This is a genomic window from Novosphingobium sp. UBA6272 (assembly GCF_002440635.1).
In the GTDB taxonomy this organism is placed as follows: domain Bacteria; phylum Pseudomonadota; class Alphaproteobacteria; order Sphingomonadales; family Sphingomonadaceae; genus Novosphingobium.
In genome coordinates this window covers 57,672-112,260 of record NZ_DJUW01000016.1, presented here as the reverse complement: position 1 = coordinate 112,260, position 54,589 = coordinate 57,672, and the positions used below count along the sequence as shown (strand labels likewise).

Annotated in this window: 60 protein-coding genes and 2 riboswitches (1 of these 62 running past the window's edge); of the genes, 39 read left to right on the top strand and 21 right to left on the bottom strand. The window is 64.2% G+C overall.

The window, feature by feature from the left end; translation table 11 throughout:
* Positions 1-193: 193 nt before the first annotated feature.
* From B2V17_RS08565 to B2V17_RS08505, 13 genes are all read left to right on the top strand, one after another.
* Positions 194-1,399, top strand: coding sequence for a parallel beta-helix domain-containing protein (locus B2V17_RS08565; RefSeq protein ID WP_324475593.1), 1,206 nt, complete (start codon positions 194-196; stop codon positions 1,397-1,399).
* Positions 1,396-2,385: an SO2930 family diheme c-type cytochrome gene (locus B2V17_RS08560; protein WP_292996923.1), complete on the top strand. Its 990-nt coding sequence runs from the start codon at positions 1,396-1,398 to the stop codon at positions 2,383-2,385. The genes B2V17_RS08565 and B2V17_RS08560 overlap by 4 nt, the downstream gene beginning before the upstream one ends.
* Positions 2,386-2,450: 65 nt before the next feature.
* Entirely contained in the window at positions 2,451-3,146 is a 696-nt protein-coding gene (locus B2V17_RS08555; RefSeq protein WP_292996997.1) for an aspartate/glutamate racemase family protein, read from the top strand.
* The gene (locus B2V17_RS08550) at positions 3,143-4,300 is read left to right on the top strand and encodes a deoxyguanosinetriphosphate triphosphohydrolase (RefSeq protein WP_292996922.1); all 1,158 of its coding nucleotides are present in this window, start codon (positions 3,143-3,145) and stop codon (positions 4,298-4,300) included. Before B2V17_RS08555 ends, B2V17_RS08550 begins: the two co-directional genes overlap by 4 nt.
* Positions 4,293-4,979 (top strand): NAD(P)H-binding protein, encoded by a 687-nt coding sequence (locus tag B2V17_RS08545; protein WP_292996921.1) that lies wholly within the window; start codon positions 4,293-4,295, stop codon positions 4,977-4,979. Before B2V17_RS08550 ends, B2V17_RS08545 begins: the two co-directional genes overlap by 8 nt.
* Positions 4,980-5,227: 248 nt before the next feature.
* Positions 5,228-5,321, top strand: a riboswitch (glycine riboswitch).
* Positions 5,322-5,426: riboswitch (glycine riboswitch) on the top strand.
* A gap of 29 nt (positions 5,427-5,455) precedes the next feature.
* A complete protein-coding gene (gcvT, locus tag B2V17_RS08540) occupies positions 5,456-6,589 on the top strand; it encodes a glycine cleavage system aminomethyltransferase GcvT (protein ID WP_292996920.1) in 1,134 nt (377 codons plus the stop codon).
* A 10-nt stretch (positions 6,590-6,599) separates the two neighbouring features.
* The gene (gcvH, locus tag B2V17_RS08535) at positions 6,600-6,971 is read left to right on the top strand and encodes a glycine cleavage system protein GcvH (protein WP_292996919.1); all 372 of its coding nucleotides are present in this window, start codon (positions 6,600-6,602) and stop codon (positions 6,969-6,971) included.
* Positions 6,972-7,036: 65 nt separating this feature from the next.
* A complete protein-coding gene (locus B2V17_RS08530; RefSeq protein WP_292996918.1) occupies positions 7,037-7,384 on the top strand; it encodes a hypothetical protein in 348 nt (115 codons plus the stop codon).
* 21 nt (positions 7,385-7,405) lie between these two features.
* Positions 7,406-8,764: an aminomethyl-transferring glycine dehydrogenase subunit GcvPA gene (gcvPA, locus tag B2V17_RS08525; RefSeq protein ID WP_292996917.1), complete on the top strand. Its 1,359-nt coding sequence runs from the start codon at positions 7,406-7,408 to the stop codon at positions 8,762-8,764.
* On the top strand, positions 8,761-10,323 hold the full coding sequence (gene gcvPB / locus B2V17_RS08520) for an aminomethyl-transferring glycine dehydrogenase subunit GcvPB (RefSeq protein WP_292996916.1): 1,563 nt from the start codon (positions 8,761-8,763) through the stop codon (positions 10,321-10,323). The genes gcvPA and gcvPB overlap by 4 nt, the downstream gene beginning before the upstream one ends.
* Before the next feature lie 11 nt (positions 10,324-10,334).
* Positions 10,335-10,841: a CcdC protein domain-containing protein gene (locus tag B2V17_RS08515; protein ID WP_292996915.1), complete on the top strand. Its 507-nt coding sequence runs from the start codon at positions 10,335-10,337 to the stop codon at positions 10,839-10,841.
* A gap of 86 nt (positions 10,842-10,927) precedes the next feature.
* Positions 10,928-11,749 carry an FkbM family methyltransferase gene (locus B2V17_RS08510; protein ID WP_292996914.1) on the top strand — a complete coding sequence of 274 codons (822 nt, stop codon included), beginning with the start codon at positions 10,928-10,930 and terminating at the stop codon, positions 11,747-11,749.
* Between the two features lie 28 nt (positions 11,750-11,777).
* Entirely contained in the window at positions 11,778-12,230 is a 453-nt protein-coding gene (locus tag B2V17_RS08505; protein WP_292996913.1) for an ABA4-like family protein, read from the top strand.
* Here B2V17_RS08505 and B2V17_RS08500 read toward each other — a convergent pair whose 3' ends face one another.
* The 3 genes from B2V17_RS08500 to B2V17_RS08490 all read right to left on the bottom strand — a co-directional run bounded on the left by B2V17_RS08500 (position 12,231) and on the right by B2V17_RS08490 (position 14,654).
* Positions 12,231-13,565: a hypothetical protein gene (locus B2V17_RS08500; RefSeq protein ID WP_292996912.1), complete on the bottom strand. Its 1,335-nt coding sequence runs from the start codon at positions 13,563-13,565 to the stop codon at positions 12,231-12,233.
* The gene (locus B2V17_RS08495) at positions 13,537-13,668 is read right to left on the bottom strand and encodes an entericidin A/B family lipoprotein (protein ID WP_292996911.1); all 132 of its coding nucleotides are present in this window, start codon (positions 13,666-13,668) and stop codon (positions 13,537-13,539) included. The genes B2V17_RS08500 and B2V17_RS08495 overlap by 29 nt, the downstream gene beginning before the upstream one ends.
* 80 nt (positions 13,669-13,748) lie before the next feature.
* A complete protein-coding gene (locus B2V17_RS08490) occupies positions 13,749-14,654 on the bottom strand; it encodes a DMT family transporter (protein ID WP_292996910.1) in 906 nt (301 codons plus the stop codon).
* Positions 14,655-14,676: 22 nt separating this feature from the next.
* Here B2V17_RS08490 and B2V17_RS08485 point away from each other — a divergent pair, with 22 nt between their 5' ends.
* Positions 14,677-14,904 carry a hypothetical protein gene (locus B2V17_RS08485; protein WP_292996909.1) on the top strand — a complete coding sequence of 76 codons (228 nt, stop codon included), beginning with the start codon at positions 14,677-14,679 and terminating at the stop codon, positions 14,902-14,904.
* Here the strand turns inward: B2V17_RS08485 and B2V17_RS08480 are convergent.
* The 6 genes from B2V17_RS08480 to B2V17_RS08455 form a co-directional block, all read right to left on the bottom strand.
* Positions 14,901-16,424, bottom strand: a complete 1,524-nt coding sequence (locus B2V17_RS08480) for a CpaF family protein (RefSeq protein ID WP_292996908.1) — start codon at positions 16,422-16,424, stop codon at positions 14,901-14,903. The genes B2V17_RS08485 and B2V17_RS08480 overlap by 4 nt on opposite strands.
* Before the next feature lie 129 nt (positions 16,425-16,553).
* Positions 16,554-17,366, bottom strand: coding sequence for a class I SAM-dependent methyltransferase (locus tag B2V17_RS08475; protein WP_292996907.1), 813 nt, complete (start codon positions 17,364-17,366; stop codon positions 16,554-16,556).
* A complete protein-coding gene (locus B2V17_RS08470) occupies positions 17,366-18,508 on the bottom strand; it encodes a glycosyltransferase (RefSeq protein WP_292996906.1) in 1,143 nt (380 codons plus the stop codon). Before B2V17_RS08470 ends, B2V17_RS08475 begins: the two co-directional genes overlap by 1 nt.
* Complete coding sequence (locus B2V17_RS08465) at positions 18,505-19,386, bottom strand: hypothetical protein (RefSeq protein WP_292996905.1); 882 nt, start codon at positions 19,384-19,386, stop codon at positions 18,505-18,507. Before B2V17_RS08465 ends, B2V17_RS08470 begins: the two co-directional genes overlap by 4 nt.
* Positions 19,387-19,389: 3 nt before the next feature.
* Positions 19,390-21,066: a hypothetical protein gene (locus tag B2V17_RS08460; RefSeq protein WP_292996904.1), complete on the bottom strand. Its 1,677-nt coding sequence runs from the start codon at positions 21,064-21,066 to the stop codon at positions 19,390-19,392.
* Positions 21,063-22,058: a glycosyltransferase family 2 protein gene (locus B2V17_RS08455; RefSeq protein WP_292996903.1), complete on the bottom strand. Its 996-nt coding sequence runs from the start codon at positions 22,056-22,058 to the stop codon at positions 21,063-21,065. The genes B2V17_RS08460 and B2V17_RS08455 overlap by 4 nt, the downstream gene beginning before the upstream one ends.
* A 120-nt stretch (positions 22,059-22,178) precedes the next feature.
* Here B2V17_RS08455 and B2V17_RS08450 point away from each other — a divergent pair, with 120 nt between their 5' ends.
* From B2V17_RS08450 to B2V17_RS08440, 3 genes are read left to right on the top strand one after another with little or no spacing between them, the layout of a single operon-like run.
* Positions 22,179-23,078 (top strand): DMT family transporter, encoded by a 900-nt coding sequence (locus tag B2V17_RS08450; protein ID WP_292996902.1) that lies wholly within the window; start codon positions 22,179-22,181, stop codon positions 23,076-23,078.
* Between the two features lie 59 nt (positions 23,079-23,137).
* Positions 23,138-23,611, top strand: coding sequence for a DUF6265 family protein (locus tag B2V17_RS08445; RefSeq protein WP_292996901.1), 474 nt, complete (start codon positions 23,138-23,140; stop codon positions 23,609-23,611).
* 3 nt (positions 23,612-23,614) lie between these two features.
* Positions 23,615-24,448: a PhzF family phenazine biosynthesis protein gene (locus tag B2V17_RS08440; RefSeq protein WP_292996900.1), complete on the top strand. Its 834-nt coding sequence runs from the start codon at positions 23,615-23,617 to the stop codon at positions 24,446-24,448.
* A gap of 108 nt (positions 24,449-24,556) precedes the next feature.
* Here the strand turns inward: B2V17_RS08440 and B2V17_RS08435 are convergent, their stop codons facing one another.
* The 5 genes from B2V17_RS08435 to B2V17_RS08415 form a co-directional block, all read right to left on the bottom strand.
* Entirely contained in the window at positions 24,557-24,814 is a 258-nt protein-coding gene (locus B2V17_RS08435; protein ID WP_292996899.1) for an ATP synthase F1 subunit epsilon, read from the bottom strand.
* A gap of 5 nt (positions 24,815-24,819) precedes the next feature.
* Complete coding sequence (atpD, locus tag B2V17_RS08430) at positions 24,820-26,307, bottom strand: F0F1 ATP synthase subunit beta (protein ID WP_292996898.1); 1,488 nt, start codon at positions 26,305-26,307, stop codon at positions 24,820-24,822.
* 24 nt (positions 26,308-26,331) lie between these two features.
* The gene (locus B2V17_RS08425; protein WP_292996897.1) at positions 26,332-27,210 is read right to left on the bottom strand and encodes a F0F1 ATP synthase subunit gamma; all 879 of its coding nucleotides are present in this window, start codon (positions 27,208-27,210) and stop codon (positions 26,332-26,334) included.
* 89 nt (positions 27,211-27,299) lie between these two features.
* A complete protein-coding gene (gene atpA, locus B2V17_RS08420; RefSeq protein ID WP_292996896.1) occupies positions 27,300-28,829 on the bottom strand; it encodes a F0F1 ATP synthase subunit alpha in 1,530 nt (509 codons plus the stop codon).
* A gap of 6 nt (positions 28,830-28,835) precedes the next feature.
* On the bottom strand, positions 28,836-29,390 hold the full coding sequence (locus B2V17_RS08415; RefSeq protein ID WP_292996895.1) for a F0F1 ATP synthase subunit delta: 555 nt from the start codon (positions 29,388-29,390) through the stop codon (positions 28,836-28,838).
* A gap of 154 nt (positions 29,391-29,544) precedes the next feature.
* Between B2V17_RS08415 and B2V17_RS08410 the strand changes: the two genes are divergently transcribed.
* The 7 genes from B2V17_RS08410 (at position 29,545) to B2V17_RS08380 (ending at position 35,115) form a co-directional block, all read left to right on the top strand.
* Positions 29,545-30,228 carry a dienelactone hydrolase family protein gene (locus B2V17_RS08410; protein WP_292996894.1) on the top strand — a complete coding sequence of 228 codons (684 nt, stop codon included), beginning with the start codon at positions 29,545-29,547 and terminating at the stop codon, positions 30,226-30,228.
* Positions 30,229-30,231: 3 nt separating this feature from the next.
* Complete coding sequence (locus B2V17_RS08405) at positions 30,232-30,957, top strand: type 1 glutamine amidotransferase domain-containing protein (protein ID WP_292996893.1); 726 nt, start codon at positions 30,232-30,234, stop codon at positions 30,955-30,957.
* A 50-nt stretch (positions 30,958-31,007) separates the two neighbouring features.
* Positions 31,008-31,835, top strand: coding sequence for a TauD/TfdA dioxygenase family protein (locus B2V17_RS08400; protein WP_292996892.1), 828 nt, complete (start codon positions 31,008-31,010; stop codon positions 31,833-31,835).
* 75 nt (positions 31,836-31,910) lie between these two features.
* Entirely contained in the window at positions 31,911-32,390 is a 480-nt protein-coding gene (locus B2V17_RS08395) for a DUF1203 domain-containing protein (protein ID WP_292996891.1), read from the top strand.
* Positions 32,387-33,406, top strand: coding sequence for a bifunctional transcriptional activator/DNA repair enzyme AdaA (locus B2V17_RS08390; RefSeq protein ID WP_292996890.1), 1,020 nt, complete (start codon positions 32,387-32,389; stop codon positions 33,404-33,406). The genes B2V17_RS08395 and B2V17_RS08390 overlap by 4 nt, the downstream gene beginning before the upstream one ends.
* Positions 33,403-34,170, top strand: coding sequence for an isocitrate lyase/PEP mutase family protein (locus tag B2V17_RS08385; RefSeq protein ID WP_292996889.1), 768 nt, complete (start codon positions 33,403-33,405; stop codon positions 34,168-34,170). Before B2V17_RS08390 ends, B2V17_RS08385 begins: the two co-directional genes overlap by 4 nt.
* A gap of 45 nt (positions 34,171-34,215) precedes the next feature.
* Entirely contained in the window at positions 34,216-35,115 is a 900-nt protein-coding gene (locus B2V17_RS08380) for a CPBP family intramembrane glutamic endopeptidase (RefSeq protein WP_292996888.1), read from the top strand.
* Between the two features lie 23 nt (positions 35,116-35,138).
* Here B2V17_RS08380 and B2V17_RS08375 read toward each other — a convergent pair whose 3' ends face one another.
* The 3 genes from B2V17_RS08375 to B2V17_RS08365 form a co-directional block, all read right to left on the bottom strand.
* Positions 35,139-36,662, bottom strand: a complete 1,524-nt coding sequence (locus B2V17_RS08375) for a hypothetical protein (RefSeq protein WP_292996887.1) — start codon at positions 36,660-36,662, stop codon at positions 35,139-35,141.
* 144 nt (positions 36,663-36,806) lie between these two features.
* Positions 36,807-38,363, bottom strand: a complete 1,557-nt coding sequence (locus tag B2V17_RS08370; RefSeq protein WP_292996886.1) for a tetratricopeptide repeat protein — start codon at positions 38,361-38,363, stop codon at positions 36,807-36,809.
* A gap of 88 nt (positions 38,364-38,451) precedes the next feature.
* Complete coding sequence (locus tag B2V17_RS08365; RefSeq protein WP_292996885.1) at positions 38,452-40,617, bottom strand: primosomal protein N'; 2,166 nt, start codon at positions 40,615-40,617, stop codon at positions 38,452-38,454.
* 65 nt (positions 40,618-40,682) lie between these two features.
* Here B2V17_RS08365 and B2V17_RS08360 point away from each other — a divergent pair, with 65 nt between their 5' ends.
* The 9 genes from B2V17_RS08360 to B2V17_RS08320 all read left to right on the top strand — a co-directional run bounded on the left by B2V17_RS08360 (position 40,683) and on the right by B2V17_RS08320 (position 49,007).
* Positions 40,683-41,366: a DUF4197 domain-containing protein gene (locus tag B2V17_RS08360; protein WP_292996884.1), complete on the top strand. Its 684-nt coding sequence runs from the start codon at positions 40,683-40,685 to the stop codon at positions 41,364-41,366.
* Between the two features lie 64 nt (positions 41,367-41,430).
* The gene (gene fsa, locus B2V17_RS08355; protein ID WP_292996883.1) at positions 41,431-42,081 is read left to right on the top strand and encodes a fructose-6-phosphate aldolase; all 651 of its coding nucleotides are present in this window, start codon (positions 41,431-41,433) and stop codon (positions 42,079-42,081) included.
* Positions 42,082-42,269: 188 nt separating this feature from the next.
* Entirely contained in the window at positions 42,270-44,084 is a 1,815-nt protein-coding gene (gene cobT, locus B2V17_RS08350; RefSeq protein WP_292996882.1) for a cobaltochelatase subunit CobT, read from the top strand.
* Between the two features lie 110 nt (positions 44,085-44,194).
* The gene (locus tag B2V17_RS08345) at positions 44,195-44,857 is read left to right on the top strand and encodes a hypothetical protein (RefSeq protein WP_292996881.1); all 663 of its coding nucleotides are present in this window, start codon (positions 44,195-44,197) and stop codon (positions 44,855-44,857) included.
* A gap of 12 nt (positions 44,858-44,869) precedes the next feature.
* Positions 44,870-45,427, top strand: a complete 558-nt coding sequence (locus B2V17_RS08340) for a DUF2846 domain-containing protein (protein ID WP_292996880.1) — start codon at positions 44,870-44,872, stop codon at positions 45,425-45,427.
* A 74-nt stretch (positions 45,428-45,501) separates the two neighbouring features.
* Positions 45,502-46,185: a nitroreductase gene (locus B2V17_RS08335; protein WP_292996879.1), complete on the top strand. Its 684-nt coding sequence runs from the start codon at positions 45,502-45,504 to the stop codon at positions 46,183-46,185.
* 136 nt (positions 46,186-46,321) lie between these two features.
* On the top strand, positions 46,322-47,815 hold the full coding sequence (cysS, locus tag B2V17_RS08330) for a cysteine--tRNA ligase (protein ID WP_292996878.1): 1,494 nt from the start codon (positions 46,322-46,324) through the stop codon (positions 47,813-47,815).
* A 227-nt stretch (positions 47,816-48,042) separates the two neighbouring features.
* Positions 48,043-48,543 (top strand): DUF3828 domain-containing protein, encoded by a 501-nt coding sequence (locus tag B2V17_RS08325; RefSeq protein ID WP_292996877.1) that lies wholly within the window; start codon positions 48,043-48,045, stop codon positions 48,541-48,543.
* Complete coding sequence (locus B2V17_RS08320; RefSeq protein ID WP_292996876.1) at positions 48,543-49,007, top strand: RES family NAD+ phosphorylase; 465 nt, start codon at positions 48,543-48,545, stop codon at positions 49,005-49,007. Before B2V17_RS08325 ends, B2V17_RS08320 begins: the two co-directional genes overlap by 1 nt.
* A 23-nt stretch (positions 49,008-49,030) precedes the next feature.
* Here the strand turns inward: B2V17_RS08320 and B2V17_RS08315 are convergent, their stop codons facing one another.
* Positions 49,031-49,633, bottom strand: coding sequence for a 2OG-Fe(II) oxygenase (locus B2V17_RS08315; protein WP_292996875.1), 603 nt, complete (start codon positions 49,631-49,633; stop codon positions 49,031-49,033).
* Positions 49,634-49,692: 59 nt separating this feature from the next.
* Between B2V17_RS08315 and B2V17_RS08310 the strand changes: the two genes are divergently transcribed.
* On the top strand, positions 49,693-50,637 hold the full coding sequence (locus B2V17_RS08310) for a D-2-hydroxyacid dehydrogenase (RefSeq protein WP_292996874.1): 945 nt from the start codon (positions 49,693-49,695) through the stop codon (positions 50,635-50,637).
* A 1-nt stretch (position 50,638) separates the two neighbouring features.
* On the opposite strand, the gene B2V17_RS08305 is transcribed toward B2V17_RS08310, so the two are convergent.
* On the bottom strand, positions 50,639-50,977 hold the full coding sequence (locus B2V17_RS08305; RefSeq protein WP_292996873.1) for a hypothetical protein: 339 nt from the start codon (positions 50,975-50,977) through the stop codon (positions 50,639-50,641).
* A gap of 19 nt (positions 50,978-50,996) precedes the next feature.
* A complete protein-coding gene (locus B2V17_RS08300) occupies positions 50,997-51,185 on the bottom strand; it encodes a hypothetical protein (RefSeq protein WP_292996872.1) in 189 nt (62 codons plus the stop codon).
* A 110-nt stretch (positions 51,186-51,295) separates the two neighbouring features.
* On the opposite strand from B2V17_RS08300, the gene B2V17_RS08295 reads away from it, so the two are divergent.
* From B2V17_RS08295 to B2V17_RS08285, 3 genes are read left to right on the top strand one after another with little or no spacing between them, the layout of a single operon-like run.
* Complete coding sequence (locus B2V17_RS08295; protein ID WP_292996871.1) at positions 51,296-51,946, top strand: S24 family peptidase; 651 nt, start codon at positions 51,296-51,298, stop codon at positions 51,944-51,946.
* Between the two features lie 2 nt (positions 51,947-51,948).
* Positions 51,949-52,401 (top strand): tRNA (cytidine(34)-2'-O)-methyltransferase, encoded by a 453-nt coding sequence (locus B2V17_RS08290; RefSeq protein ID WP_292996996.1) that lies wholly within the window; start codon positions 51,949-51,951, stop codon positions 52,399-52,401.
* Between the two features lie 56 nt (positions 52,402-52,457).
* On the top strand, positions 52,458-53,126 hold the full coding sequence (locus B2V17_RS08285; protein ID WP_292996870.1) for an MBL fold metallo-hydrolase: 669 nt from the start codon (positions 52,458-52,460) through the stop codon (positions 53,124-53,126).
* A gap of 4 nt (positions 53,127-53,130) precedes the next feature.
* Here B2V17_RS08285 and B2V17_RS08280 read toward each other — a convergent pair whose 3' ends face one another.
* Positions 53,131-53,526: an MAPEG family protein gene (locus tag B2V17_RS08280; protein ID WP_292996869.1), complete on the bottom strand. Its 396-nt coding sequence runs from the start codon at positions 53,524-53,526 to the stop codon at positions 53,131-53,133.
* Between the two features lie 155 nt (positions 53,527-53,681).
* On the opposite strand from B2V17_RS08280, the gene rpmF reads away from it, so the two are divergent.
* Together rpmF and plsX are read left to right on the top strand one after the other, a co-directional pair.
* Complete coding sequence (gene rpmF, locus B2V17_RS08275) at positions 53,682-53,861, top strand: 50S ribosomal protein L32 (protein WP_292996868.1); 180 nt, start codon at positions 53,682-53,684, stop codon at positions 53,859-53,861.
* A gap of 24 nt (positions 53,862-53,885) precedes the next feature.
* Positions 53,886-54,589: the 5' portion of a phosphate acyltransferase PlsX gene (plsX, locus tag B2V17_RS08270; RefSeq protein ID WP_292996867.1), read on the top strand. 352 nt of this gene lie beyond the right edge of the window; only the first 704 of its 1,056 coding nucleotides appear in the window; its start codon is at positions 53,886-53,888; its stop codon lies off the right edge, out of view.

Sequence of the window (54,589 nt, the reverse complement as noted above, 5' to 3'; positions counted from 1 at the left end):
GGAGAAGAAGAGACTGCGGCGAAGCCGCTTCCCTCCCGAACGGTTCAGACTTCCGCTATGGCAGAATGATTGGAGCGGCTTCGCCGCAAGTTCCGGCCCCTCTGCGCCTCTCTTTCTTCTCTGCGCCTCTGCGTGAACCCCCTTAACCTTCTGCCCGGTTGACTTACAGGCCTGTCAGTTCAAGATCGCGGCCATGAGGATGTCCGCACTGCTGATCGCTGCGGCCACGGCGCTTGCCCTGGCTGCTCCCGCCCATGCCAAGACTATTGCCGTCGCCGCTGGAGAAGGCGCGCAGGGGCGGTTGCAGGAGGCGCTGATCATCGCCGCGCCGGGCGATGTGGTCGAACTGGGTGCGGGGCGGTTCGTGCTGACTGACGGTCTCAGCCTCGACGTCAAGGGCGTCACCGTGCGCGGGGCCGGGATGGATGCGACCGTGCTCGATTTTTCCGCCCAGAAGGGCGCGGGGGAGGGGCTGCTGGTCACTTCGGACGAGGTAACCCTGCGTGATTTCGCAGTAGAGAATACCAAGGGCGACGGGATCAAGAGCAAGGGCGCGGACAACATCGTCTATTACCGCTTGCGCGTTACCTGGACCGGTGGGCCCAAGGAAACCAACGGGGCCTACGGGATTTATCCAGTCTCCAGCACCGGGGTGCTGGTCGACGGCTGCAAGGTTTCGGGCGCTTCGGATGCCGGGATCTATGTCGGCCAGTCCAAGGCTATCACCGTGCGCTACAACTACGTCGAGCAATCGGTGGCGGGGATCGAGATCGAGAACAGCCGCGGTGCGCTGGTGACGGGTAATCTGGTGACGCGAAATACGGGCGGAATTCTGGTGTTCGATCTGCCCAACCTGCCCGTGATGGGCGGCGGGAATGTGCTGATCGAAGACAATGTTGTTTCAGGAAATGACACGCCCAATTTTGCACCCAAGGGTAACATTGTCGCCGGCGTGCCGCGGGGCACCGGGATCATGATTATGGCCAACGAGAATGTTGAGATTATTGGCAATTCAGTTGATGGAAATCCAACAGCTGCGGTTATGATTGTGGCATATCCACTCGCTTACAAGGACGCTCGCTACAATCCGCTGCCGCGAAAAGTCAGGCTGGTGGCAAATCGACTTCGCCGAAATGGATATGACCCGCAACTTCCCGGCGCGCCTGCCTTGCTGGCAGCATTTGGTGGAAGTCTACCGAATGTGATGTGGGACGGACTGGGCGACATGCCTCAGGCTCTGACCGGTGGATTGACTGGATGGACGCTAAACCTTCCAAAGCAAGGGGCATCCCCAGAACAAGCGCGGCCTGCACCTTTCAAGCTGCCCGACCTTGCGCCGATTCCATATGCGCCGCGACCTGGAGCGCCTCAATCGGTTCTCGACCGTATCGCAAGATGAGGATGCTCGCTGCCGCGTTGCTGATTGCCGGAGCTTCAATTCCAGCTGCGGAGACTCCGCGTGTAGCAGCCGTCAACAATGCGGCGATTGTGCAGGGTGGTAATCCGGCCAAGCTCTCGGCATTCGGATTCTTTGCCGATGCGAAGGCGCAACGACCCGCTTCCGGCGTCACCCCCTACCGCCTCAACACCCCGTTGTGGTCCGATGGATCGGAAAAGCTGCGGTTTGTCTACGTGCCTGCCGGCAAACGGGCGCTCACCAATGGTGACGGCCTGCTCAATCTCCCGGTCGGATCGGCGCTGATCAAGACCTTTAAGCTCGAAGGCCGCCTGATCGAGACCCGGGTGCTGCTGCACCGCGCCGACGGCTGGGTCGCGCTGCCCTACCAATGGAACGCCGATCAGAGCGATGCCCGGCTGGTGCTGGCCGGCGCGCGGCTCGATGCCCGAACCCCGGCGGGGGAGGCGATCTCCTATGCCATCCCCAACAAGAACCAGTGCAAGGAATGCCACGCGCTGGGTGGCGAGGTAACCCCGATCGGGCCCAAGGCGCGCAATCTGTCGGCGGCGTGGCTGGCGGACTTCGCCAAGGCTGACAAGCTCGACAAGGTTCCCAAGGTTACCCGCCGGGTGCCGCTGTGGGAGGACAGGGACAAGGTACCCGTTGCCGATGCCGCGCGCGGCTATCTCGATGCCAATTGCGCCCATTGTCACAATCCCCAGGGCGCAGCCTCCAACTCCGGTCTGTTCCTCGCCTGGGAAGTGACCGACCGGACCATGCTCGGGATCGGCAAGCGCCCGGTTGCGGCGGGGCGCGGGTCGGGCGGGCTGGAGTTCGGGATCGTCCCCGGAAAGCCCGAACAGTCGATCCTCTATCACCGCATGGCCAGCCTGGAAGGCGGGGTCTCGATGCCCGAAGTCGGTCGGGCGAGCCTGGACCGCGACGGATTGGCCGTGGTCCACCGCTGGATCGAGGGCTTGCGCTAGACCTGCGCGGCTCCCTCGCCTAAGGCGCTTGCCAAACAGGGGTTTCCAACCCGGGGAGTATGAATTTGCGCAAGATCGGCCTGATCGGCGGCATGAGCTGGCTGTCGACCCGAACCTATTACGAACACATCCAGAAGCAGGTGCAGGCTCGCGCCGGCCAGCGCGCCAGCGCGCCGATGTTGATCGACAGCCTCGACTTTTCCGAAATGGCCCGCCTTTCGAGCAAGGAAGAATGGGACCGCGCGGCCAAGGTGCTGGCGACCTCGGCGAAGCAACTGGAGAAGTCCGGCGCGACCGCGATCCTGATCGGCGCCAATTCGATGCACAAGGTCTATGACCAGGTCGCTGCGGCGGTGAAGGTCCCGGTGATCCACATCGCCGAATGCGTCGCCGGCAAGATGGCCGCCAAGAAGGTGAAGAAAGCCGCCTTGATCGGCACCCGCAACGTGATGGTGGAAAGCTTCTACCGGCAAAAGCTGATCGCGCGCGATATCGAGCTGTTGCCGCCGGAAATGGCCTTCGTCGATACGCTCGACCGGATTATCTATGACGAACTGCTGGTCGGCAAGGTCAGCCGCCAGGCCGAGCGCGAGCTAAAGACGATCCTAACCAACCTGCAGCAGGACGGGGCCGAAGCGGTGGTCCTGGGCTGCACGGAGCTGGAAATGATCGTCGACGTCGATGCCAACGTCCTGCCGATCTATGATTGCACGCAGATCCACGCCCAGGCGGCGGTGGATTGGATCCTGGGCGGGGAGTGAGAGCGGCGTTCGCCTGCGATCCGGCGCACAGTCGGGGGCGGGAATTCCCGATCGAGCAATCGCTGGCGCGCGGGCCGCGCACGGCGTTCCAGCGCGACCGCGACCGGGTGGTCCATTCGATCGCGTTCCGGCGGCTGCGGCACAAGACCCAGGTTTTCATTGCTCCCGACGGCGATCATTACCGGGTGCGGCTTACTCACAGCCTTGAAGTCGCCCAGATCGGCCGGGTGATCGCCCGCGCGCTGGGGCTGGACGAGGACCTGACCGAGGCACTGTGCCTGTCGCATGATATCGGCCATCCGCCGTTCGGCCATGCCGGGGAAGATGCGCTGGACAATGCCCTGGCACGGTTCGGCGGGTTCGATCACAACGCCCATTGCCTGCGGGTGCTGATGCGGCTGGAGAGCCCCTATTGCGAACATGAGGGGCTGAACCTGTCGTGGGAGCTGCTCGAAGGGCTGGCCAAGCACAATGGCCCGGTCGGCATGGTCAACTGGGCGCTGGCCGAACTGGATGCGACCTATCCGCTCGAGCTGGCGCAGTGGGGCTCGCTCGAGGCGCAGATCGCGGCGCTGGCCGATGACATCGCTTATGACAATCACGATATCGACGATGGCCTGCGCGCCGGGTTCCTCGATCTGGAAGAACTGCTGACGCTCGATTTCGTGGCCGATCAGTGGCGCGCGATCGAGAAGAAGTTTCCCGCTGCACCGCAGGATCGGCGGCTGCGCGAACTGGTCCGCAGTCAGATCGGGCTGATGGTCAACGACCTGATCGGCGAGACTGCGGTTCGGGCCAGGGACCTGGCCAGCGCGGCCGAGGTTCGCGCTGCGGGCCGGGCGACTGCCGCCTTCAGCACGGCCATGGCCGAGGCCGAGCGGGGGCTCAAAAGCTTCATGTACGAAAAGCTCTATCACCACCCGCAGCAGCTGCAGACCGCCGAGCGGGCGCGTTCGGTGATTGCCGAGCTATATGCCGGCTATGCCCAGGATCCGGCGCGGATGGACGCGGGCTGGTATGCCACGCTGCCTGATAGCGAGCCGGGCCGCAGCCGCCATATCGCCGATTTCATCGCCGGAATGACCGACCGTTACGCAATCGCCGCCCACGCCGCGATCTATGGCCGCACGCCGGAGGGGCTGCGCAATGTCTAAGCCGACCCGCATCGCCCTGGTCGGTGCGACCGGACTGATCGGAATGAGCCTGATCCGCCTGGCGGTGAACCGGCCCGATATCCGGATCATCGGCATCTCGCGCCGCGAGGTGCCACTGCCGCCGGGCGCGCGGATGGAAGTGCTGCTGGCCGATCCGTCCGGCTGGGGGGATGCGATTGCCGCCGCCAATGCCGATGTGCTGGTCTGCGCGCTCGGCACGACCTGGAAAAAGGCTGGCAAGGACGAGGCGGCGTTCCGCAGCGTCGATCAGGACCTCGTGCTGGAATGCGGCCGCGCCGCCAAGGCTGCCGGGGTGCGGCAGATGATTGCAGTCTCCTCGATCGGAGCGGACCCGCTGGCGCGCAATTTCTATTTGCGGGTCAAGGGCGAGACCGAACAGGCGCTCGGCAAGCTTGGGATCCCGCGGCTCGATGTGATCCGTCCCGGCCTCCTCCGTGGCCCGCGCGGGGAACTGCGCCCGGCCGAGAAGCTGGCGATGATCGTCAGCCCGCTGACCGATCTGCTGATGCAGGGCCAATACAGCAAGTACCGCTCGATCCGGAGCGAGACCGTGGCCGAGGCGATCGTCGGCCTTACCCGCGAGAAGATGGCGGGGCGCTTCGTGTTTGAACATGAAGCGATTTTGCGCGCCGCGCGCAAGGGGCAGAGCGTGCTCTAGCTTAGCATTTCGCGCGACTATTCCCAATTCCACTCCCGTCATCCTGAACTTGTTTCAGGGTCCATCGCGCGCTTTGCCAGATGCGAGCATGATTGAGCGAACCGCGCACCTTCCGGGTTCCGGCGAGACCGGGAGAGCGCGGCGCAATGGATCCTGAAACAAGTTCAGGATGACGGGTGTTGGGTTGGGGACGGAGATGCCTTCCGGCATTGACACCATTAGCCTGCTGCGTAATGCCCATCAGCGTCGCTGATCGCGCGGGAGAGTTCTGGTGATTCGTCACCAGACGCCGAAGGAGCAACCGCCCCGGAATCTCTCAGGCCAATGGACCGCGTGGATCAATAGTGACGCTCTGGAAAGTGTCTGCCGCCTGGCAGGCCGCCGAAGGGGTAACCCTGAACTTGCTTCAGGGGAAAGCTCTCAGGTTTCCGTGACAGAGGGGGCACAGAAAACGCGTTCATTGCGGAGCTGTGCCTGTGTCCGAAGTCGATACCGATTCCGAATTTTTCGAACCCGAGACCGGGACCTTGCCGCTCGATGACTGGCACAGTGCGCGAGGCGGGCGGATGGTCGAGTTCGCGGGCTACTGGATGCCGGTCCAGTACGAGGGAATTCTCGCTGAGCACCTTTGGACGCGCGAAAGCGCCGGGCTGTTCGATGTCAGCCACATGGGCCAGCTGTTCATCTCGGGTGAGGGCGTCGAAGCTGCACTTGAAGCCGTGCTGCCGATCGATCTGGCGACGCTGAAGCCTTTTGGCCCGCGCTATTCGATGCTGCTTGACGAAGATGGCGGCATTCTTGACGACCTGATGGTTACGCGCTGGAATTCAGGGTTCTACCTGGTGGTCAACGGTGCGACCAAGTGGGACGACATTGCCCATTTGCGCGAGCACTTGCCCGATGAAGTGACGATCACCCACCTCGACGACAGCGCCCTGCTGGCGCTGCAAGGCCCCAAGGCCGCCGCCGCGCTGGAGCGGATCACGACCGGCGAATGGCCACTCTCGGCGCTGACCTTCATGAAGGGCGGGCAGTTCAAGATCGATGGTGTCGAGGCCTGGATCAGTCGCTCGGGCTATACCGGCGAAGACGGGTTCGAAATCGCGATCCCGGCCGCCGATGCCGCGCGGATTGCCAACCTGATCTGCGAGCAGCCGGAGGTCAAGCCGATCGGGCTTGGCGCGCGGGATTCGCTGCGGCTGGAGGCCGGTCTGCCGCTTTACGGGCACGACCTTTCGCCCGAACATTCACCGGTCGATGCCGACCTGCTTTTCGCGGTCAACAAGCGCCGCCGCAGCGAAGGCGGGTTTGTCGGTGCTGAACGGGTGCTCAAAGGTCTGGCCGACGGCACCGCGCAGGTTCGGGTCGGGCTCGCGCTCGAAGGGCGCCAAGCCGCGCGCGAAGGGGCCGAGGTTTATGCTGCCAATCAGAAAGTTGGCGTGCTGACTTCGGGCGGATTCTCGCCCACACTCGGCCATCCCATCGCCATGGCTTATGTCGACCGCGCCCAGGCAGCAGTCGGCACTGCGCTTGAAATCGACGTTCGCGGCAAGCGGCTTCCCGCCCGGGTGGTCGCCATGCCGTTCGTTCCTCACCGCTATCACCGCTAAGGAGTTCCCGATGCCGCGTTACTTTACCCAGGATCACGAATGGATCGACGTTGATGGCGATACCGGCACGGTCGGAATCACCGACTATGCCCAGGGCCAGCTCGGTGACATCACCTTCGTTGAACTGCCCGAGGCCGGGGCCGCCGTGAAGAAGGGCGATGCCCCCTGCGTGGTCGACAGCGTCAAGGCCGCCAGCGACGTTTACGCGCCGGTCAGCGGCACGGTAATCGAAGCCAACGGCGCGCTCGATAGCGAGCCAGAGCTGGTCAACACCGATGCCGAAGGTTCCGGCTGGCTGTTCCGCCTGACGCTGAGCGATCCGGGCGAGCTGGACGGGCTGATGGACCGGGCTGCTTACGACGGGTTCGTGGCGGGACTGTGAGGAGTCTACTGTTCATCGGCCTTGCGGCGATACTTACCAGTTGCTCGCCTCCCAAATCCGAAGCCGTGAATATCGATGCTGCTCTGAGAAACATCTATTTCTGGGATGGCAAAGAAGTGACCGTGGTCGGCTGGCTCGGCCTTTGCAGCGGTTTGAATTGCGGTCTCTATCCTACCCAGAAAGATGCTTTGACGGTCGTCCAAATGGATTCGAATTCCGACGAATGGTCCAAAGCGGTGGAGCGAGGCTTGGGCGTCGGCTTTGTAGGCGGATTTGATGAAAAGGCCGCCCCACTGCAGTTCCATCGCGTAAAGATACGGGGGCGGCTGAACGACGACTGCCGCCTTTTTTGGCAGAACACTTGTTACGACAGAGTCGACGACATCATTCCTATCTCCATTGAACCAGCCTGAATTCCAGGAAGGGCCTTTAGAATGCGCTACCTCCCGCTAACCGCAGAAAACCGCGCTGAAATGCTTGAGCAGATCGGCGCTGCCACGGTCGATGACCTGTTCGTCGATGTGCCCGTCGAGGCCCGCCTGGCCGGGCCGATTGCAGGCCTGCCCAACCACGCCAGCGAGATGGCGGTGGAGCGGCACATGGCGGCGCTGGCGGGCAAGAACGTCAGCGCCGGGTCGGTGCCGTTCTTTCTTGGCGCGGGGGCCTATCGTCATCATGTTCCGGCCTCGGTTGATCACCTGATCCAGCGCGGTGAATTCCTTACCGCCTATACGCCCTACCAGCCGGAAATCGCGCAGGGCACCTTGCAGGTGCTGTTCGAGTTCCAGACCCAGGTTGCGCGGCTGCTGGGGACCGAGATCGCCAATGCCTCGATGTACGATGGCTCGACCGCGGCGTGGGAAGCGGTGGCCATGGCCGGGCGGGTTACCAAGCGCAGCAAGGCCGTGCTCTGTTCAGGCCTGCACCCGCATTACGTTTCGACAATTCGGACCATGGCAAAGTTCACCGGCGACACGATCGAATGGGCCGCGCCCCGGCTTGAGGCCGAGCCCGATACCGCCGGGGTGATCGCCGCGATCGATGCCGAGACCGCCTGCGTGGTGGTGCAATATCCTGACATCCTGGGCCGGGTGACCGATCTCGCAGCGATTGCCGAGGCGGCGCATGCCCAGGGCGCACTGCTGGTCGCGGTGGTTACCGAGCCTGTGGCGCTGGGCCTGATCGAAGCACCGGGCAACCTCGGTGCCGATATCGTGGTGGGCGAAGGGCAGTCGCTCGGCGTCGGGCTGCAGTTCGGCGGGCCCTACCTTGGCCTGTTCGGGTGCCGCGAGAAGTTCGTCCGGCAGATGCCCGGGCGGCTCTGCGGCGAAACGGTCGATGCCGAGGGCCGGCGCGGTTTCGTGCTGACGCTCAGCACCCGCGAGCAGCACATCCGGCGTGAGAAGGCGACCAGCAATATCTGTACCAATGCAGGGCTTTGCGCGCTGGCCTTCAGCATTCACATGACCTTGCTGGGCGGCGAGGGGCTGGGCCAGCTGGCCCGCGTCAGCCATGCCCGCGCGCAGCAGGCGGCAACGCGGTTGGCCAAGGCGCCCGGCGTCAGCGTGCTCAACAGCGCCTATGTCAATGAATTCACCGTGGTGCTCCCCAGCGATGCCCGCGATGCGGTGCGCCGCATGGCCGACCGCCAGGTGCTCGGCGGGGTGTCTCTCGGGCGGCTTTACCCGGATGCGCCAGAGCTGGCCAACGGCCTGCTGGTCTGCACCAGCGAACTGACCACCGACGCGGATATCGAAGCGCTGGGCTCGGCGCTGGAAGGAGTGCTGGCATGAACGCCCCCAACGCCAGCGGCTGGCGCCCGGAAATGGGCAGCGCGGACGCCGCCGACCAAGTCACCGCCAGCGGCGACCGCGCGCTGATGCTGGAAGAACCGCTGATTTTCGAACTGGCCGCGCCGGGCACCACCGGGGTCGATTTCGATCCACCGGCGGCATCGCCGCTGACTTCGCTGGGCAAGTTCCTGCGCAAGGATCCGCTCGCGCTGCCCGGCCTCAGCGAACCCGAAACGGTGCGCCATTACACCCGGCTCAGCCGCCAGAACTATGCGATCGATCTCGGGCCGTTCCCGCTCGGATCATGCACCATGAAGCACAATCCGCGGCTGAACGAGAAGGTCGCGCGGCTCCCCGGTTTTGCCGATCTGCACCCGCTCAGCCCACAGCAGGCCGTGCCGGGGGCGCTGGAAGTGATCAACCAGCTGGCGTTCTGGCTGATCGAGCTGACCGGCATGCACGGCGTGGCGATGAGCCCCAAAGCGGGAGCCCACGGCGAACTGTGCGGGGTGCTGTGCATCAAGGCCGCGCTGCAGGCCCGCGGTGACGACCGCAAGGTCATGCTGGTGCCCGAAAGCGCCCACGGCACCAACCCCGCGACGGCGGCCTTCGCCGGGTTCGCGATCGAGAACATCCCGGCCAATGCCGAAGGCCGGGTCGATCTCGCGGCGCTGCTGGCGCGGCTGGGGCCGGACGTGGCCGGAGTGATGATCACCAATCCCAACACCTGCGGGCTGTTCGAGCGCGACATGAAGGCGATCTCCGACGCGGTCCATGCCGCGGGCGGCTATGTCTATTGCGACGGGGCCAATTTCAACGCGATCGTCGGCAAGGTCCGCCCCGGCGACCTCGGCATCGATGCGATGCACATCAACCTGCATAAGACCTTTTCCACCCCGCACGGCGGCGGCGGGCCGGGTTCCGGCCCGGTGGTCCTGTCCAAGGCGCTCAGCCCGTTCGGGCCGCTGCCCTATACCGTGCGCGAAGCCGATGGCTCGGTCCGGCTGGTCGAGGAAGAGGATGGGGCGAGCGAACATCCGCAAGGCTTTGGCCGGATGGCGGCGTTCCATGGCCAGATGGGCATGTTCACCCGGGCCTTGGCCTACATCCTAAGCCACGGGGCCGACGGGCTGCGGCAAGTGGCCGAGGATGCGGTGCTCAACGCCAACTACGTGCTGCGCAGCCTGGATGGCGAGCTTGATGCGCCGTTCGGCGCCAGCGGCCCGTGCATGCACGAGGCGCTGTTCAGCGATGCCGGGCTGGCCGATGGTTTCTCCACGCTCGACATCGCCAAGGGCCTGATCGACGAGGGCTTCCACCCCATGACGGTCTATTTCCCGCTGGTGGTCCACGGCGCGATGCTGGTCGAACCGACCGAGACCGAGAGCAAGGCCGGGCTCGACCGGTTCATCGCTTCGCTGCGCAGCCTGGCGCAGCGGGCGAAGCAGGGCGATCCCGCGCTGAAAAGCGCGCCGCACTTTGCCCCGCGCCGGCGGCTTGACGAAACCCAGGCGGCGCGTAAGCCCGTGCTGGTGTGGAAGGGCGATCAGCCCGCCTAGGGGGAACCGAAATGGACCAGTCATCCCTGCAGACCTGGCTGCCGCTGCTGGTGATCGGCATAGTTTTCGCCCTGCGGTTCCGCAGCCTCAAGCGGCCCGTTCCGTTCAGGCCGCTGCGGATGCTGATCGCGCCGGTGCTGGTCATGGCTGTCTTTGCGCTGTTGGTGCTTTCCATGCCGCCCAGCGGCACCGGCTGGCTGCTGATCCTGGTCGGGATCGCGATCGGGGCGATCGTTGGTTGGAAGCGCGGCGATCTGATGCACCTGGAACGCGATGCCACCAGTGGCGAAGTGATGGTCCGGCAATCGCCGGCGGCGCTGCTGTTCATCCTGGTGATCATCTTCGCCCGCCGCTCCCTCGCGGCTGGCCTCGGGATTGATGCCAATGCCGACGCCGCCGGGCACATGTCGAGCGCCGCGGTGTTGCTGACCGATGGCATGCTCGGTTTTGCGCTGGGTATGGTCGTGGCCTTGCGCTGGACCCTGTGGCAACGCGCCAAGGCGGTTCCGCACGGCTGAAACCGGCCCAGCTTAAGGCGATTTCAAGACATTGCTGCGATTGAGCGGGGCTGGCGGGCAGACCTTTCGGCCCGCGGGGGACCGCCATGGAAAAGCTTGCCCGATTGCCGAATTTCCTGAAGCGCTTCGGCCCGGTCCATGGGCTGCGGCTAGGGCTTGGGGTGACCGGCGCGGGCGGCGATGTAACCATGGCCGCCCGTCCGGTCGTGGTTCCGGATTTCGATGGTCCGGTCTGGCTGCGCCCGACCCGCTCGGACTATTCGATCTTCTGGCAGTGTCTGGTCCAGCGTCAGTACGATATCGCCAAGTTCGCCCAGATGGCCGAGCTGCTGCGCCGGGCCGAGGCGATCCAGGCCGCAGACGGTGTGCCGGTGATCATCGATGGCGGCGGCAACATCGGGCTGGCGCTGCGCAGCTTTGCCCGCGATTTTCCCTTTGCCCAAATCGTTTCGGTAGAGCCCGATGCCGACAATGACCGGGTGCTGCGGGCCAATGCTGCGGAACTGGCAACAGGCAGGGCTACCGTGGTGCAGGGCGCGGTCGGGTCGCGCTCCGGCCATTGCCGGGTGATTGCGCACGAACGCGGCAGTGCCGGGCTGCAGACCGAATATTGCGATGCCGACGCGCCGGGCGCGGTTCCGGCCCATACTATCGACGATCTGGTCGCGATGGTCCCTGGCGGCCAGCCGTGGATCGTGAAGCTCGACATCGAGGGTGCTCAGGCCGAAGTCTTCTCGGGCAATATCGATTGGGTGACCAAAACCGACCTGATCGTGCTGGAACCTGACGACTGGGCGTTCCCGTGGAGCGGATCGACGGTGAACTTCTTCCGCGCGCTCGCCCCGCACCGCTTTGACTACTTGCTCGACGGCGAATTGGTGCTGTGCTTTCGGCACCTTGAAGGATAAGCCGGGCGCCTGAAGGAGGCGCGGTGCGGTGTGGGATTCGCTGTTTTCATTCACCAACGGCCTGGCGATGGTGGCCTGGGTACTGTTGCTGGTCTTCCCGCGCAAGCCGTTGACTCACAGCGCGATCCTCTATCTTGGGGTCGGACTGCTGTGCCTGATCTATACCGTGTGCTTTGCCTTGTTCGTGACTGGCCAGGTCGAGCCGGGCGGCATGGCGGCGGCTGGCAGGCTGGATCTGACTTCGATCGAAGGAGTGCGGCAGTTCTTCCTCAGCGACGGCGGGCTGGTGATCGGCTGGACCCACTACCTTGCTTTTGACCTGTTCACCGGACTGTGGATCGCCCGTGACGCCGACGCAAAGCAGTTTCCCCGGCTCGTCCAGGCGCCATTCCTGCTGATGACCTTCCTAGTCGGCCCGGTTGGTCTGCTGGCCTGGCTGGTCTTGCGCAAACCCGCGGCGCGGCGGCTTGGGCGGGGCTGATCAACCGCCGCTTTTTGCCGGTTCGGCGGGGTCCTCGGTTAAATCGATGCGCTCAATTCGCGGGGTCAATTCCCGGGTTCGCAAGTGCGTTCCGGTAGCTCCGTCGGTGACTCGCGCTGTCAGGGTATAACGCTCGATCATGTAGAAACCAGGCGTGCTGTCGCCATCGGTCTTGAGCGGAGCATAGACCCGGCGCGAAATGTTCCGCAGCACCGGTTTTGCCCAAGCGCTGTCGCCCTTGGCGCGCAAGACCTCAATGTCCGAAACCTTGCCGTTCTGACCAATCCAAAAGCCCACATCTACCCACTGGCCATAGCGATTTGTGGAAGTGCCAAGGCTGGCGTTGCGGGTGTTGTCAAAGCCGTCTGGCCAGCCAGCGCTGCGGGGATCATCGCGCGCAAGCGGTTCGCTATAGAGCAGCAAGGGTCGGCTAGCCCCCCCTTTGGCAGCGAACTCTTTGACCAATTCGTCGGTGCTGGCGGTGGAGCCATGCTTGCGGTCGGACTTCGCTCGCAGGACCTTTGCAGCCAGCACGAATTCCTCACCGCCCGGCAAAGGATTGTCTGTCACCAGCGTGAGCCGTTTGTCGAGTTCCTTGCGGTTGGCACTCGTCGGTTCCAGATCATAGCGATTGCGCGCGACCGTAGCGAGCCGTACGCGGGCAAAGCTGGCAACGCGGAACTGCTTCGCCGCCAGCGCCCGCTTTTCAACATCGCGGTACATCTTTTCGGCTTCTTCTGAGAAACCCAACTTGGCGCGGCTGTCCCCCACTTCGATGTCCGCTACCAGAGTGCGGAAATCATCCTTGCCGAAGCTGTCTCGCAAGGTGTTGCGCATGTCGAGCGTGGAGAGCTGATAATCACGCGCTTCACCCATATGTTCGGCCACCCGGCTATTCGCTCGGAACAGGTCAGAGACTTGCAAAGGGTACGCCTCGCCGTGCTTGCGGTTGCGCCCCATCGAGGCGTGGAGCGTGCGCTGCGCGGTCTTGTAATCCCCATTTACAAACAGGTTCTCCGCATGGGCGAGCGTGGCTTTGATGTCTTCATCCGGAGGACAATCGCGCTTCAGACAAGCGGCTAGGTCCGCCGCAGTTTCGGCTACCGGCTTGCCTTTGACAACAATGTCCTGCGCTAGCGAGGGGGATGCAAGGGCGAGCGCCGCTGCGGCAAAGAGCAGGCGAGGGGCGAATGACATCAGGCAGGCTCCCAAAGCGAAATACTTCGGAAGCCTGCCTAAATCATTTGTCGCAAGAGACAAATATCGGATCGACGAACCGCCAAATGGCGCTGGTCGAACGGGGTAGCTACTTGACGGCGCGGTCGCCCGCCTCACCAACCGATTCAATATCGCGGCCAAGACCCTTTACGGTGTTGCAGGCCGTCGCGGTCAGTACCAGGCTGGTCATCGCGCATGCGAGCAGGAGTTTGCGAACCAAAGGACTCTCCTTGAATTGCTCAATGATCAATTTGTACCATCACAACTCTTAGCACAACTGCAGGGCTCCCTTGCCATCGCTCATTCAGCGCTATTCACCGCAGCAGGGGGCAAGCGGCGGTGATGGAGATGCTCCCGCCAGGCGATTACCGCTCCGGCGGCGATGATCGCGGGGGCTCCCAACCAGGTCGCGGTTGGCGGCAGCTCGTCCCAGATTGCCCAGCCGTAAAGGGTTGCCCAGATCAACGCGGAATAATCCATCACGATTACACTGGCGACCTGCCCGTAGCGCAGTGACGCGGTGAGCAGCAGCTGCCCGATCAGCCCGAGCACACCGCCGCCGATCAGCAGGAACCACTGCCAGGCACTGTGCGCGCTGGCATAGAACGGCAGGCCCAGCGTCAGAATCGGCGCGGAGATCGCCGCAAACCAGAACACGATCGAAAGCGATTCCTCGGTCCGCCCCAGATCGCGAACCTGGATCGAAATCAGCGCGACCATGAACCCCGCGCCCAGCCCCACGAAGGCCCCGAAGGCGGGAATGACAGTGTGGCCTGGCTGGGCGATGATCACCACGCCGGCAAAGCCCAGGGCAACTGCCAGCCAGCGAACCGGGCCGACCCGTTCTTTGAGCAACAACGCAGAGAGGATCACCGCGAAGATCGGCGTGGTAAAGCCCAGCGTTGTTGCAACCGCCAGCGGCAGCAGCACTGGTGCGCCGAAAGTAAAGAACATGCCGGTCATGCCCAGCAGCGCGCGCCGGGCATGGCTGGGCAGTCGCTGGGATTTGAGCCTACCGATCTGGCCGCGCAGTCCAAGCCAAGCCAGGATCAAAAGCGCCGAAGGCACTTGCCGCCAGAAGAGAATCTCCGGGAACGCTACACCGCTTGCGGCGGTATATTTGACCACCATTACCAGCGTCGAGAGCACCATGACTGCAAGCAGTCGAAGGCCGAGCGCGTATAGGGGCTTCTGGACAGGATGCACCCGCCCGATCTAACGGCGGGGAATGGACTGGCAAGCAACGATATCGGACTGGCTTGACGAGGCCTGGGTGCGTTCGTCGCTGCTGTCGTTCAGTCTGGTTTGCCTGGCCATAGTCGCCTGGCGGGGCGATCGCCGCCGGATGACCCGCAGCGATGCCGATGCGGTTGGCTGGATGCCATGGCGCGACATCGCCTTCTGGTCAGCCTTTTTGGCCTTCCTGACGGCGGTGTTCGGACCTTATTTCGTTTAGAGGCAGGCTTCGAGGTAGGCCTGGTCGAACCCGAACTGGCGGGCCTTTTCAAGCGTATAGGGGCGCAGCCCGCTCGAGCGGAATTCGCCGATGATCTTGCCGTCGTCGCTTTCGTCAAGGTATTCGAACTTGAACAGCGACTGGGTGACGATCACGTCGCCTTCCATCCCGATCACCTCGGTGATCTCGGTGGTGCGGCGCGAACCGTCGCGCAGGCGCTTGACCTGGACGATCAGATCGACCGATTCGGCGATCTGGCGCGAAATGGCTTCCTTGGGGATCTTGATGTCGCCCATCAGGATCATGTTTTCCATACGGCCCAGGCATTCACGCGGGCTGTTGGCGTGGAGCGTACACATCGAGCCATCGTGACCGGTGTTCATCGCGGCGAGCAGGTCGAAACACTCCGCGCCACGGATTTCGCCCAGGATGATCCGGTCAGGACGCATACGCAGCGCGTTCTTCACAAGATCGCCGATGGTGATCGCGCCCTGGCCTTCCAGGTTCGGCGGGCGGGTTTCAAGCGGCAGCCAGTGCGGCTGCTGCAGGCGAAGTTCGGCTGCGTCTTCGATCGTCAGCACGCGCTCGCCCGGGTCGATCATCTTCGACAGGGCGTTGAGCATGGTCGTTTTACCCGAGCCGGTACCGCCCGAAATGACGATGTTCATCCGGCAGGCGCCGGCAATCTTCAGACAGGTCGCCATCTTCTCGCTCATCGAACCGAAGTCCTTGAGCATGTCGATGGTGATCGGTTTTTCGGAGAACTTACGAATAGAGATCGCGGTGCCGCGCAGGCTGAGCGGAGGGACGATCACGTTGACGCGGCTGCCGTCCTTGAGGCGGGCGTCGGCCAGCGGCGTGGTCTGGTCAACACGGCGGCCGACCTGGTTGACGATCCGCTGGGCGATCTGGAACAGGTGGTTCTCGTCGCGGAAGCGGATGTGGGCCAGCGTCAGCTTGCCCTTCTTTTCGATGTAAGTCTGGTCCGGACCGTTGACCATGATATCGGACACGTCCGGATCGTTGAGCAATTCTTCCAGCGGGCCAAAGCCCAGCAGTTCGTCGATCAGGACCTTTTCCAGCGCGAACTGCTCACGCCGGTTGAGCGTGACCTTCAATTCGGCCAGCACTTCTAGGATGATCGGGCGGAACTCTTCGCTGAGCTCGTCCTTGGTTAGCGTCGCCGCCGCTTCGGGATCGACGCGTTCGAGCAGACGGGGAAGCACCTGTTCCTTGATCTTGTGAACCGATGCTTCAAAGCCTTCAGCCTGATGCTGGTTCTCGACCACGCCGTTGACCCGGTCCTGCAGACGGGTCATCGCGTCGGCCTTGGTCGCCTGACCGCCGCCTTCAAGCGGGGGCAGCGCGGCGGCTTCTTCGCCCGGCAGCGGCGGGAACTGGTCCCCTCCGGAAGATTCGTTACCGCCGAAGCCGCCCTTCATCGGGCGGGCAACGCCGAATTGCGGGCGCGCGCCAGGGGCCATGCCTCCTGCACCATTGCGTCGGCCAAATGCGCTCATCGTGGCTCTATCCCCCGGAATTCTGCGGTCTGAATGCCATCGGTATGGATACCTACGGCCTTACGGGAATGGTGAATAAGGCGGAAACTTTGAATATTTCCTAATGAACCGGCGATTTTCCCTTGGTTGTCAGGTCCTGGTCGCCACCAACAGGTAGCCATCCCCTAGTCGGGTCCCAAGGAACGGGCGCTGGATCTGGCAGGCGGTCCCCATTATCGCTCGGCCAAGCAGCGAGCGCTGCCACGGGAAATACTTGATCGCGGTGGTCCGGTCGGTTCCGCTGGCGGCGGTGGCTTCTTCCTGGCTCATCCCGCCCCCGGCATAGTCCTGTCCGCGCACCGACACGTTGCCGAGCCAATGGGTCAGGTTGGACAACGGAAAGCCATAACATTCGAGCTTTTCAACCATCAGTCCCGCCGCTTCGGCCAGACGGATCATTTCTTCCTTGCCATAGCGGCGGTAATGCCCGGCCCAGGCGTCGCGCTGACTCCACATCGCCATATGTGCCGGCATCGAAAGGATCACCTTGCCGCCCGGTTTCAGCCAGCGGACCCAATTCTTCAGAGCGCCATGATCATCCTCGATATGCTCAAGCACTTCGAAGGCCATCAGCAGGTCGAAGGTCTTTTCCCAGCCGGGCTCGGCCTTTGCCAGGACCCGCGCTTTGGGGAAACCGGCGAGCATTTGTCCTGCGACATCAACCGCATCGGGCGACGTTTCCAGCCCAATGCATTCATGCCCGCGCTGGGCGAGTTCGCGCAGCAGCGCGCCCGAGCCGCAGCCGACCTCGATCACCCGTCCGGCCGGCATGCGTTCGACCAACGGCAGAACGCGGTCGCGGCGCAGGACAAAGCGCGGGGCAGGGACCCAGCGGCCTTCGAGCACCGCGCCGAATTGGCGGTCGATGGTCAGGGCAGGGTTGGCCGGGGTGGCAGTGGACATCAAAGGGACTCCGTGGCTGCAAGAAACTGGGCGCCGATTGCAGATGCACCGACACGGGGCATGGCGGCAATGGCGGATTGATGAAGCGCGGCAGCGCCGCCGGGGGCGGAAAGGTCGCGCGCAAGCGAGAGGATTGCGTCGGCCAGCGCCGCGGCATCGCCCGGCGGCACCAGTCTCAGGGCAGGTCCCGGCGAAACCAGCTCGCGGATGGCCGGGCTATCCATGGTGATCAGCGGACGACCGACCGAAAGGATCTGGAACACCTTGTTGGGGATCACGCGAGTGCCCTTACCATCGCGGGCGAAGACGCCGAGGCAGAACGAGGAGCGGTCGATCAGGGCCGGCAGATCGGCGAAATCGACCCAGTTGGTCCGCTTGACCGAGCGCAGGCCTTGGCGGGCGATCAGTGCATCGATCCGAGGCTGTTCCTGGCCTTGTCCGACAATCGTGAAGGTAAGCGGCGGCGCAGTTTCATCCTGTTCGATCTGGGCGATCGCGGCAATGATCGTATCGAGCCCGTGGAGCGGGATAAACTGGCCGTAGAACAGCACATCGAGCGGCGTGGTGGCGGGTGGTTGCGCTGCGCGGACGAACAGCTCGGTCTCGGCACCAACCTGAAAGGCGCCCACTTTGGCAGCCGGCAGGTGGAACAGATCGGCGATGTAATCGGCATGGGCGCGGGAATCGAGCAGGATCCGGTCGGCGGCGCGGGTCGAGAGCCATTCGGCGGCACGGATCAGCCGCGCGAGCATTCCGCCGCGCCCCACCATAGCGCGGTCGATCACCGCCGTATCGTAAAGCGAAAGGAACATGTCCCAGCAGATCTTCGCCCCGCGCAGCCGGGCCAGCGGCCACAGCACCAGCACGTCGAGATTGCCTGGGTAGGGCACCACTACAACTTCGTGGCGGGGCGCGCGCAGATAGGCCGCGATCAGCGCCGGATAGGTCAGCAGCCAGCGCAGCAGCAGCGCCAGCCGGGCGGCCAGGCCCTTTACCTGGCTCTTGTCCTCGATTCCGGCCCAGGGATTGCAGTGGATCACGGGGAGCGCGGGATCATTCAGCCGCAGCGCCTCGACCAGCATCCGCACGCGCGGCTTGCCGGTGTCGAAGGTGCCCCAAACGAGAAATCGGTGCCCGGTCATGCCGCAGCGCTCCGCTGCCGGGCGGTGGCCAGGGCCAGCAGGCCGCTGGCGGCGAGGCAGATCAGCCGATCAAGCCCGACTGCCAGGAAGGCCGCGCCCGGTGCGACCTTGACCGTGCCAGCGGCGGCAGCGGCCAGCGTCTCGCTGATCCCGAGGCCGGCAGGCGCGATCGAGGCGGCCGATCCGGCGATGTTGGCCAGCGCAAAGGGCAGCGTGTCGGCGAGCGGCATTGTCACGCCGAGGGTCAGGAAAGCGAAGTGCAGGCGGACCGCGATCAGCGCCATGCCCGAGAGGCGGTGAGCAAGGGTCTGCATGGCCAGCGCCAGACCCGAAGTGCGGGTCAGCCAGCCGAAGCAGACTGCCGAGCCGATCGTTCCGCCGAAGGCCAGCAGTCCGGCGGCACCTTGTCCATGGCCGAGCAGGACCAGACCGCAACCCAGCGCGGCGAGCGAGATCCACAGCAGCGCATTGGCGAGCACCAGCGCCGAGCTGCGCGCGAGGCCGGTCCCTTTGGCCATCAGTGCACCGGCACGGACCATTGCTCCACCGGGCAGCGGCAGCGCTTCGGCCAGGGTTGCCCAGGCCGACAGGGCAGTCGCCTGGCCCAGCGGCATCGGCACCTGCGCACTGCGCGCCAGCAGGTGCATGCCGATCCCGGCGTACAGCAGCGAGAGCGGGGCGATTGCCATCTGGATCAGCAACGGGCCGCCTTGCAGTGTACGCGGCGATAGTCCGAGCTGGCGCACGGAAAGCCAGGTCCCGGCAAAGAACAACGCTAGCGCCGCTATCAGCAGCGGGCCGCGCCGGACCTGAGCCCAATTGCGCAAGGCTTGCACCCGGCGAACCAGGCCTGAAAGGGCAAGATTGCGCGCGGGCATTTGTCAGAAGTCCTTGAACGGTGCGTCGACCGGTGCGGGTGCCATGGGGCGGGGCAGATTGCTTTCCCACCGGAGCTCGGTTTCGCCGGGGCCCAGCGGCACGAAGCGGTGTTGGCCGCGGCCAAGGTTCACGGTGCTGCCGGGCTCGATCCGGCGGCCATCGATTTCGGCTGCGGCGCCTTGTAGCCGGTAAGGTCCTGCCGATGGCAGTACAAAGTCCTGTGCGGCAGATCCCGGGCCGAAGCGGCGGCCGGCGATCCAGATCGGGCCCCAGTGCTGGAGGTAGGCCGTGCGCAGCAGCGCCGCGTCGGCTGGCAGCAGTTCCCACGCCGGGCCGGCATCGGACTGGTTGCGCATCAGCACATTGTTGTTGGTCAGCAAAAGCGGCACGTCACGGCGCACGATTGCCTGTGCATAGCTCTCGGTCTCCCCCTTGCGGTAGCGGGTCTGGCCCCAGGTGCTCATGAACACATTGGCCTTGGGAAAGGCGGATACCATTCCGGCAAAGTCGAAATAGCCCACGGGCCGGGGAAACAGGCGATGGACCTCGCGCAGTACGGCACGCTGATCGTCCTGCACTCCGCGCGGGGTAATTGCCGAGAGAATAACGCAGCCGATCAGGCAGCCGAACGCCACGGTTCGGGCCGAATAGCGGCGCGCCAGCCAGGCGATCCCGGGCACCATACCAACCGCGACCGGGGCGAGGATGAAGGCGTAGTAATAGGGAAAGGCGTTCCGGTAGAACGCCACACTCAGCAATGGCAGGATCAGCCCGGCCAAGGCCAGCCGGCGGCTTGACACCAAGCCACCGCGTCGCAAAGCCGGCAGTGCGGCTGCCAGCGCGACGGCGAAGATCGGCGCGGTGCCGATCGTCAGGACGATATAGGGCCAGCGCGGAAATAGCCCTTCGGCCAGCAGCATGTCGCGTGATGTCTTTACCGTATCCGCCGCGCCGCCGGTAAGTGTGGGTGGCACATAGGCCTGTGACGCGGCGATCAGGGCAGCGAGCAAGGCTGCCGCAAGGGCGGCCATGGCAGCCAGTTGCAGGGTGAGATTGCCGGGGCGGTCGCTTTGCCGAATCCGGTGCCAGGCCAGCATTGCGAAGGCCGGGGCATAGAGCGCAGCCTTGATCGTGGCAAACATGGCGAGCGCGAGCAGCACCGCCATTCCGGCAAGAGCTCTGGCATTGAGCCGGCTGGCGGCAAGCAGCCACAGCGCGGCCATCAGGAGGGCGGTGACCAACGGATCGGCGCGGAACGACATGCCGTGCTGAAACACGTTTCCAGCCGACAGGTAGAGCAACGGAGCAAGCAGTGCGATGCGGGCCTGGGCGAACAGCCGGGCCAGGCCATAGATCGCGCAGAGCGTGAAGGCCTCGCAGCAAAACATGACCAGCCGGGCGACGCGGATCTGGCCGATCTCATCAAGCGGCAGCGCTGCGATCCAGCCCAGCGCGCGGATGTGCAGCACCTGCAACACTTCGGTCATCCGGCCTTGATCCTGGGTATGGACCAGGCTGAGGTGCCAGAATTCGTCCCAGTTGATCGGTCGATTGAAAACCAGCTCCAGCTGCAGCAGCAGGATTGCGGTGAATACCGCCAGCACGGCGGTGCGCTCCCGCCGCACATCGGCAGGCGGGGCAAGCGGCAAGCGGATCCGGGTGGCCCGGACCGCGTTCATGCCCGGCGCTTCCGATCCGTTTCGGCAGGTTCCCGGGGTTCGAGCTCCGCCAGTCGGTCTTCCAGCTTGCGCACGTGGCTGAGTGTCGCCTCGAGCAGCTTGCGGTTCGCGCCGATCAGCTCGGCCAGCAGGCCCATCAGCCCGGTCAGCACGCCTAGCACCAGCAGCGATCCGCCCAGCACCAGCGACTGGACATGGCCATTGCCGTCACCGATGGCCCAGAACCACAGGAACCGCACGATCGGGGCCAGCCCGATCAGGCTGACCAGACCGCCGATCAGCGCAAAGGTGCGCAGCGGGTTGTAGGTGGCATAGGCCCGGGTCATGGTCAGCAGCTGGCGGACAATGAACTGCGGGATCGACTTGAACAGGCGGCTCGGACGCTCTGTCGCATTGGTCCGCACCGGCACGCTGACGATCTTGAAGCGCTTTCGCCCGGCCTGGATCAGCATGTCGGTGGTATAGGAAAATTCGGTGGTGATCGTGATCCGCTGGGCGGCGGCGCGGCTGATCGCGCGGAACCCGCTGACCGCGTCGGTCACCTCGGTGCCGGACAGGCGGCGGACGACGGCGCTGCCAAGCCGCTGGAGCCGACGCTTGAATGGCCCGAAATGGGCGTTTTCGCTCACGCCGCGGTCGCCGATCACCAGATCGGCTTCATGTGCGACAATCGGCGCGACCAGCTTGGCGATGTCCTCGCCGGCATACTGTCCATCGGCGTCGGTATTGACCACGATGTCGGCCCCGGCGGCCAGAGCAGCGTCGATCCCGCTCTGGAACGCGGCGGCAAGGCCGCGGTTACGGCGGTGCCGGACCACGTGATGCACGCCAAACCGGCGCGCGACCTCGGCGGTGCCATCGTGGCTGCCGTCGTCGATCACAAGCACTTCGATGCAATCGATCCCGGGCAGGCGGCGCGGCAGCGCAATCAGCGTGCCGGGCAGGCTTTCCGCCTCGTTGAAGCACGGGATCTGGATGATCAACTTGGTCACTATTGCCCCATTCGAACCGCCGGTTGGTTAGGGGTTGTTAAGCATGACTGTTTAACAGCGGGTAAACCTCTGGCGCTGTCCGCATTGCCCGATTAGAGCCGCCGGAGGAGGGTCATTCACTTGCGGCAGAACGAACGGGCCGGGTTGCTCTATGCGCTCGCGGGCTTTTCCGCGCTGTCATTCGGCGACGCGGTGATTAAAACCATGGCGGGGCAATGGTCACCGGTGGCAATTGCTGCATTGCGTTTCAGCCTGGCGGCGGTGGGGCTAGCTGCGTTGCTGGCTGCGCGCGAAGGCCGGACTGGTTTCCGGCTGGCCCGGCCGCGCGCTCAGTTCGGGCGCGGGGCAGCGCTAGCCGTTTCTTCGACGATCTTCTTTACCTCGCTGTTCGTTCTGCCATTGGCGACAGCAACGGCGATAGGCTTCACCACACCGATGTTCACGGCGTTTCTGGCCGCCTTGTTGCTGGGGGAGCCGCTGCGGCGCCAGACCTTGATCGCGTCGGCCCTGGCCTTTGGCGGGGTTCTGGTGATTCTGCGACCCAACCTGGCCGAAGCTGGGTGGTGGGCCGTGTTGCCGATCTTTTCTGCAATTACCTTTAGCCTGCTGATCATTGGTAACCGCGCGGTAGCCGGAACCGCCTCGGCCCTGGCGATGCAATTCTGGGTCGCGGCCTTCGCTGCCCCGATCTTGCTGATCGCCGCTCCGCTCTTCGCCAAGACCGGGGTGGAAAGATTTGCGATCGGCTGGCCGCACTGGAGCATAATTGCCCGCTGCGGCTTCGTTGCGGTGTCGGCAACCTGCGCACACTGGCTGATCTACCTTGGCACGACCCGCGCCGGGGCGGCAGCGGTGGCTCCGGCAACATACATCCAGCTGCTGGTCGCAACCGTTCTCGGCTGGCTGTGGTTCGATACGCACCCCGATGCAATGACCATGCTGGGAGCGGCGATCATCGTGGCTGCAGGGATTTATCTGTGGCGTGCCGGGCAAGTGCGTGAACCGGCCATCACCGATTGAGCCAGGCCCGATCGCGCGCTAAACCCGCGGTTCATCCGGCCAAGGGCAAGGAAATTCCCATGAGAACGCTGATTGCCGCCGCCCTTCTGCTGTTTGCCGCGCCCGCCTCGGCGCAAACCCTGGCCAAGCCCGAACTGCCGGGCTGGATGGCAGGGACCTGGATGATGGAGGATGGAGCCAACTGGTTCGACGAGGTCTGGACCGATCCGCGCGGCGGAATCATGCTGGGGCTGGCGCGGATCGGTTTTGGCCCGCAGTTGCAAAGCTGGGAAGTGACCCAGATCCGCTTCAAATCCGACGGCAAGCTGAGCTTCTTCGCCCAGCCGCAGGGCAAGCCCGCAGTGGAATTTCCGCTGGTGCTGATCAGCGAGGAAGCGATCGAGTTCGCCAATCCGGCGCACGATTATCCGCAGCGGATCCGCTATTGGCGGCAAGGCCAGCTGCTGATGGCCGAAATCTCGCGGATCGACGGCAGCGATGCGATGCGCTTCAACTACCGCCCGGTGATCCCGCCGCGCGATGGAGTGGAATGACCAATGCGTAGCCGCAAATTCGCGCAGATCGATGTCTTTACCGCAGTTCCCTACAAGGGTAACCCGGTGGCCGTTGTGCTTGATGGGGAAGGGCTGTCGGATGCCGAGATGCAGGCCTTCGCCAACTGGACCAACCTGAGCGAGACCACCTTCGTTCTGCCGGTGACCGATCCTGCTGCCGGTTACCGGGTGCGGATATTCACCCCCAAGGCCGAGCTGCCCTTCGCCGGGCACCCGACGCTGGGCAGTGCCCATGCAGTGCTGCAAGCCGGACTGGCGAACGCGCGGGAGGGCCGGCTGGTTCAGCAATGCGCGGTCGGGTTGGTTGACCTGAACGTGGCTGAGCAGGGCCTGTCGTTCAAACTGCCGCGCTACGCCCTGGAAGAACTGTCTGACCCCGAGGCCACCGCCTGGATTGGCACGCCGATCAAGGGCGCGGCAAAGGCAGTGAATGTCGGGCCGACCTGGCTGGTAGCCGAGCTGGCCAGTGTGGCCGATCTGGAGACTCTCGATCACGACGCCGCACGGCTTGCCGCCTATTATGTGCCGCTGGGGATGACCGGCGCGTCGATCTATGCGGTGGAAGGGGACCGCGTGGTCGTGCGCAGCTTTGCCCCCGGCGACGGCATCGCCGAAGACCCGGTCTGCGGCAGCGGTAACGGTGCTGTCGCGGCGTTTCGTCTGGCGGCGGGGCAGGTGGGCGATGGGGACAGCTATGTCGCCAGCCAGGGCCGTCAGGTTGGGCGTGATGGTTCTATCTCGATCCGCATCGATGGCGCGGATGTGCACGTAGGCGGGCAATGCGTGACCTGCGTGGAGGGGAGCGTAACGCTCTAGCTCCTTCCCATTTTCGGCGAACGTCACTTCTGTGGAAAAGGGAAGGATCAGAAAGGAAAGGGCGGCCCATCGGACCGCCCCTTTCTTTTCGCTGGGTCGCTGAAATCCTCAGCTCTCAACATGCTCCGCCAGCACGGTCAGGCCGTTTGCGCCGACTTCGGCGAAGCCGCCCTGGACCTCGATTTCTTCCGGAGCGCCGCCCTCGGTCTTGTAGATCCGCAGTGTGCCGTCGCGGACGGTCGACATGAAGGGCGCGTGGCCTTCGAGCACGCCGAACTCGCCTTCGGTGCCGGGTACGACCACCATGTGGACATCCTCGGACCGCACGAGCCGTGCCGGCGTGACGAGTTCAAAGTGCAGGGCCATGATGCTTACGCGTCCTCAGCCAGCTTCTTGGCCTTCTCGACCGCCTCATCGATCCCGCCGACCATGTAGAATGCGGCTTCGGGGAGGTGATCGTATTCACCATCGACCACAGCCTTGAAGCTCTTCACGGTGTCTTCGACCTGGACGAACTTGCCCGGGATGTTGGTGAAGACTTCGGCGACGTGGAACGGCTGCGAGAGGAAGCGCTGAATCTTGCGGGCGCGGGCGACGGTGAGCTTATCTTCTTCGCTCAGTTCGTCCATGCCGAGGATCGCGATGATGTCCTGCAGCGACTTGTACTTCTGCAGGGTTTCCTGAACGCGGCGGGCCACGTCATAGTGCTCCTGGCCGACTACGGCCGGGGTCAGCACGCGGCTGGTCGAATCGAGCGGATCGACGGCCGGGTAGATGCCCAGTTCCGAGATCGCGCGGTTCAGCGTGGTGGTGGCGTCCAAGTGGGCGAACGAGGTGGCCGGGGCAGGGTCGGTAAGGTCGTCCGCGGGGACGTAAATCGCCTGCACCGAGGTGATCGAGCCCTTGTTGGTCGAGGTGATGCGTTCCTGCAGCGCGCCCATGTCGGTCGCGAGGGTCGGCTGATAGCCCACCGCCGAAGGAATACGGCCCAGCAGCGCCGACACTTCCGAACCCGCCTGGGTGAAGCGGAAGATGTTGTCGACGAAGAACAGCACGTCCTGGCCTTCTTCGTCGCGGAAGTATTCGGCCATGGTCAGGCCCGAGAGCGCGACGCGGGCGCGGGCGCCCGGGGGTTCGTTCATCTGGCCGAACACCAGCGCAACCTTCGAACCTTCCGGGGTCGGGTTGCCGTCGGCATCCTTGGCGATAACGCCGGCGTCGAGGAATTCGTGGTAGAGGTCGTTGCCTTCGCGGGTGCGTTCACCCACGCCTGCGAAGACCGAGACGCCGCCGTGGCCCTTGGCGATGTTGTTGATCAGTTCCTGGATCAGCACGGTCTTGCCCACGCCCGCGCCGCCGAACAGGCCGATCTTGCCGCCGCGCGCATAAGGCGCGAGCAGATCGATCACCTTGATGCCGGTGACCAGGATCGCGGCTTCGGTCGACTGGTCGACGAACAGCGGGGCTTCGGCGTGGATCGGGTTGCGCTTGGCGGCGTTCACCGGCCCCTGCTCGTCGATCGGTTCGCCGATCACGTTCATGATCCGGCCCAGCGTCATCGGACCGACGGGGACCGAGATCTGCGCGCCGGTGGCGGTAACTGCCTGGCCGCGGGTCAGCCCGTCGGTGGCGTCCATCGCGATGGTGCGCACGGTGTTTTCGCCGAGGTGCTGGGCAACTTCGAGCACCAGGCGGTTGCCGTTGTTGTCGGTTTCCAGCGCCGAGAGAATCGCCGGCAGCTCACCTTCGAAGCTGACGTCGACGACGGCGCCGATGACCTGGCTGATCTTGCCGGTCGCGGTGCTGGCTGCGGCGGCCGGAGCGGCCTTCTTGCGGGTCTTGGGAGCGGCGGTTGCCATGGTCTGTTCCTTACCTTCGGTCTCTTACAGCGCTTCCGCGCCAGCAATGATTTCAATCAGTTCAGTGGTGATCGCGGCCTGACGGCTGCGGTTGTACTGGATGGTCAGTTTGTTGATCAGATCGCCCGCGTTGCGCGTGGCGTTGTCCATCGCGGTCATCGAGGCGCCTTGCTCTGACGCCATGTTCTCAAGCAGCGCGCCGAACAGCTGGGTCTTGAGATAACGCGGCAGCAGCGCGGCGAGGATTTCCTCTTCGTCGGGTTCGTATTCCACCGCCGCATCGCCGCCAGCCGCCAGTTCGGCCTTGGGGGCCGGAACCGGGATGATCTGCTGCTGGGTCGGAACCTGGGCCAGCGCGCTCTGGAAGCGGGCGTAGAACAGGTGCGCGACATCGAACTTGCCGGCTTCGTAAAGCGCGAGCAGCGCATCTGCGATCTGCTCGGCCTCGCTATAGCCCGGTTCGCGCACGTGGGTGGTGTCGAACTGGTCGAGGATCGCCTTGGGATAGGCGCGGCGGATCACCGCGCGGCCCTTGCGGCCGACCAGGTAGAACAGCACCGTCTTGCCCTGGGCTTCAAGCTCGCGCGCGGCGACCAGCGAAGCCTTGACGATGTTCGAATTGAGCGCGCCGCACAGGCCCTTGTCGCTGTTGGCGACGACCAGCAGATGGACCTGGTCCTTGCCGGTGCCGGCGAGCAGCTTGGGGCTATTCTCACTGACCGTGATCTTGCTGGCGATCGAGGCCATGACCGCAGCCAGCCGTCCGGCATAGGGCCGGGCAGCTTCGGCATTGGCCTGCGCCTTGCGCAGCTTGGCGGCCGCGACCATCTGCTTGGCCTTGGTGATCTTCTGGGTCGATTTGACCGAGTTGATCCGCCCTTTGAGTTCCTTCAGACTTGCCATTCAAACTTTCCTAGGCCCGCTCGGGCTGAGCTTGTCGAAGCCCCGCGCGACCACCCTTCGACAAGCTCAGGGTGAGCGGGGTTAGTCTGTTACGCGAACTGCTTCGCGAAAGCTTCGAGGGCGGCAACGGTGCCCTTCTTGGCGTCGTCACCGAAGTCGCGGGTTTCGCGGATGGTCTTCAGAACGTCGGCGTGCTTTTCGCGCATGAAGCTGAGCATTTCGGCTTCATAGCGGGTCACGTCACCGGTCGGGACGTTATCCAGATAACCGTTAGTGCCGGCGAAGATCGACACGGTCTGCTCTTCGAACGGCAGCGGGCTGAACTGGGCTTGCTTGAGCAGCTCGGTCAGCCGCGCACCGCGGTTGAGCAGCTTCTGGGTCGAAGCGTCAAGGTCCGATCCGAACTGCGCGAAGGCCGCCATTTCGCGGTACTGCGCCAGCTCCAGCTTGATCGAGCCCGAAACCTTCTTCATCGCCTTGGTCTGTGCAGCACCGCCGACGCGGCTGACCGACAGACCGACGTTGATGGCCGGACGAACGCCCTGATAGAACAGGCCGGTTTCAAGAAAGATCTGGCCGTCGGTGATCGAGATCACGTTGGTCGGGATGTAGGCCGAAACGTCGCCGGCCTGGGTTTCGATGATCGGCAGGGCCGTCAGCGAACCGCCGCCCATGCTGTCATTCATCTTGGCCGCGCGTTCCAGCAGGCGGCTGTGGAGATAGAACACGTCGCCCGGATAGGCTTCGCGGCCCGGCGGGCGGCGCAGCAGCAGCGACATCTGGCGATAGGCCACGGCCTGCTTCGAAAGGTCGTCGTACACGATCACGGCGTGCATGCCGTTGTCGCGGAAGAATTCGCCCATGGTCGCGCCGGTGTAGGGCGCCAGGTACTGCAGCGGAGCCGGTTCCGACGCGGTCGCGGCGACGACGATCGAATATTCCATCGCGCCGTTTTCTTCGAGCTGGCGGACGATCTGCGCAACGGTCGAGCGCTTCTGGCCGACGGCAACGTAGATGCAGTAGAGCTTCTTCGATTCGTCGGTGCCCGAGTTCGGACCCTTCTGGTTGATGAAGGTATCGATCGCGACGGCGGTCTTGCCGGTCTGGCGGTCACCGATGATCAGTTCGCGCTGGCCGCGGCCGACGGGGACCAGGGCGTCGATCGCCTTGAGGCCGGTCTGCACCGGTTCGTTGACCGACTGGCGCGGGATGATGCCCGGAGCCTTGACTTCGACGCGCTGGCGGACGGCGTCCTTGATCGGACCCTTGCCGTCGATCGGGTTGCCGAGCGCGTCGACCACGCGGCCGAGCAGGCCCTTGCCGACGGGAACGTCCACGATCGTGCCGGTCCGCTTGACCTGGTCGCCTTCCTTGATCTCGCTGTCCGAGCCGAAGATCACGACGCCGACGTTGTCGGCTTCGAGGTTCAGGGCCATGCCCTTCACGCCATTGGCGAATTCGACCATTTCACCGGCCTGGACATTGTCCAGCCCGTGAATGCGGGCGATCCCGTCACCGACCGAGAGCACGGAACCGACTTCCGAGACCTGGGCGGCAGTACCGAAGCTGGCGATCTGGTCCTTGATGACCTTCGAGATTTCAGCGGCGCGGATATCCATTGCTTCTTAGCCTTTCATCGCTTGCGCGAGGGAGTTCAAACGGGTGCGGATCGAGCTGTCGATCTGGGTCGAGCCGATCTTGACGACGAGGCCGCCGAGGATCGCAGGATCGACGGAGGCGGAAAGGGTAACGTCCTGGCCTTCGCGGGCCTTGAGCTTGGCGGCGAGGGCCTTCAGCTGGGCATCGCTCAGCGGGTGGGCGCTGGTGACCTCGGCCTTGACCTCGCCGCGGGCGGCGGCGGCGATTGCGGCAAAGGCGCTGACGATCTGCGGCAGCACGCCAAGACGGCGGTTCTGGGCCAGCACGCCAAGGAACTTGTGCGTAAGCGGCGAGAGCTTCATCAGCTTGGCCACGCCGTCCATCGCCTGGGCCGCAGCTTCGCGCCCGACCTGCGGGTTGCGAATCAGCGCCGCGAGGTCAGCCGATTCCGTCAGCGCCTGGCCCAGCGCGCCGAGATCCTTCTCGACCGCGGCAACTGCCTTGTTTTCAGCAGCCAATTCATAAAGGGCAGAGGCGTAACGCCCCTGCAAACTGGCCGAAATGCCGCCGGAATTCTCCACGCGCTCTTGTTCCTTGCATCGGGTGCAGTGATGGGGCGGATCGGCGCGCGGAACGCACCGCCACCCCCCAGACGGGGGCGCGCATAGCCATGATTGTGCTGCGATGCAAGGTGGGGCAAGGACATTCCGGAAAACGAATTTGGCGGAGAGGGCTATGAGCGGCGAATGGATGCACCTGACCATGTCCGATGGGCACGCCTTGCCCTGCTGGCACGTCATGCCCGAAGGCGAGCGGCGGGGCGGGGTGGTGTTGTTGCAGGAGATCTTCGGGGTGACCGAACATATCCGCGAAATGTGCGCCGAATATGCCGAGGACGGCTATGAAGTGATCAGTCCGGCCCTGTTCGATCGGATCGAGCCGGGAATTGAGCTGGGCTATACCGGGGCCGACTGGGAGCGTGCGATCCGGATCGCGCGCGACGAGCACCCGATCGAGCGCAGCCTGGCCGATGTCGAAGTCTGTATCGACTGGATCGCTGCACGCGGCGGGCCGACTTTCGCGGTCGGCTATTGCTATGGCGGCTCGCTCGCCTGGCGGATGGCGCAGACTTCGGACAAGCTGGACGCGGCAAGCTGTTACTACGGCGGGCATATTGCCGGGCGCTGGGCCGATGAGGCACCGCGCTGCGCCACGATCACCCACTTCGGGCGCTATGACAACCTGGTCGATTTTGCCGGGGTCGAGAAGCTGATCGCAAAACAGCACCCTACCGCGCAGCACTTTGTCTATGAGGCCGGCCACGGCTTCAATTCCGACCGGCGCAAGGATTACCATCCGGAAAGCGCCGAACTGGCGAAAGAGCGAACTCTGATGCTGTTCAAGGCGTTGGGGGGCTGAGCCGTGGCCCGCATCCTGATCATCCTGCCCCAGACCGACTACGACCCCAGCGAGGTTGCGCTGCCGTGGCTGGTCTGGAGAGGGGCCGGCCACGAGGTCTGCTTTGCGACCGAGACCGGTCAGCCGGCCGCCTGCGATCCGGTTACGCTGACTGGCAAGGGGCTGCCGCTGATCGCCCGCTCGCTTCAGGCGCGGGTTGAGGCGCGCGAGGCCTATGCGGCGATGCGGGAGGACCGGAACTACAATCGGCCGCTGAGCTGGGCCAAGGTGCGCGTGGCCAGCTTCGATGCGTTCCATTTCCCCGGTGGCCACGCCCCGGGGATGAAGCCCTATTGCGAAAGCTCCGAAGTGCAGCGGATCGCGCAGGAATGCTTTGGCGCCGATAAGCCGGTCAGCGCCGTGTGCCACGGAGTGCTGCCGCTGGCCCGCGCCGGGGTGCTGGCCGGACGCCGCACCACCGCGCTGACCGAACCGCTCGAAAAGATCGCGATCCAGCTGACCCAGCGCGCGCTGCGGGGCCACTACCGGACCTATCCCAAGTCGGTCGAGGCCGAGGTCAAGCACCGGATCCGCCCCGGCGGCATGTTCGAACGCGGCGGCCTGTTCCCGCGCTATGCTGGCAAGCGCAGCCCTGAGGCCGGGTTCGTGGTGCAGGACGGAAACTACCTCTCCGCGCGCTGGCCGGGGGATGCCTGGACTCTGGCGCTCAGGATGAATGACCTGCTTTGAACTTGCCGATGGCGCAGGGCGTGGCATAGTTCGCCTTACAGGAGAGCTCGATGCACCAAAGCCCGCTTGCCGAACACGTCGGCGTCGAAATCACCGGCGTCCAGATGGCATCACTCGAAGGTGAGGCGCTCGATGCGCTTAAGCAGGCGGTCTATCGCAACGGCGTTGCTGTGCTGCGCGATCAGGACCTTTCGCCTGAACAGCACATCGCCTTTGCCAAGCGCTGGGGCGGGATCGACGTCAATCCGTTCTTCCCGACCAACAGCGGCTGGCCCGAAATCGCCGAAGTGCGCAAGGCTGAAAGCCAAAAAAACAATATCGGCGGGGGCTGGCACACCGATCACAGTTTCGACCAGGTGCCGGCGATGGGCTCGATCCTGGTCGCGCGCGAACTGCCGCCGGAGGGCGGCGATACGCTGTTTTCAAGCATGGGCGCGGCCTATGATGCCTTGTCCGACGGGCTGAAGCAGACCCTGTCCACTCTGCGTGCGGTGCACACTGCCGATCACATCTATCAGCCGGGCGGCTATTATTCGCAGACCGACCTCGCCGGGGAAATGACCGGGCAGGAGCTTTCGACCCGCGCGGTCCACCCGGTGATCATCCGGCACCCGGTGACGGGGCGAAAGCTGCTTTACGTCAACGGTGCCTTTACCACCCATTTCGAAGGCTGGACCCGCGCGGAAAGCCTGCCCCTGCTCAAGTACCTTTATGAACTCGGCAGCAGGGACGAATTCCAGTGCCGGGTGCAGTGGCAACCGGGTTCAGTGGCGATCTGGGACAACCGCGCAACCTGGCACCTGGCGATGAACGATTACCATGGCCATCGCCGGGTGATGCACCGGATCACAATCACGGGCGAGCCGATCGGGGCGTGATGGTTTGACCGCAAGGCGCGGGACGCGGCGCTGGGCGAATCGCGGCATTGGGTCTCCAACACCAAGGAGAACCCCATGACTTACGCCATTAGCGGCCTTGATCCCGCGCAGTTCGCCCCGCTGTTCGCAATGTCCGATGCCGAGCTTGCCGAGCGCCGCGCCCGCCGGGTGACGGCTTTGGCTGATCGCGGCTTTCCCTGCCGGATCAGCCTGGAGGATGCCCGCGCCGGGGACGAGCTGATCCTGCTCCATCACACCAGCCACGCGGTCGATACGCCCTACCGCAGTGCCTATGCGATCTATGTCCGCAAGGATGCTGCGCCGGTCCGCTATGTTGATTGCCTGCCGCCGGTGTTCGAGGGGCGGCCGCTGGGCCTGCGCGGGTTCGATGCGAGCGGAGTGCTGCGCGATGCGCGGCTGGCCCTGCCGGATGATGCCGAAGCGAAGATCGCCGAGCTGTTGGCCAATCCCGCAATCGCCTATATCGATGCGCACAACGCCGCGCATGGCTGCTTCGCCGCGCGGATCGAGCGCCACGAAGGAGCAGCGGCATGATCGCCGACGATGAAGCCTGGGCCGCCGTGACAGAGCGGAACCGCGCCTTTGACGGGCGCTTTGTCACCGGCGTGCTGACCACGGGCATCTATTGCCGGCCGAGCTGTGCCGCGCGGCATCCCGCGCGCCGCAACGTGCGGTTCTTCGCGAATGGTGAAGCGGCGCGGGCGGCGGGACTGCGGCCCTGCAAGCGCTGCCTGCCCGACGATGTCAGCCGCGACGAGCGCGCGGTGCTATCGGCGATCGAAGCAATCAAGGCGGCGGGCCAACCGCTGGCGCTCGCGGCGCTGGCCGAGGAAACTGGCTATTCGCCAAGCCATTTCCAGCGGGTCTTCACCCGCCACACCGGGCTGTCCCCGGCAGCCTTTGCCCGCGCCTTGATGGCCGAACGGGCCGCGACCGCCCTCAGCGAAGAAGGCTCGGTGACCCAAGCGATCTATGCAGCGGGCTATTCGGGCCCATCGCGGTTTTACGAAGCAACCGAAGGGAGACTCGGCATGGCACCATCAGCCTGGGCAAATGGCGGCAGGGGGGCGGTGATCCATTGGTCGGTGGTAGAGACCTCGCTTGGCCGGATGCTGGTCGCGGCAACGGCCAAGGGGGTCTGCCGCCTGTCTTTCAATGAAGGGCGCGAGGCCTTGGACCAGCGCTTTCCGCAAGCCGAACTGGTCGAAGGCGGGGCCGAGTTCGAAGCCTTGCTTGCCCAGGTCATCGCGGCGGTCGAAGCACCCGGCGATTTCGGCCACATCCCGCTCGACGTGAAGGGCACCGCCTTTCAGGAAGCGGTCTGGCGCGAGCTGCGGCGCATCCCCAAGGGTGAAACCCGCACCTATGCCGAGCTTGCCGCAGCGGTTGGCAAACCCAAGGCGGTCCGTGCCGCGGGCAGCGCCAACGGGGCGAACAATGTCGCCGTGCTGATCCCGTGCCACCGGGTAATTCGAACCGGCGGGCATCTCGGCGGTTATGCCTATGGCCTCGATATCAAACGGGCCCTGTTGGAAAAGGAATCGAAATGACGAGCAAGATCGCGGCCTTCAAGGCGCTTCATGTCCCCGGCGATCCGCTGGTGCTGTTCAACATCTGGGATGCTGGCAGTGCCAGGGCGGTGGCCGGGGCTGGAGCCAAGGCGATCGCCACTGGCAGCTATGGCGTGGCCGAGGCGCAGGGCTTCAAGGACGGCGAAGACTTTTCGATCGAAGATGCGCTGCGCAATCTGGAGCGGATCGTTTCGGCCACCGAACTGCCGGTGACGCTCGATTTCGAGACCGGCTATGGCGACAGCCCGGCGCAGGTTGCAGCGTCGGTTCGCCGCGCGCTCGATGCTGGCGCGGCCGGGATCAATCAGGAAGACCGAATGCCGGGCGAGACAGCGCTGTTGCCGGTCGTGCAAGCCGCAGAGCGGGTCGCGGCGGCGGCCAGCAGCGGCCTGTTCGTCAATGCCCGCACCGACGTCTATCGCGGGGTCAAGCCGGAAGATTATGGACAGCACCTGATCGATGCCGTGCTGGAACGCGCCGAGGCCTATGCCAAGGCGGGAGCGGGCGGGCTGTTCGTGCCGTTCCTAGGCGATCATCCGACCATCACCGCGATCTGCGCGGCCTCACCGCTGCCGGTCAACGTGCTGTGGGGCCCAGGACGCGGCACCCGCGCCCAGCTCGCCGCCTGCGGCGTCGCGCGGATCAGCTATGGCCATGGCCCTTGGGCGGCGACGATGGACTGGCTGGCGGGGCAGGCCAAGGCAGTCTTTGCCGGAGAGATCGTGCCTTACGCCGCGACCTAGGGCAAAACCGGTTGCAAGCCGGGCTGAATTGGGCAATTGAGGTGTATGGATAGCATAACACACCCCGCTTCGACCCCGTCCACACCTTCACTGCTGCGGCGGATCGTGGCTTTTCCGCTGACGCTGATGATCATCGGTTTCGTCTGGATCAGCGTTGTCGCGGCGGGGGTAGGGCAGGCATACCAGCAGCTCGGCTTTGCCCGCAACACGCCGGAAAAGTCTTTCGGCGCTGTGCTGATGGCTGTGGCCGTGGTGCTGGGCTACAAGGCCTATAAGCGCTGGATCGAGCGCGCCGAGGATACCGAACTGCCGCTGAGCGGGGCGATGCCCGAACTGGCCGCCGGGATCGCGATTGGTACGGTACTGTTCAGCCTGATGACCGGCATCGTTGCGCTGATGGGCGGGATCGAGTTTCTCGGCTTGCGCGGCGCCGGGCAGATCTGGACAATGCTGGCGATCGCGGTTGTCAGCGGCACGATGGAAGAAGTGCTGTTCCGCGGGATCGTGCTCCGCCATATGGAAACGCTGATCGGCACCTGGGGCTCGCTCGCCTTCACCTCGGCCCTGTTCGGGGCGCTCCACATCACCAATCCAGACGCGACCTGGTTCTCCTCGCTGGCGATCGCGCTCGAGGCCGGGATCCTGCTTGGCGCAGCCTATCTGCTGACCCGGCGGCTGTGGCTCGCGATCGGCATTCACGCAGCCTGGAACTTCACCCAGGGCTGGATATTCAGCGTGCCCGTTTCGGGCGGAGAGGCCCCGCTTGGCTTGCTGATCACCCGACGGATCGGGCCGGATTGGCTGACTGGCGGCGACTTCGGGCTTGAGGCCAGCGTGGTCGCGATGGTGGTGGCAACGCTGGCGGGCTTGGCGCTGCTGGCGTTTGCGGTGCGGCGCGGCCAGGTCGTTGCGCCTATGTGGCGGCGAGGAAAATCAGCGACCTGAGCCGCCCCGCCAATGACCCTGCGTCACTCCTCGGGCCTGGATGCCTTGCGATCGCGCATTGCCTTGATCCGTTCGAGCAATAGTGCGCCCTGCTGCCCGACGTGCGGATTGAAAGCCAGGGTCTCCGCCAGCTTGATCGCTTCATCAAAGCGACCCTGATCGGCCAGGTCATAGGCATAGCGAGCGCGAATTTCCGGCAGTTCAGGCACCAATTCAAAGGCGCGGGCCAGTCCATCGCGTGCAGTCTGGCTTGGCTTGCGACGCTGGCGGCCAAAGCTGTCGTACCAGGCGACCAGCACCATCGGATCATCATTCGCAGCCTGGTTGGCTGTCAAAAGGTAAGCTCTCGCGGCCGACCACTTTTCCGGGCTCATATCGCCGGCGATGCGCAGCCGCCGCATGACATAGTCGGCCTTGATCACATTGGCGCGGGCGTGCTTCGGATCGAGCGTCAGCGCACGATCGATCGCGGCTTCGGCCTTGGCTTCAAAAGCAGTCCGTTCGTCCGGCTGAGCCTTTGACGCGAGCCAGCGATAGGCCATGGCCAATTCATAGAGAGGCTCTGCCTCGCGCGGATAAAGCGCGGCCACCTGCTCGAGACGCCCCGGCACGCTTGAAATGTCCGTGGCCGACAAGCGTTCGAGGTGCAACGGAATCAAGGCTTCGCGCATCGCGTCTAGCACGCTGATTTGCACTGAAGTATCAGTCTGGATCGGGGCATTTGAAGCAATGAATGTCAGCTTCTGGTTGCGATATTGATCGAGCGTCTGGTCCAGCGCGGCAAGATCGCCAAAAGCTTCGGTTGCTGCCTGGCGTGGATCCTTTCCTGCGGCGATTCCGGTGAAATAGACTGCTAGCTTGTCCTTGTGCTCCGGCCTGGTCAGCAACATGTGCGTGAGCAGCCATGAGCGGCCATAAAACACGCTGGTATCGGCCTTGGACAGGCCACGATAGCGACTGAACAAAATCTGGTCGATCGGCAGCTTGTCCATGTTCATCAGGCTGCCCGCACGGTGATAGGCGGGTTTGCCCATGGTCCAGTTACCGGCGTTGTCGATCGTTGTGGTCGAAACGAATTCAGCGAAGCCTTCGATGTACCAGGTCGGGTACGGGAACGAGGCATGGCGGAACATGAAGTAATGGCCATATTCGTGCATCAGGATTCCGTCGGATCCCAAATCGAACTCGTTGTTGGCTTTTTCACGGTTGGCGACCGCAAAACTGCCTTCCGGGCGCGGGGCGAAGAAGCCAGCTGCGTTTGGCTGCCAACCTTTTGTCAGCTTCTGGACGTCGCTTTGCCGGGCCAGATAGTAGATCGGCAATTTCGGCTGATAAGGCTTTTCTGCGAACCCGAACTTCAGCTTTAGCAGGGCGTCGAAGCGCTCCAGCTTGATCGCGGCGGCGCGCAGCTCCTTTTCACTGCCCTCGCTGTAGATGATGAAGTGCCGGGTCTCTGCCTTCAGCCATTTGGCCTGAGCGGCGGCGGGGGCAAGAAACTGGGCGAAAACTACCAACAGCGCGGCAAAGCAAACACGAATCGAGCTCATCACAAATGATTGCCGGATCAAGTGTTTGCAGACAACAGCTTAGTTTGGTTTGGATGGGCGACGAATGGCTTGGTTACAGAAGGCCCTGTAGCTTCCCCGGAAGAGCGACCACATGATCGAGCGACCGCAGCGCCCGCGCTTGGGTCAGCCTGTGCCAAGCATCGATTCAACCTGTTCGAGCAGTGCCCTGGCCCGCATGCTGGCCGCGTTCTCGTGCGGTGAATATGCAAGCGGGCGCAGAATGATTCGCGCATCCCTCAATCGGCCCCGCTGGATAAATTCCTGGGCCAACAGCAAGCGCGGAGCCGGAAGTTGTGGGACGAGTTGAACCGCGGTTAGCAGCGCCGCCAAACCTTCGGGATTGGCCGGTTGGCCCATTTTGCCGAAACTTCCGTAGAACAGCAGCAGCGCCAATGGGTCATTCGGGGAGAGGGAATTAGCCTTGAGCAGGAGTTCCTGAGCCGCTTGAATTCGGACTTTACGCTGATCCAGCTGCAAGTCGGCGGCTAGTCCGATCATGGCTTCGGCCTTGCTGGTCAGGGCGCGGCTGCTGTTCGGGTTGAGTGCAAGTGCGCGTTCCGCTGCCGTTGCACAAGCGCCAAATTCCTCGATCTCACAACGGATGTCGCTAATCATCAGCCAGCTGGCGGGGTCATTCGGATAGCGCGCTGCAACCGCTTCGATCTGGGCAATCCAATTGGTGCGGTCTTGCTTTGCCTTGGCCAGGCGCTTCTCAAAATCGTCCTTCTTGCTCTTCGAATCGGCGGATTCACTATCCTCATCGGGCATTTCCGGCAGATCCGTGCGGCGTTCGAATTCAATGGCGGCGTCGATCAGCGCAGATTCCGCTTCGCCAAGCACGCGCGTGTTGATTGGACCAGCCGAACCTTCGGCGATCGGAACTGCGCGGTAGGGAAAGCTCCTTTCGGTCAAGTAGGCCCCAACTTCGCGCTGCAAAGTAGCAAGATCGCCGAATGCCTGCGCGGCATCGCCCATCTTGCGACCGTTGTTGATGGCGTTGAGGTAGGTCCGGAACTGGCCCCTGCGACTATCGCTGAAAGTGAGGTAGTGGCTGAGTACCCAAGCGTCGCCATAGCTCCAGCCACGACCCTTGGCGCGATCCTTGATGTAGCTGCCGTCGAGCATTTTTGCGACGGGATAGCCCATGCCGGCATCGACTTCGTACTGTCGATGTGTGGCGGCCTTGCCAAAGGTGATTGCCCCCTTGCGTTCGAACGATGCGGTCGAGGCGATCTCGGCGAAGCCCTCGACGTACCAGGATGGATAGGCCGCGGGTGTGTATTGCAGCATGTAGTGGTGCGCATATTCGTGAAACAGAACCAGCTGGCCCGTGAAAATGCCGTCTCCAGTGTTACGCGGAACCACGGCGATCGCGCCGTCTTCGCGGGGGCTGTAGAACCCGGCTACATCGCTGTTCAGGTTGCCATACAACCGTTTGACGTCGCCAACGCTGGGGACCAGATAGACCCGAACTTTGACGACCGGTTTGTTTGCCTCATTGGCTCCGGTGGCCAGCCGCAACAATGTATGGAAATGCTCGAGCCGTTCGGCAAATTTCTGCAGATTCTTTTCGTCGCCTGAACTTACGATTCGAAAATGGGTTGTTTCAGCTTCGCGCCAAACGGCAGAATAGACCGGACTGGCTGTCAGCAACATCGCCAACCCGAAGACGATCCTCATCGATGCGCTCCCAAAACCTCAGGCAGATAGATCCAAAATCCGCCAGTGCATCAGAGTTACCTGAATCGATTTGAGTTTCAATATTATCTCACACGAAAGAATAGGGGTCGATATCGACGCTGATCCGCACCCCTTGCGGAAATTCCAGCGGATCGAGCCAGGCCCGGATCACGTCCTGCAGCTTGGCTGATCGGCGCGCGTTGACCAGCAGGCGGAAGCGGTGGCGGCCACGCAGCAGGCTGAGCGGGGCAGGGGCCGGGCCGAGCACCATCACATCGGGCAGGTTCGGCGCGGTGGCGCCGACCGCGCGGGCCGCCTCGCGCGCTTCGGCCTGGTCCTCGCTCGAGACGATGATCGCGGCCCAGCGTCCGAACGGCGGAGCCCCGGCATCCTTGCGGGCCTCGGCTTCAGCGGCATAGAAGGCGTCGCGGTCCCCAGCAGCGAGCGCGGCGATCACTGTTGCTTCGGGGTGACGGGTCTGGATCAGCACCTCGCCCGGCTTTTCGCCGCGCCCGGCGCGCCCGCTGACCTGGGCGACCTGCTGATAGGTCCGCTCGGCCGCGCGCAGGTCTCCGCCTTCCAGCCCCAGATCGGCATCGACCACGCCCACCAGAGTGAGGTCGGGGAAATGATAGCCCTTGGTGACGATCTGGGTGCCGACGATCACGTCGATCAGCTTTTCCTCGGTCGCGCTGACGAATTCGCTGATCTTTTCCGGGCTGTTGAGCGTGTCCGAGGTGACCACCGCGATCCGAGCCTCGGGCAGGAGCTCGGCCACCTCGTCGGCGATCCGCTCGACCCCCGGGCCGCATGCGACCAGGCAGTCCGGGGTCTGGCAATCGGGGCAGGCCTCGGGCGGGGGAACCTCGTGCCCGCAGTGGTGGCAGGCGAGCCGCCGCGACAGCCGGTGCTCGACCAGCCAGGCGCTGCAATTGGGGCATTGAAAGCGGTAGCCGCAGTGGCGGCACAATGTCAGCGGGGCATAGCCGCGGCGGTTGAGGAACAGCAGGCTTTGCTCGCCCTTGTCCAGCCGCTCGCGCATTTCCTCGACCAGCCGCGGGGCGAGCCAGCGCCCGCGCTCGGGCATCTCCTTGCGCAGGTCGACGATCGAAACGTCGGGCAGGGTCGCGCCGCCAAACCGGTCGGGCAGGTCGATCTTTTCATAAACTCCGGCCTCGGCCAGCTGCAGCGATTCGAGCGCGGGGGTGGCGCTGGCGAGGATCACCGGAACACTGTCGAACCGGGCACGGATCACCGCGACATCGCGGGCGTTGTAGCGGACCCCGTCGTCCTGCTTGAACGACACCTCGTGGGCCTCGTCGACCACGATCAGGCCAAGGTTTTTGTAGGGCAAGAACAGGGCGGAGCGGGCGCCGACCACCACCTGCGCATCGCCACTGACGATCGCGCGCCAGGCGCGGCGGCGTTCGCTTTGCTTGAGGCTGGAGTGCCACAGCACGGGCGGCACACCGAAGCGGGCTTCGAATCGGCGCAGGAAGTTCTCGGTCAGCGCGATTTCGGGCAGCAGCACCAGCACCTGGCGCTTTTCGCGGATTGCCGCAGCAACCGCCTCGAAATAGCATTCGGTCTTGCCCGATCCGGTTACCCCGTCGAGCAGGAACGGCACGAACTGCCGCGCGGTTACCGCCGCGACAAAGCGGTCCGCAGCCGCTTGCTGAGCCGCCGACAATTCCGGCTGGCCGTGTTCGGGCCGGGCGCGGGGGTAGGGGCGATCGAGATCGACGGTCACCGGTTCAAGTATTCCGGCCCCGACCATTCCGCGCAGCACCCCGTCGGACACGCCAGCGATATGGGCGAGCTCGCGGATGCTTGCCTGCTCGCCGTGCAGCGCATCCATCGCGGCCGCGCGCTGCGGGGTCAGGCGCTTGGGCTCTTCACCCGAGAGGCGATATTCGGTGGTGGTCCCCCCGCCGCGCAGCGCCGCCATCGAACCCAGCGCCATCCGCGCGACCGCATTGGGCGAAGCGACATAATAGTCCGCGCACCATTCGATCAGCCGCCGCAAGGGGGCGCTCAGTGGCGGGACCGGCAGCACTTCGAGCAACGGGCGGAGCTTGGCTTCGGGAACCTCGGCACCCGGCAGCCGTTCCGGTTCCCAGACGATCCCCAACACCTGGCGCGGACCCAGCGGGGCGATCACCAGCTGGCCGAATTCTGTCGCCATTCCAGCAGGAAGGCGATAGTCCAGCACCGGCAGGGCCGGGTTGAAGACAAGGAGTCGGACGCGGTTCATGCCGCGCCTCTATGACGGGAATCGGCGGCGGGCGACAGCCCCCGCGCAGCAAGGAGCAAGGGTCGATGGACAGGATTGACGGACATTCGTTTGGGCGGCGCGGTTTCCTGGCGGGTTCGGCGGCTGGCGGGCTGGTGTTGCTGGCGGGCTGCGAAGGCATGGGCGGCTTCTCGATGGTCGAAGCGATCCGGCGGCTGCTGACCATTTCGGCCCAGCGGGCATTCTCGCGGCTGACGGCGCCGGGCGGATTCTGGGACAATGAAGTGGCCCGGTTCGATCTGCCCGATATGTTCAGCGGCAGCAGCGGCACGATCCGCAGCCTGCTGACGTCGACAGTATTCAAAAGCCAGCTGCAAAAGCAGCTCAACCTGATGGCCGAAAAGGGCGCCGAACGCGCCGCGCCGGTGGTGCTGGAGGCGGTCCGCAGCATTTCGATCATCGATGCGGTGCGGCTGGTGCGCGGCGGTCCGAACGAGGCGACCACCTGGCTGCGCGGGGAAATGGGCCCGGCGCTGGTCAACGCAATGGTCCCGGGGCTGAGCGACGCGCTGAGAATCTCACGCGATCCGATTGTCGGTCAGGCAATCCGCGCCCTGGCGGGTGTCGACATGTCGGGTATTGCCGGCGGAATTGCCACCCGCGCCGACAATTCGATCTGGTCGCAGATCGGGGTGGAGGAAAGCGCGATCCGCGCCAATCCGCAAAGCACCAACGATCCGTTGTTGATCGGCGTGTTCCGGGTGCTTTGAGGGGCTAGGCCAGCACGAGATTCCGTGCCACTAGCGGCTCCTGACTCGCACCGGGAGCCGACACGTGAAATTCTTCGCCGACACTGCTGAAATCGACGACATCAAGGATCTGGCCGCCACCGGCCTGCTTGACGGGGTGACCACCAACCCCAGCCTGATCATGAAGTCGGGGCGCGATTTCATCGAAGTTACGCGCGAAATCTGCGGGATCGTCGATGGCCCGGTCAGCGCCGAAGTGGTCGCGCTCGATCACGCCGGGATGATGGCCGAGGCCGAAAAGCTGCGCAAGATTGCCGACAACGTCTGCATCAAGGTGCCGCTGACAATCGACGGACTGAAGACCTGCAAGGCGCTGACCAGCGACGGCACCATGGTCAACGTCACGCTGTGTTTCAGCGCCAATCAGGCGCTGCTCGCGGCCAAGGCCGGGGCGACCTTCGTTTCGCCCTTCGTTGGCCGTCACGATGACAACGGCTTCGACGGGATGAGCCTTATTGCCGACATCCGGCTGATCTATGACAACTACGATTTCGCAACCGAGATCCTGGTGGCTTCGGTCCGCCACGGAATCCACGTGCTTGAAGCCGCCAAGATCGGCGCCGACGTGATGACCGCGCCGCCATCGGTGATCAAGGCACTGTTCAAGCACGTGCTGACCGACAAGGGCATCGAAGGCTTCCTGGCCGACTGGGCCAAGACCGGGCAGGCGATCTAGGAAATTTCGGACCTTGCCCTGTTCGTCACCCTGAACTTGTTTCAGGGTCCATCGTGAGGCACAGACAACTGGTGTCGGGGGGCGAGACGGGGCGGTCTGCTTGGCCAACGTTTTCTGGTCCAACGGCGCAATGGATGCTGAAACAAGTTCAGCATGACGAGTTTGGGTAGTTTGAATTTGAAAGGGTAATGGCAGACGAATCCCCCCTCGACCGCTTTAAGAGCGTGCTGACCGGCGCCAGCCGGGCGATCGCGCATGAGCCCGAGGTGGAGGTGGCCTGGACCGCCGACAACCCGGTGGTCAACGGCAAGAACATGCGCCTGCCGATGCCGGGGCGCAATCTGCCGCGCGATCAGGCGATGGAAGCGCGCGGCTTTGCCGATAGCTTCGCGTTGAAGATCCGCCATCACGACGAAGGCTTCCACACCCGCAATGCCCCGTCCGAGGCGACCGCGCGCGCAGCTTTCGATGCGGTCGAGGCGGTTCGTTACGAGGCGCTGGGCGCGAAATCCTATGCCGGGATGCGCGCCAACCTTGGCGCGGCGAACGAAGCGCGGACCTTGGGCGACCCGATCACCCGCGCCGCCCGACCCGAGGACGTGCCGATCCCGACCGCGCTGGCCTTGCTGCTGCGCGAGCATCTGACCGGCCAGCCGGTGCCAGAGCCGGCCCGCGAGGGGGTCGAAATGCTGCGCGGCTGGATCGAGGAGCGCGCCGGCACCGATTTCGATGCGCTGGCGCTTTCGCTGGACGATCAGGCGATGTTCCAGGGACTGGCGCTCAACATGCTTCAGCACCTCGAGCTGACCCAGGCCATGCCAACTGAGCAGGAAAGCGAGGATGGCGACGAGGGCGAGGACCAGGACGACAGCGAAGACCAGCCCGACGACGGCGAATCGAGCGAGGACCAGACTCCGAGCGAAGTTGCCTCCGAACCCAGCGAGGGCGAGGACGAGGGCGAGGACGAAACCGAACGGCAGATGGAGGATGAATCCGACGACGCCGAAGAGGGCGACGAGGGTGAGGAAGGCATGCTGCCGACCCGGCCCAACCGCCCCTGGACCGAGGTTCCCGCCAGCTTCGACTACAAGGCCTATACTCAGGTCTTCGACGAAGTGGTTGCCGCCTCCGAACTGTGCGAAGAGGAGGAGCTGACCCGGCTACGCGCCTATCTCGACGCGCAGCTCAAGGGCCTTCAGGGGATCGTCACCAAGCTGGCCAACCGGCTGCAGCGGCGGTTGATGGCGCAGCAGAACCGCAGTTGGGATTTCGATCAGGAAGAAGGCCTGCTCGATGCTGCGCGGCTGGCCCGGGTGGTCATCTCGCCCGGCCATTCGCTGTCCTACAAGATCGAGCGCGAGGTCGAGTTCAAGGACACGATCGTTACCCTGCTGATCGACAATTCCGGATCGATGCGCGGTCGTCCGATCTCGATCGCGGCGATCAGCGCCGACGTGATGGCGCGGACGCTGGAGCGGTGCGGGGTCAAGACCGAGATCCTCGGCTTCACCACCCGCGCCTGGAAGGGCGGGCAAAGCCGCGAGGCCTGGCTGGCCGGGGGCAAACCGGCCCAGCCGGGACGGCTCAACGATCTGCGCCATATTGTCTACAAGCGGGCCGACCAGCCCTATCGCCACGCCCGCAAGAACCTGGGCCTGATGATGCGCGAAGGCCTGCTCAAAGAGAACATCGACGGCGAGGCGCTGCTCTGGGCGCACCAGCGGCTGCTCGCCCGGCAGGAGGATCGCCGGATCCTGATGGTGATCTCGGACGGCGCGCCGGTCGACGATTCGACCCTTTCGGTCAACAACGCCGGCTACCTTGAACTGCATCTGCGCAAGGTGATCGACTGGATCGAGCGACTCTCGCCAGTCCAACTGGTCGCGATCGGGATCGGCCATGACGTAACCCGCTATTACCGCCGCGCGGTGACCATCATGGATGTCGAACAACTGGGCGGCACGATGATCGAACAGCTCGCCAGCCTGTTCGAGGACGAATGACTTTGCGCTGCGTAAGTGGCCAAGGAAATTTCATTGCCAAGCCGATTTTCGGATAATAGCAATTACTTCCAATGGTTCGCGCTGATCTTTTCCGCCATTTTCGGGGGGCAATGGTTTTGCTTGTTGGCCTGGGCCTTGCCGTGCCGGCGGCCCTGGCGCAGGATGCTGCTGCCCCGGCTGAAAAGGCTGTCAAATCGGCTCCGGCGCTGGCTCCGGCCGCTCCGCTCACCGGGCCCACCACATGTCCTCCGGTTGAGCCTGACGCAGAGCCGCGCTGCATTCCGCCGCTGACGCCGGTCCTGCTGCTGACCCGTACCCACCTTGGCAGCAAGATCAGCAAGAGCGGCGAAATGTTCGAATTTGTACTGGATCAGCCCGTCACGGTTAATGGCAAGGTGCTGGTTCCGGCCGGGACGCGCGGGGTGGGTGAAGTGGTCCACGCCAAGAAGAGCGGCGGGAGCGGCGCATCGGGCGAACTGGTGCTGGCAGCGCGCTACCTCGATGTCGGGGGGCGCAAGCTGCGGCTGCGTTCACTGCACTTTGCGGCGGCCGGGCAGGACCGGATCGGCACCGTCACCACCATGTCGGTGGCCAGCCCGGCGCTCGCGCTGGTGGGCTTCTTCGTGAAGGGCAAGGGGATCGACCTGCCGGTCGGCACCCAGGCCGATGCCAAGACCGCCGAGGCCTTTCTGCTCGATCCGCCAACCGATCCCGCGGCGCCGGCTTCGCCGCCAGCTGCGACACCCGAACCCGTTCAACCGCTATCTCAATAAAGGGCAACTACCATGAAGAAGACTTTGTTCGCACTGCCGATCGCGCTGGCCGCCAGCCTGACCGTGCTGCCGCTCCAGGCCATGGCCAAGGACAAGGAAGAAGCCGCCGAGGTGGAAGAGAACGATTCGGTTCCCGCCGCGCAGATCTTCATCCCCGCGCCCCCGGTCGGCAAAGGCCAGGTGGTTTTCTACCGGAAGGGCGGCCTCTCTGGCGCGGCGGTGGCCTGTTCGGTTCACGAAGGCGGGCAAAAGGTCAGCTCGCTGGGCGGCGGGCGCTATTTCATCATGGTCGCCGATCCCGGCAAGCATGAGTTTACCGTCAAGACCGAAGCCAAGGACGTGCTGGCGCTGGAGGTCGAGCCGGACGAGACCCAGTTCGTCGAATGCAAGATCAAGATGGGCTTCATGGTCGGCCGTCCCGATATCCGGCCCTCGACCGAGGCGACCTTCCGCGGCATGAAGAAGTTCAAGCTGGTCGACGATGACGATATGGGGCCGGCCCCCGGTGCGCTGCGCTCGGCCGATCTGGCCGCGCTCAAGGCAGCGGCCAAGCCGGCTGCCGCCAACTGATCGATCTGCCTATCGGCGCGGCCAAGGTGCATTCCCGCCTTGACCGCGCCGTTTAATCGCTCAATTAAACGGTCATGACCAAAGCCAGCACCGTTACCGAGGCCGTCGCCTCGCGCCGCTCGATCCGCCAGTACCTTGACCAGCCGGTCGATCAGGCCATGCTCCGCCGCGTACTGGAAAAGGCCCAGAACGCGCCGTCGGGCGGGAATACCCAGCCGTGGAACGCGATAATGCTGACCGGCGCGCCGCTGCAAAAGCTGATCGATCTCGTCACCGCAACGATCCCGCAGGGGCTGGCCGCCTATTCGGCCGAATACCCGATCTATCCAGCCGAACTGGAAGGCCGCTATGCCGCCAGCCGCTTTGGCGTGGGCGAGGCGATGTACAAGGCGCTGGACATCCCGCGTGAGGACAAGGCCCAGCGGATGGACGTGTTCCGCAACAACTTCCGCGCGTTCGGCGCGCCGGTGCTGATGCTGGTTCACACCCCGCGCTACATGGGCCTGCCGCAGTGGAGCGACATCGGCATGTGGCTGCAGACCGTGCTGCTGCTGCTGCGCGAAGAAGGGCTCGACAGCTGCGCGCAGGAGGCCTGGGCGGTCTATCAGAAGCAGATCCGCGAAGTGGTGGACATTCCCGAAGACCACATCTTCTTCTGCGGCTGCGCGATCGGCTGGGGCGACCGTCAGGCGGCGGTCAACAGCTTCCCGGTCCCGCGCGTGGGGCTGGACGAGACGGTGCGGTGGGAAGGGTTCTAGGGCCCGATGTAGTGGGCGGGCTTCGACAGGCTCAGCCTGAGCGGGCCATTTTTCCTGCCCAAATGCACCAAATCCGCTCACCCTGAGCCTGTCGAAGGGTTGTCGAAGCCCCCGTGCCGACATATGGCCTCGCGCCATGACCGACCTGCGCCTGTTCAACAGCCTGACCCGCAAGCTGGAGCCGTTCCAGCCCGTCCACCCCGGTGAGGCGCGGGTCTATTCGTGCGGGCCGACGGTCTACAATTACCAGCACATCGGCAACATGCGGGCCTATGTCTTTGCCGATACGTTGGGCCGCACGCTGCAGTTCAAGGGCTACAGGCTGACCCACGTGATCAACATCACCGATGTCGGCCACCTGACCTCGGACGCTGACGCGGGCGAGGACAAGATGGAGAAGATGGCGGCGCAGGCGGGCAAGAGCGCCTGGGACATCGCCCGGTTCTATCAGGAAGATTTCGAGCGCGATCTGGCCCGGCTCAACGTCCAGAAAAAGGCCCATCCGCGCGCGACCGAATATGTCGAGGCGATGATCGAATGGGGCCGCAAGATCGCGCCGAAGCATTGCTATGAGCTCGATAGCGGGCTCTATTTCGATGTCACGACCGTGGCCGATTACGGCAAGCTGGCCCGCGCCGTGACCGAGGACGGGGAAGGGCGGATCGAGACGGTTGAAGGCAAGCGCAACGCCGCCGACTTCGCGATCTGGCGCAAGACCCCGCCGGGCGAGACGAGGCAGATGGAATGGGATTCGCCGTGGGGCCGGGGCGCGCCCGGCTGGCACCTCGAATGCTCGGTGATGGGCGGCGCGCTGCTTGGCTTTCCGTTCGACATCCACACCGGCGGGATCGACCACCGCGAAATCCACCACCCCAACGAGATCGCCCAGAATCAGGCCTATTGCTGCACCAACGGTCTCAGCGACCCGCAGAATTCGGGCGCGAAGATCTGGATGCACAACAACTTCCTGGTCGAACGCAGCGGCAAGATGAGCAAGTCGAGCGGCGAGTTTCTGCGGCTGCAACTGCTGATCGACAAGGGCTATCACCCGCTGGCTTACCGGATGCTGTGCCTGCAGGCGCACTACCGCAGCGAGCTGGAGTTCTCGTGGGAGGGGCTGCAGGCGGCGCTGGTGCGGCTGAAGCGCCTGAGTCGGCCGATCGCGGAACTTACGTCCTATGCCGGAAACGCCACTCCGGTTGCTGCTGAGGAGTTTTCGGACAAGCTGCTGCAGAGTTTTGACGAGAGCATTTCTCAGGATTTAAAGACACCTCAAGCGCTGACTTTCTTTGAGGCACTTGCACTCAATGGGGCAAAATCCGTGCTCCTGAACAATCCCGATTATCCGGAAATTGTTGAGGCGATTTGTGCTTACAGGTTAAGAGTTTTGGAGGAGATGGATCGAGTGCTCGGCCTTGATATCCTTGGTTTGAGCGCTGAAGAACTCCGCATCCGCCCCAAAGCCGCCACCATCACCGAGCCCGAGATCGAAGCCATCCTTGCCCAGCGCAAGGAAGCCCGCGCCGCCAAGGATTTCGCCACATCCGATCGCCTCCGCGACGAACTCGCTGGACAAGGGGTTGAGGTGATGGACGGCGATCCGCTCGGCTGGGACTGGAAGCTGGGCTGATTCAGACAGATGGGTTTCACCAACCCCGCCCATGCTGAGCTTGTCGAAGCATCGTCCTGTCCTTCCTGCCCCATTCCCTGCGGCCTGAAGTGAAAGGCAGTCCTTCGACAAGCTCAGGACGAGCGGGTCCTGTGGGTCTGCTTTGAAACGCGGACTGACGCCTTCATCCAAGCGTACCCTTGTCTATGGCCTTACAGTCCGCCAGACTTGACGCCATGAGGGGCCCGATGAACCGCTTGATCAAACTCGCCGCCAGCGCGGTCCTGTCCGCGCTCCTGCTTGCCGCCGCGCCGCCTCCGGCCGTTCCGGGCAAGGTCGATGCCACGCTGCGGCTGGCCTATGGCGGCTATTACCGGGAGAGCGGACCCAACGGGGCGGATTGGGACCAGCCGGTGTTTTCGGCCAAGACCCGCGCGCTGATCCGGGCCTGGAAGAAGCACAATGGCGAAGAGCTGACCGGCCTCTCGTCTTACGGCTGGTTCTGCGAATGCCAGGACTGGCAGGCCAAGCGGTTCAAGCACAAGCGCACCGATCTCCGCCTGCTGTCCCCCGGCAAGGTCGAGGTGAAAGTGCAGTTCACCGCCGGCTGGGACGATTTCCTGACCCAGCGGCTGATTCTGGTGAACGAGGGCGGGCGCTGGCTGATCGATGACCTGTACAGCGACAGCGTGCCCAAGGGCGTCAAGGCCGCGATGCGTGAGGAACTGACCGAGGTTCCGGGCACCTGATGAAGCTGTGGCGCCTCACCCGCGCGCCCTATGTGGCGCTTGACGGCAAGGGGGCGGAGCTCAACGGTGCGCGTTATGCCCCGGCCGGCCAGCCGGTGGTCAGTCTGGCGAGCGAGGCGGGGCTCGCGGTGCTGGTGGCGCTGCGGTACCACCTGCCGGACCTGGCTGCCGCGCCCGCCGATCTGGTGCTTGGCTGGACCGAGGCCGAGGCCGTGCCCGAACGGGTGCCCGATCCGGACGAAGACACGATCCGGGCCTTCATCGGCGAATGGCTGGAAAGCCGCCGCTCGCTGCTCGCCGCAATCCGCTCAAAGGTCTTGCCCGAAACCAATGTGATCTACCTGAACCCGCGCCATCCCGATGCGACGCAGGTGCCGCCGCTCGTCACCCGCCCGTTCAGCTTCGCCGAATGCCTCCACCGCCCGCCGATGCTGGACAGTTTTCTAGGCCACCTCGAATCCTAATCCGGCGATGCGCGCCTGCGCGGTCAGGAAGGGGTGCTCACGCGCCTGAACCAGGTGGTCACCGAAAAGCGCGAATCAGCGAAGGCGCGGCTTGGCACTTCCACCGGGCTGACTTCGTGGATTGCGAAAGACGGGAATGCCACAAGCCGGTTGCTGGCCGGCTGAACCACGACAGGCTCACCCGGCCCGAAGGGGTGAATGCGCAGATCGCCGCCGCGGAAGCCGCGAGGTTGGGCATGGAGGTAATAGACCGCTGTGATCAGCCGATCTCCGCCTTCGGGCCGGTCCTTGCCGACGAAGGTGTCACGATGCGGCTTGAAGAAGTCACCATGGCCATGGGCGGCCAGTCTGAATTCGATATCGTTGTATTTGAAAGGCTTGATCCCGAGTTCGGTTGCGATCTGCGCGAATGCTGCATCCATCCGCACGCGGAAAGGCATCAACTGGCGGCCCAGCCGGTCGCGGGAAATATAGCCCTGCCGCAGATCGGGATGATAAGCCAGCTCGCCATCCACGATGACCTTGCCGCGATCGAAATCGCCGACAGCCAGGCAATGGGCCAGCAATTCCTGGTGGACACTTTCGGGAAGGAAATCATCCAGAATGCAATGGGGAGCAGCGGCCATGGCCGCATCTACCACACCCGTGCTTGACAGCAAGGCAACTTGGGATGGATCGTGCAGCCATGGAGAAAATCTGCATCGTCCTCAACGCCCTGCTGAAACCGATGATCGAACCGCATCTACCCGATTGGGCCGATCTGCGCTGGTACACAACCAAGGAAGAGGCCTTCGCCCTCGCACCCGAAGCCGAGATCGGCTGGTTCGACATGCATTCGAAAGACGACATGGCGCGAGTGTTCGATCTGGCGACGCGGTTGAAGTGGCTCAATTCGATCTATGCCGGGGTCGAGGCGTTCCCGCTCGATGTGCTGGCCCAGCGCGGGGTGGTTCTTACCAACGGCGCGGGGATCAATGCCGTGCCGATCGCCGAATATGTGGTGCTGCTGATGCTGGCCCATTCGAAGAACTACCGCGAGGTCGTTCGCGCGCAGGAGCGGCGCGAATGGCTGAAGGATTCGCCGGGCAAGCGCGAGCTATTCGGCAGTTCGGCGCTGATCCTCGGCTATGGCGCGATCGGACAGGAAGTGGAAAAGCGGCTGGCCGGGTTCGGGATGGGCGTGAGCAAGGTGCGCCGCAGCCCCGGACCGGGGGTGCTCGGGCCCGACGAGTGGCGCGGGCACCTGGGAGAGTTCGACTGGATCGTGATCGCGGTGCCCGCCACGGCAGAGACCGAAGGGATGATCGGTGCGGCCGAACTGGCGGCGATGAAGGCCGATGCGGTGCTGGTCAACGTCGCGCGCGGCTCGGTGATCGATCAGGATGCCTTGACCGAGGCGCTGAATTCCGGGCGGATCGGCGGGGCGCTGCTTGATGTGACCACCCCCGAACCGCTGCCCGAGGATCACCCGCTGTGGGCGCTCGATAACGCGCAGATCACCATGCACCTGACCGGCAAGGCGCAAAACCGCATGTTCCAACGATCCGCCGCGCGGTTTCTGGAAAACCTGGCGCGCTATGGCCGCGGCGAAAGGCTGGAACCGGTGGTCGATTACGCGGCGGGCTACTAAGTCAGCGGTCCTCCAGCAGCAGCAGTTCGGCCGTCACCTCCAGCCGCGGTTCGGGCAGGGCGGTGTGCTCCACCGCGACCACCGCGGCGTCGGCCACCAGCTGGCGGGGCACGGAGAATTCGTGGTCGGGCAGGGCCTCGATAAAGGCTTCGCCCGCTGCCACCGCCTCGGCCCCGGTGAAGGCCATGACCACGCTGTGGCGGGTTCCGGAGAAGGTGACACTGGCCCAGCTCCGTTCGGCATGACGCAGCAATTCGGCCTTGCCGCCAGCCAGTTCCATCAGCGCCGAGAGCAGCGGTAGCCAGGGGGTGCGAGCGCTGCGGCGCGCAGCAGTTAGCATGGCCTGATCGGCCGGGATATCAATTTGCACGGCAATCCTCGCGATAGATGTTCATGAAATGTTCCACACGTTTCGCGGTTGCATCGCGCGGCATTCGGCCGTTGCGCAGATCCTGGACAAAGCGCGGGTCATGCGCGGCAAGCCGCCCGAACTTGGTCCACGGCATTCCGGTTTCGCGCAGAAAGCGCTCGATCCGGGTGATCAGCATGGGGTGGGGGCCTTTCTCTGCTTGGGGGGCGAATCGACTGTAGGAAGAATCCTGTTCAACTCTGCGAAATCCTACTTGTCTAGGAGAAATACATCGACTATGTCGGTTTGATGGTAAACACCGATCCACGCACCCGGCTGCTGCAACTCGCCGGTGAGCGGGGCACCAGCCTCTCCCGCCTGTCGGAGCTGATTGGCCGCAATTCGACCTATCTTCAGCAATTCATCCGCAAGGGCAGTCCGCGCAAGCTCGAAGAGGGTGACCGGCGGACGCTCGCCCGGTTCTTCGGGGTGGAGGAAGGCGAGCTCGGCGCGCCGGAGGAAATTTCCCCAATCCTGCCCGGAAAACCCCCGCGGGGGGACTGGGTCGATGTGCCGCGCCTGCCGCTGGGCGCCTCGGCCGGACCGGGGCTGCTGCCGGGCGAGGAACTGCCGGTCGGCGCCTTCCGCTTCGCGGCGCGCTGGCTGCGCGAACAGGGACTCGATCCTGCGCAGCTTTCGGCAATCCGGGTCGAGGGCGATTCGATGGAAGCGACCCTGCGCGATGGGGACGAGATCCTGGTCGATCGCACCCCCCGGCCCTGGCGCGACGGGATCCACGTGGTCCGCACCGGTGATGCCTTGCTGGTCAAGCGGCTTGACCTCGCCCGACCCGGGGTAGTCGCGCTGGTCAGCGACAATCCCGCCTACCGCACGATCGAGCTGGCACCGGACGAGGTCCAGGTGATCGGCCGGGTGGTGTGGAAGAGCGGGCGGCTGTGAACATGCGGATCGCGCTCTATGAACCCGAGATCGCCGGCAATGTCGGCGCGGTAATGCGATTGGGCGCTTGCCTGGGCGCGGCGGTGGACCTGGTCGAGCCGATGGGTTTTGCCTGGGACGACCGCCGGGTGCGCCGGACCGCGATGGACTATATCGATCATGTCGAAGTGGTGCGGCATGCCGGATTTGAGGCGTTCCGCGCGACGATCGGGGCCAGCCGGCTGGTGCTGTTCACCACCAAGGCCATGCAATCACCCTATGACTTTGCCTTTCGGTCCGACGATATCCTGCTGTTCGGCAAGGAAAGCGCCGGGGTGCCGGCAGACGTCGTCGCGGCGGCCGACGTACGCCTGCGCCTGCCGATGCGGCCCGAGGTCCGTTCGATGAACCTCGCCACCAGTGCTGCGCTGGCTTTGGGCGAGGCGCTGCGGCAAGTTGGAGGATTGCCGGGGTAGGTGGAAATGCATTTCCCGCCTTGCCCTTCGCGCCAAGCCTCGCCACATCAGGCGTCATGAACGACACCACCGCCGAACCGCCCGTCCGCGTCGGGATCATCCCCGTTACCCCGCTGCAACAGAATTGCTCGCTGGTGTGGTGCACGAAAACCATGCGCGGGGCGCTGGTCGATCCGGGTGGGGATCTCGACAAGCTCAAGGCGGCGGTGGCCAAAGTTGGCGTAACAATCGAAAAGCTGCTGATCACCCATGGCCACCTCGATCATTGCGGGCAGGCCGGGATCCTTTCCAGGGAACTGGGCGTGCCGATCGAGGGCCCGCACGAGGACGACCGGTTCTGGATCGAGCAGCTCGCGGCGGACGGCGGCAAATACGGGATGCATGCCGAGACATTCGAGCCCGACCGCTGGTTGCACGACGGCGACACTGTCACGGCCGGCGAAGCCACGCTCGATGTGATTCACTGCCCCGGGCACACCCCGGGTCACGTGGTGTTCCACTATCCCGAAGGCCACCTGGCGATCGTGGGCGATGTGCTGTTTTCAGGATCGATCGGGCGGACCGATTTCCCGCGCGGCAATCACCAGGATCTGATCGATTCGATCACGAAAAAGCTGTGGCCGCTGGGCAACGATGTAACCTTCATTCCCGGCCATGGGCCAACCAGCACATTCGGCCGGGAACGACAGGTCAACGGTTTCGTCAGCGACTACGCGCTGAGTTGACGCGCTAGATCATGCCCAACGCTGTTCCAACCGCGGCTACAACCAGGCAAAGCTGAAAAATCATGCCGATAACCATTCCGACACTGCGCCCGTGCTTGAAGGTGCCGTCCATGCCGATTGCGTGAGCGATCCGACCAAGTAAAAACAAGCCGCCCAGCGGAGCGAGCCAAACTCCGCCTTTTCCGGCCGCTTCGACCAGTCCGACCACCAGGAGAATCAGCGGGGTCTGCTCGATGAAATTCGCCTGAGCGCGCATCCGCCGGATCATCTTCTCGTTGCCACCGTCGCCGACCGAGATGTTCTCGCTCGAACGGACTTCTGCACATCGCCAGCCGAGCCAGAAATTTATCAGCAAAGCTGCTGCGCCAAGGCATAGTGTTGTCGGTAAAATCAAAGTCATTCCACTCTCCCCATCGTCCTTCGCCCCAAACCGGAGCCATCGTGCTTGCAACCCGTGCCGAATTCGCTATAGGCGCGCCTTCGCGTGCCGCCGACCCCAGGGTTTGAGCGCGGTCACACTAGAGCTTTTGTCAATTTTCAGGAACAGGTGCCGCAATGGCTGTCCCCAAAAGAAAAACTTCGCCCTCCAAGCGGGGCATGCGCCGCAGCCATGATGCGCTGAAGGTCCAGGCATTCCATGAATGCCCGAACTGCGGTGAACTGAAGCGTCCCCATAACCTGTGCGGTGCTTGCGGGCATTACAACGGGCGCGAGATCGTCGCGGTCGGGCTCTAAGCCCTTCAACCGGAGTATTCGCGCATGAGCCTGCCGCGTATCGCCGTTGACGCGATGGGCGGCGATGAAGGCGTGCGCGTGATGATCGAAGGCGCGGCGCTGGCCCGCCGCCGCCACGATCGATTCAAATTCCTGCTGGTCGGCGATGAGCAGCGCATCAAGGATGCGCTTGAGCATCATCCCAACCTGCGCGGGGCCAGCGAAATCCTCCATTGCGAAGATGTGGTCGCCGGCGATGAACGCCCGACCCAGGCGCTGCGCCGCGCCAAGACCACCTCGATGGGACTCGCTATCAATGCAGTGAAGACCGGCGAGGCCGGGGCGGCGGTCAGCGCCGGCAACACCGGCGCTTTGATGGCCATGGCCAAGCTGGCGCTGCGAACCATGCCGGGGATCGATCGCCCCGCGCTCTCTGCCCTGCTGCCGACCCTGGGCGACAACGATCTGGTCATGCTTGATCTCGGTGCCAATACCGATTGCGATGCCCGCAACCTGGTCCAATTCGCGATTATGGGTGCGGCCTATTCGCGGATCGTCACCGGATTGGAAGCGCCGCGGGTCCGGCTGCTCAACATCGGGACCGAAGAAACCAAGGGCACCGGCAATCTGCAGGCCGCTGCCGCGCAGCTCAAGGCCGCCGCCGAGGAACTGTCGATGACGTTCGACGGCTTTGTCGAGGCTGACAAACTCGGCCGCGGCGATGTCGACGTGGTGGTGACCGACGGCTT

Excerpts from the sequence above, each read along its gene's own strand:
- B2V17_RS08300 (WP_292996872.1), bottom strand. The coding sequence starts at position 51,185 with ATGCTGATCACCCGGATCGAGCGCTTTCTGCGCGAAACCGGAATGCCG.
- B2V17_RS08305 (WP_292996873.1), bottom strand. The coding sequence starts at position 50,977 with ATGCTAACTGCTGCGCGCCGCAGCGCTCGCACCCCCTGGCTACCGCTG.
- B2V17_RS08370 (WP_292996886.1), bottom strand. The coding sequence starts at position 38,363 with ATGAGGATCGTCTTCGGGTTGGCGATGTTGCTGACAGCCAGTCCGGTC.
- B2V17_RS08325 (WP_292996877.1), top strand. The coding sequence starts at position 48,043 with ATGAACCGCTTGATCAAACTCGCCGCCAGCGCGGTCCTGTCCGCGCTC.
- B2V17_RS08365 (WP_292996885.1), bottom strand. The coding sequence starts at position 40,617 with ATGAACCGCGTCCGACTCCTTGTCTTCAACCCGGCCCTGCCGGTGCTG.
- B2V17_RS08340 (WP_292996880.1), top strand. The coding sequence starts at position 44,870 with ATGAAGAAGACTTTGTTCGCACTGCCGATCGCGCTGGCCGCCAGCCTG.
- B2V17_RS08280 (WP_292996869.1), bottom strand. The coding sequence starts at position 53,526 with ATGACTTTGATTTTACCGACAACACTATGCCTTGGCGCAGCAGCTTTG.
- B2V17_RS08320 (WP_292996876.1), top strand. The coding sequence starts at position 48,543 with ATGAAGCTGTGGCGCCTCACCCGCGCGCCCTATGTGGCGCTTGACGGC.
- B2V17_RS08465 (WP_292996905.1), bottom strand. The coding sequence starts at position 19,386 with ATGCCCGCGCGCAATCTTGCCCTTTCAGGCCTGGTTCGCCGGGTGCAA.
- B2V17_RS08380 (WP_292996888.1), top strand. The coding sequence starts at position 34,216 with ATGGATAGCATAACACACCCCGCTTCGACCCCGTCCACACCTTCACTG.
- B2V17_RS08475 (WP_292996907.1), bottom strand. The coding sequence starts at position 17,366 with ATGTCCACTGCCACCCCGGCCAACCCTGCCCTGACCATCGACCGCCAA.
- B2V17_RS08485 (WP_292996909.1), top strand. The coding sequence starts at position 14,677 with ATGGACTGGCAAGCAACGATATCGGACTGGCTTGACGAGGCCTGGGTG.
- B2V17_RS08295 (WP_292996871.1), top strand. The coding sequence starts at position 51,296 with ATGGTAAACACCGATCCACGCACCCGGCTGCTGCAACTCGCCGGTGAG.
- B2V17_RS08400 (WP_292996892.1), top strand. The coding sequence starts at position 31,008 with ATGCACCAAAGCCCGCTTGCCGAACACGTCGGCGTCGAAATCACCGGC.
- B2V17_RS08545 (WP_292996921.1), top strand. The coding sequence starts at position 4,293 with ATGTCTAAGCCGACCCGCATCGCCCTGGTCGGTGCGACCGGACTGATC.
- B2V17_RS08445 (WP_292996901.1), top strand. The coding sequence starts at position 23,138 with ATGAGAACGCTGATTGCCGCCGCCCTTCTGCTGTTTGCCGCGCCCGCC.
- gcvPA (WP_292996917.1), top strand. The coding sequence starts at position 7,406 with ATGCGCTACCTCCCGCTAACCGCAGAAAACCGCGCTGAAATGCTTGAG.
- B2V17_RS08515 (WP_292996915.1), top strand. The coding sequence starts at position 10,335 with ATGGACCAGTCATCCCTGCAGACCTGGCTGCCGCTGCTGGTGATCGGC.
- B2V17_RS08480 (WP_292996908.1), bottom strand. The coding sequence starts at position 16,424 with ATGAGCGCATTTGGCCGACGCAATGGTGCAGGAGGCATGGCCCCTGGC.
- B2V17_RS08565 (WP_324475593.1), top strand. The coding sequence starts at position 194 with ATGAGGATGTCCGCACTGCTGATCGCTGCGGCCACGGCGCTTGCCCTG.
- B2V17_RS08470 (WP_292996906.1), bottom strand. The coding sequence starts at position 18,508 with ATGACCGGGCACCGATTTCTCGTTTGGGGCACCTTCGACACCGGCAAG.
- B2V17_RS08335 (WP_292996879.1), top strand. The coding sequence starts at position 45,502 with ATGACCAAAGCCAGCACCGTTACCGAGGCCGTCGCCTCGCGCCGCTCG.
- B2V17_RS08440 (WP_292996900.1), top strand. The coding sequence starts at position 23,615 with ATGCGTAGCCGCAAATTCGCGCAGATCGATGTCTTTACCGCAGTTCCC.
- B2V17_RS08390 (WP_292996890.1), top strand. The coding sequence starts at position 32,387 with ATGATCGCCGACGATGAAGCCTGGGCCGCCGTGACAGAGCGGAACCGC.
- B2V17_RS08360 (WP_292996884.1), top strand. The coding sequence starts at position 40,683 with ATGGACAGGATTGACGGACATTCGTTTGGGCGGCGCGGTTTCCTGGCG.
- cobT (WP_292996882.1), top strand. The coding sequence starts at position 42,270 with ATGGCAGACGAATCCCCCCTCGACCGCTTTAAGAGCGTGCTGACCGGC.
- B2V17_RS08410 (WP_292996894.1), top strand. The coding sequence starts at position 29,545 with ATGAGCGGCGAATGGATGCACCTGACCATGTCCGATGGGCACGCCTTG.
- B2V17_RS08345 (WP_292996881.1), top strand. The coding sequence starts at position 44,195 with ATGGTTTTGCTTGTTGGCCTGGGCCTTGCCGTGCCGGCGGCCCTGGCG.
- B2V17_RS08385 (WP_292996889.1), top strand. The coding sequence starts at position 33,403 with ATGACGAGCAAGATCGCGGCCTTCAAGGCGCTTCATGTCCCCGGCGAT.
- B2V17_RS08285 (WP_292996870.1), top strand. The coding sequence starts at position 52,458 with ATGAACGACACCACCGCCGAACCGCCCGTCCGCGTCGGGATCATCCCC.
- gcvPB (WP_292996916.1), top strand. The coding sequence starts at position 8,761 with ATGAACGCCCCCAACGCCAGCGGCTGGCGCCCGGAAATGGGCAGCGCG.
- atpD (WP_292996898.1), bottom strand. The coding sequence starts at position 26,307 with ATGGCAACCGCCGCTCCCAAGACCCGCAAGAAGGCCGCTCCGGCCGCC.
- B2V17_RS08315 (WP_292996875.1), bottom strand. The coding sequence starts at position 49,633 with ATGGCCGCTGCTCCCCATTGCATTCTGGATGATTTCCTTCCCGAAAGT.
- B2V17_RS08310 (WP_292996874.1), top strand. The coding sequence starts at position 49,693 with ATGGAGAAAATCTGCATCGTCCTCAACGCCCTGCTGAAACCGATGATC.
- atpA (WP_292996896.1), bottom strand. The coding sequence starts at position 28,829 with ATGGATATCCGCGCCGCTGAAATCTCGAAGGTCATCAAGGACCAGATC.
- B2V17_RS08510 (WP_292996914.1), top strand. The coding sequence starts at position 10,928 with ATGGAAAAGCTTGCCCGATTGCCGAATTTCCTGAAGCGCTTCGGCCCG.
- B2V17_RS08395 (WP_292996891.1), top strand. The coding sequence starts at position 31,911 with ATGACTTACGCCATTAGCGGCCTTGATCCCGCGCAGTTCGCCCCGCTG.
- B2V17_RS08425 (WP_292996897.1), bottom strand. The coding sequence starts at position 27,210 with ATGGCAAGTCTGAAGGAACTCAAAGGGCGGATCAACTCGGTCAAATCG.
- B2V17_RS08560 (WP_292996923.1), top strand. The coding sequence starts at position 1,396 with ATGAGGATGCTCGCTGCCGCGTTGCTGATTGCCGGAGCTTCAATTCCA.
- B2V17_RS08375 (WP_292996887.1), bottom strand. The coding sequence starts at position 36,662 with ATGAGCTCGATTCGTGTTTGCTTTGCCGCGCTGTTGGTAGTTTTCGCC.
- cysS (WP_292996878.1), top strand. The coding sequence starts at position 46,322 with ATGACCGACCTGCGCCTGTTCAACAGCCTGACCCGCAAGCTGGAGCCG.
- B2V17_RS08460 (WP_292996904.1), bottom strand. The coding sequence starts at position 21,066 with ATGAACGCGGTCCGGGCCACCCGGATCCGCTTGCCGCTTGCCCCGCCT.
- B2V17_RS08290 (WP_292996996.1), top strand. The coding sequence starts at position 51,949 with ATGCGGATCGCGCTCTATGAACCCGAGATCGCCGGCAATGTCGGCGCG.
- gcvH (WP_292996919.1), top strand. The coding sequence starts at position 6,600 with ATGCCGCGTTACTTTACCCAGGATCACGAATGGATCGACGTTGATGGC.
- B2V17_RS08435 (WP_292996899.1), bottom strand. The coding sequence starts at position 24,814 with ATGGCCCTGCACTTTGAACTCGTCACGCCGGCACGGCTCGTGCGGTCC.
- rpmF (WP_292996868.1), top strand. The coding sequence starts at position 53,682 with ATGGCTGTCCCCAAAAGAAAAACTTCGCCCTCCAAGCGGGGCATGCGC.